The sequence below is a fragment of the Cellulomonas sp. Marseille-Q8402 genome, assembly GCF_965119525.1.
Genome location: NZ_CBCPLX010000002.1, coordinates 57,672 through 114,715, shown reverse-complemented (window position 1 = coordinate 114,715; position 57,044 = coordinate 57,672). Strand labels below are relative to the sequence as shown.

Genomic DNA, 57,044 nt, shown 5'->3' with positions numbered 1-57,044 from the left:
CGGACGGAGACCACGTGGCGCAGGCCCGCCCCGGCAGCACCGTCGCCGGACGGTACCGTCTCGACGCCCCGCGCCCGGGAGACCTCCCCGGCGGCGAGCGCTGGTCGGCGACCGACCAGATCCTGGCCCGCCCGGTCACGGTCACCCTGGTCTCCGGCCCCCGCGCCGGCGCCGTGCTGGACGCCGCCCGCCGCGCCTCGCTCGTGGTCGACCCCCGCCTCACCCGGATCCTCGACGTCGGCACCGCCGACGGCACGGGCTACGTGGTCACCGCCGCCGTGGAGGGCCGCAGCCTCACGGCGCTCGCCGGTCGCGCCCCGCTGACCGCCGACCAGGCCCGGGCCGTCGTCGGCGAGGCCGCGGCCGCGCTCGAGGCCGCCCGCCGCCGAGGCGTGCACCACCTCGCGCTCCGGCCCGACGTCGTGCTGCTGACCCCGGGCGGCCGGGTCGTGCTCGAGGGCCTCGCGGTCGACGGCGAGCTGCTCGGCGCCGGGGGCGGCAGCGCGCACGCGATGAGCCGTGCGGACACCGTGGGCCTGGTCCGCGTGCTGTACGCGGCGCTCACCGGCCGCTGGCCCGCCGCCGGCGCGGCCACGACCCCCGCGGTGCCGAGCTTCGCGGACTGGTCGGCGGACCGCGGCGCCTCCGCGAAAGCCCCCGCCGCACCGGCGATCGACACCGGCCTCGCCGCCGCCCCCGAGCACGACGGCGCACCTTTGCCGCCGGCGGACCTGGTCGCGGGCGTCCCCGCCGACCTGGACACGCTGTGCGCGGTGACCCTCGGGCCGCACGACGACGGCCCGCACAGCCCCGGGGAGCTCGTCCGCGAGCTCGAGCCGTGGCGCGCGGTCCGCGCCGACGAGATCTTCCGCGCCGCCGACGCCGGCCGCTGGCCCGCCCTGCCCGACCAGACCACCACCGCGCCCGGCGCAGCAGGCACGACCACCGCACCACCGACGGGAAGCAGCCCGATGAGCGACGACCAGCACGGCACCCCCGCGTCCGACGGGGACGCCGCCACCCCGGCGACCGGGACGACGGGAGCGACGGGGGCGGGGGCCGCGGGCGTCGCTGCCGCCGCTGCCGCCGGTGCCGCCGCGGCCGCGCCGGTCGCCCGGCAGTCGGTCCGCTCGGCCTTCGCCGGTCCGCAGGGCCCGGGCACGCGCCGCCCGGGTACCCCGCCGCCGGCCTCGCCGCCCGGGTCCGCGCCGGCCTCGTACCCGCCGGGGCAGGGCGCACGTCCGTCCACCCGGCCGACGCCGGCGGCCGCCACCAGCCCGGCCACCCCGGCCAGCTCGGCCACCTCGGCCACCCCGGCCGCCGCGCCGGCGACGGGTGCCGGCACCGCGGCGACCAGCGAGCCCGAGGTGCCCGTCGTGCCGCCCGCGCGGTCGGCGTCGCCCGCGGAGCCCGAGGCCCCCGGTGCGCTCCCGCCCGCCATCCCGCCGAGCGCCGAGCCCGCACCTCCGGCCATCCCGCCCGCCTCTGCCGCCTCGACCGCCACAGCCGCGTCGACCGCGCCCACCGCCGAGGGCGCCGCGACCGCTGAGGACACGGACGTCGAGCCGGACCCCGCCACGCTCGCCGTCGCGGGCATCACCGGCATCGAGGACGAGCGCACCGCGGCGAGCACGACCGCGGCGCCCGCTGCCGCGGCGCCCCGGCGCACCACCTCGGCGTTCACCGGCCGGGAGGTTCCCCCCGCCGCGTCCGCTCCCGAGCCCGAGGCGGCGACCACCCGCGTCGCCCCCGTGCCCGAACCCGACGTCGAGCCCGCTGAGCCCGCCGAGCCCGGCGGCCCCGCCGCGTCCGCCGGCCCCGCGTGGGACCTGCCCTTCCCGGCCGAGCAGCCCGCGTCGGCCCTGACGCAGCGCCGGTTCGACCCGACGCGGTGGGTGCTCGGCGCCGTCGCGGTCGCCGTGGTCGTCGGCGTGGTCATCGCGATCGGCAACGTGCTGTCCCCGTTCGGATCGGGTGACGCGGACGCGGAGTCCGCCCCCGTCCCGACGGCGTCGGCCCCCGCCGTGGAGGCCCCGGCCGAGGGCGAGGCGCCGGCGGAGGGCGAGGAGCCCGCGCCGGCCACGGCTCCGCCCGCGATCGCGGCGATCAGCACCATCGACCCGTCGGACGGGGACGGCGAGCACGAGGAGCTCGTCGGCCGGCTGAACGACGGCGACCCGGCGACGACCTGGTACACCCACACGTACAACCGCCCGGACTACGCGGGGTTCAAGGACGCGGTGGGCATCGTGATCACCCTGCAGGCCCCGGCCACGGTCACGTCGGTCACGCTGGACAGCGTGGGCACCGGCGGCAACGTCGAGGTCCGGTCCACCGACGCGGCCAACCCGACGGCCGGCGACGTCCTGGCGGGCGGTGCGCTCGCCTCGCCGCAGACCGTCCTGACGCTCGCGCAGCCGACGGAGACCCAGAGCATCGTGCTGTGGTTCACGTCGCTCTCCCAGACGCCCGACGGCGGCAACAAGATCGAGCTGTCGAGCGTCGCCGTCTCCTGACGGCGCCGGAACAGACCGCGCCTAGGATCTGTTCTTCCGCAGCAACTGACGTCCACGACATCGAGGAAGCACCGTGACCGAGACCCCCGTCCGCGACATCGTCATCGTCGGCTCCGGACCCGCCGGGTACACCGCCGCGATCTACGCGGCGCGCGCGGGCCTGTCGCCGTACGTGGTCGCCGGTTCGGTGACCGCGGGCGGTGCGCTGATGAACACCACCGACGTCGAGAACTTCCCCGGCTTCCCCGACGGGATCCTCGGCCCGGACCTGATGGACAACCTGCAGAAGCAGGCCGAGCGGTTCGGCGCCGAGGTGCTGTGGGACGACGCCGTCTCCCTCGACCTCGCCGGCCCGGTCAAGACGATCGTCACCGGCGGCGGCGAGACCATCCACGCTCGCGCCGTCATCCTGTCCACCGGCTCCGCCTACCGGGAGCTGGGCCTGGACGACGAGAAGCGGCTCTCGGGCCGTGGCGTGTCCTGGTGCGCGACCTGCGACGGGTTCTTCTTCAAGGACCAGGACATCATCGTGGTCGGCGGCGGTGACTCCGCGGTCGAGGAGGCCACGTTCCTGACCCGGTTCGGCAAGTCCGTGACGATGGTGCACCGCCGCGACGAGCTCCGGGCGTCCAAGATCATGGCCGACCGCGCCAAGAACGACCCGAAGATCCAGTTCGCCTGGAACTCCGAGGTCGTCGGCATCCACGGCCAGGACAAGGTCACCGGCGTGACGCTGCGCGACACGATCACCGGCGAGACCCGCGAGCACGACGCGACCGGCATCTTCGTCGCGATCGGCCACGTGCCGCGCACCGAGCTGCTGGTCGGCCAGGTCGACCTGGACGAGAACGGCTACATCGTCGTCGAGGGCCGGTCCACGCGGACCAACCTGCCGGGGGTGTTCGCGGCCGGTGACGCCGTGGACCACACCTACCGCCAGGCGATCACCGCGGCCGGCTCCGGGTGCTCGGCCGCGCTCGACGCCCAGCACTACCTCGCCGCCCTCGGCGACGTGGACCCCGCGTCCCCGGCGGACATCCCGCCGGCCGTCGAGGCCGCCACCGTCGACGCCGCGGACGCGCTGAGCGCCCAGGGCGCCGACACCGCCGCGGCCGCGGCGGCCGCAGGGCACTGACCCGGGCATGACCACGGCCCTCGCGGTGACCGGGGAGACCTTCGAGCAGGAGGTCCTCCGGTCGCCGCTGCCCGTCGTCGTCGACTTCTGGGCGGACTGGTGCGTGCCCTGCCGCATGGTCACGCCGGTCCTGGAGGAGCTCGCCGACGCGTACGCCGGCCGCCTCCGGTTCGTCGCGGTCGACACGGAGGCCGAGCCCGAGCTGGCCCGCCGGTACGGCGTGCTGTCCATCCCGACGCTGTACGTCTTCCACGACGGTGAGCTCGTGCGCGCGCTGACCGGCGCCCGGGAGAAGCTCGCGTACGCCGCGGAGCTCGACGGCGCGCTGGCGGAGATCGCCACGTCCTGAGCGCGCCGGCTCGCCCAGCGGTCGCGGAGGGTGTGTGCACGTGCGGCGCGCCCGTCGTGGACGCGCCGCTGGTGGCGCCGGACGGCGTGGCACACTCGGGAGATGACCGCGACTCCGCGGCCCGGCGAGTCGTCGGGCCCCCTCCCGACGCCCGCCGCCGGCACCCGGCTCGACCGGTGGCTCGGCTCCTACGCCGAGCGCACGCACGGCATGCGCGCCTCTGAGATCCGCGCCCTCTTCGCCGTGGCGAACAGGCCCGAGGTGGTGTCCCTCGCCGGCGGCATGCCGTACCTCGAGGGGCTGCCCCTCGACGTCATCGGCGAGCTCGCCCAGCGCGTCGTCGCCACGCGCGGCACCACGGCGCTGCAGTACGGCTCCGGCCAGGGCGACGAGACCCTGCGCGAGCAGATCCTCGAGGTCATGAGGCTCGAGGGCATCGACGCGCACCCGGACGACGTGGTCGTCACCACCGGGTCGCAGCAGGCGCTCGACCTCGTGACCCGGCTGTTCATCGACCCGGGCGACGTCGTCGTCGCGGAGGCGCCGTCCTACGTCGGCGCCCTCGGCGTCTTCCGCGCGTACGAGGCGGACGTCGTGCACGTCCCGCTCGACGCGGACGGCCTCGTCCCCGAGGCGCTCGAGACCACGCTCGCGGACCTCGCCCGCCAGGGCCGGCGTGTGAAGTTCCTGTACACCATCCCGAACTTCCACAACCCGGCCGGCGTCACCCTGTCCGCCGAGCGCCGCCCGCGCATCCTGGAGATCGCCGCGCGGTACGGCGTGCTCGTCATCGAGGACAACCCCTACGGGCTGCTCGGCTTCGACGGCGACCCCATCCCCGCGATGCGCTCCGCCGACGACGAGGGCGTCATCTACCTCGGGTCGTTCTCCAAGACGTTCGCGCCCGGCTACCGGGTCGGCTGGGCCGTCGCGCCGCACGCCGTGCGGGAGAAGCTCGTCCTCGCCTCCGAGTCGGCGATCCTCTGCCCCTCCAACGCCTCCCAGCTCGCGATCAGCGGCTACCTGGCGACGTGCGACTGGAAGGGCCAGGTGAAGGCGTTCCGCGAGCTGTACCGCGAGCGGCGCGACGCCATGGTCGGCGCGCTCGCCGAGCACCTGCCCGACGCCACCTGGACCGTCCCCGACGGCGGTTTCTACACGTGGGTGCGGCTGCCGGACGGGCTCCACGCGAAGGCGATGCTGCCGCGCGCCGTCACCGCGCGCGTCGCGTACGTGCCCGGGACCGCCTTCTACGCCGACGGGCAGGGCGCCGACCACATGCGGCTGTCGTTCTGCTTCCCGACGCCCGAGCGGATCCGCGAGGGCGTGCGCCGCCTCGCGGGGGTCGTGGCGGGCGAGAGCGAGCTGGTGTCGCTGTTCGGCACCGGCGGCGCCCGGGCGGGCGACGACGTGCAGTCCCCCGGCCCGGACCTCGCCTGATCCGGCCTGAACCGGCTTTCCCCGTTCCATCCCGACGGTCGCACCGGCGGCCACCCTCGTCCAGGAGGACCCGCGTGCCGCACGACTCTGCCCCCGCCAGCCCGCGCGTCGTCGTCCTCGCGGGCGGCCTGTCCCACGAGCGCGACGTCTCGCTGCGGTCCGGCCGTCGGGTGGCCGAGGCGCTGCGCACCGCGGGGCTCGAGGTCGCCGTCCACGACGTCGACGCCGACCTGGTGCCGGCGCTCACCGAGACCCGGCCCGACCTGGTGTGGCCGCTGCTGCACGGCGCGAGCGGCGAGGACGGGTCCGTGCGGGACGTGCTGGAGCTGCTCGGCGTGCCCAGCCTCGGGACGGGCCCGCGCGCCAGCCGGGTCGCGTGGAGCAAGCCCATCGCCAAGACGTCGGTGACCCGCGCGGGCCTCGCCACGCCGGAGTTCGTGACGCTCCCCCAGAGCCTGTTCCGCGAGCTGGGGGCCAACCGCGTGCTCGACGCGGTGGTCGCCAGGCTCGGCCTCCCGCTGGTCGTGAAGCCGTCCCGCGGTGGCTCGGCGCTGGGCGTCACCCTGGTGCGCAGCGCCGAGGACCTGCCGCGCGCGATGGTGGCCTGCTTCGCGTACGGCGACACCGCGCTGATCGAGCGCGCGGTCGAGGGCGTCGAGGTGGCAGTGGGCGTCGTGGAGCTGGACGGCGAGCCCGTCGCGCTGCCGGCCGTCGAGGTGGTCACCGACGGTCCCTACGACTACGACGCGCGCTACAACCCCGGCCGCACCGAGTACTTCGCGCCGGCGCGCCTCTCGGACGACCTCGCGCAGCGCGCCGCCGAGGTCGCGGTGGCCGCCCACCAGGTCCTCGGTCTGCGGCACCTGTCCCGCACCGACCTCATCATCGACGGGGACGGGCAGCCGTGGTTCCTCGAGGTGAACGTCGCCCCGGGCATGACCGAGACGTCGCTCTTCCCGCAGGCCGCGGAGGCCGGCGGGCACCACCTGCCGACCCTGTACCGGCGCCTGGTCGAGACCGGCCTGCGCGACGCCTGACGCGCCCGCCCCAGGTCAGGGGCGGAAGATGCCCGGGTCGTCCGGCGCCAGGCTGGACAGGATCCGGTTGAGGTCCTGCACCGACGCGAACTCCACGGTCAGCTTGCCCCGCTGCTTGCCGAGGTCGACCTTCACGCGGGTCTCGAAGCGGTCCGACAGCCGGCTCGCCAGGTCGTCGAGCGCCTCGTTCCGCACGCCGGCGCGTGTCCGGCGCGGCTGACGACGACCCTCGCCGTCCGCGCCGAGCGCCACGATCTCCTCGACGGCACGGACCGAGAGGCCCTCTGCCACGATGCGCTGCGCCAGCCGCTCGATGGCCGCGCCGTCGCTCAACCCCAGCAGCGCTCGGGCGTGGCCGGCCGACAGCACGCCCGCAGCGACGCGGCGCTGCACGAGCGGGGGCAGCCGGAGCAGGCGCAGCGTGTTCGAGATCTGCGGGCGCGAGCGGTGGATGCGCTGCGCGAGCTCGTCGTGCGTGCACCCGAAGTCGTCCAGCAGCTGCTGGTACGCGGCCGCCTCCTCCAGCGGGTTCAGCTGGGACCGGTGCAGGTTCTCCAGCAGCGCGTCGCGCAGCAGGTCCCCGTCCTCGGTCTGCCGGACGATGGCCGGCACGGTCGCGAGCCCCGCGGCCTGGGTCGCGCGCCAGCGCCGCTCCCCCATGATCAGCTCGTACCCGTCGTCGACCGGGCGGACGACGATGGGCTGCAGGACGCCGATCTCGCGGATCGACCCGACCAGCTCCTCCAGCGCGTCCTCGTCGAAGACCGTGCGCGGCTGCTTCGGGTTCGGACGGATCGACCCGACCGGGAGCTCGGCGAACGACACGCCGGGGACCGGCAGCAGGCCGTCGGGGTCGACCTCGCGGGCGCCGGGCGTCCCCTCCTGGGTCTCCGTGGGGACGGTGGCGTCCTCGGCGGGGCTCAGGGGCGCCTTCGCGGCGTTTCCGCTGGTCAGCGGCTCGCCGCCGTGCGCGACGGCGTGACCGTTCTCGGCCACCTCGGCGCTGCGGTCCGGGAAGAAGACGTCGACGGGGCGGTCGCCGCTGCGGGTCTCGAGACCCGTCGGGATCAGTGCGCCCAGGCCACGCCCGAGCCCACGCCGCTTCTCGCTCACACGTCCTCCTTCTGCCGGGTCGCGGTGGTTCCGCGCTCGGCGAGCTCTCGCGCTGCCTCCAGGTAGGCGAGCGCACCGCTCGAGCCCGGATCGTACGTCAGGACGGTCTGCCCGTAGGACGGCGCCTCCGACACCCGCACCGACCGCGGCACGGTGGTCCGCAGCGTCTTCTCCGGGAAGTGCTCGCGGACCTCCTGCGCGACCTGCTGCGCCAGGTTGGTCCGGCCGTCGTACATCGTCAGGAGGATCGTCGACACGTGCAGGCCGCGGTTCAGGTGCGCCTGGATCAGCTCGATGGACTTCAGCAGCTGGCTCAGGCCCTCCAGCGCGTAGTACTCGCACTGGATCGGGATCAGCACCTCGTCCGCGACCACGAACGCGTTGACCGTCAGCAGACCGAGGCTCGGCGGGCAGTCGACCAGCACGTAGTCGATGCGCGGCTCGCCGTTCGCCACCCGCTCCTCGAAGTAGGTGGTCAGCGCGCGGCGCAGGCGCGTCTCCCGGGCCACCATCGACACGAGCTCGATCTCCGCGCCCGACAGGTCGATCGTCGCCGGCACGCACCACAGGTTCGGCACGTCGGGGCTCGCGTGCACCGCGGTCGCCAGCGGCGCCCCGTCCACCAGCACGTCGTAGACCGAGGTGACGCCGGCGCGGTGGTCGATGCCCAGCGCCGTCGACGCGTTGCCCTGCGGGTCGTTGTCGATCACGAGGACGTGCAGACCCGACTGGGCGAGCGCGGCGGCGAGGTTGACCGTGGTGGTGGTCTTGCCGACCCCGCCCTTCTGGTTCGCGACCGTGATCACCCGGGTGTGGTCCGGCTTCGGGAACCGGCGGCCGCGCAGCTCGATACGCCTGCGTGCGTCCTGCCGGAGCTCGGCCATCAACGGGGTGTCGTCGTCCGCCGGCGGCAGGCTCTCCACCAGCGCGGCGCGGCGGCGCTCGTCGGTGTCGTCCGGCGCCCAGCGGCTCGGGTCCGTCGTCACGGGCGATGTCCCTTCGTCGAGCGGCGCGGTCGACCGGACCGGCTCTCAGTTCCACGTGAAACACGGACCGGCCGCGCAGGCTCGCCCGGACCCGTCTTCTCCACGACGACCACACTGGTCGGTTCCAGCCCGGGCAGCGTCGGTGCGACGAGGATCTCGGCCGCTGCACCGCCGAGCCGCTGACCTGCAGAGACGGCCGCGTCGGCCTCCTCGCGAGCCCGCCCGCCCTTGAGCGCCACCAGGCGGCCGCCGACCTTCAGCAGCGGCAGCGTCCACCCGTAGAGCTTGTCCAGCGCCGCGACGGCGCGGGCCGTGACGGCGTCGGCGGCCAGCAGGTCGATCTGGTCCTCGGCACGGCCACGGACGACGGTCACATTGCCCAGACCGATGGTGGTGACGACCTCCGACAGCCAGTCCGTCCGCCGCTCCATCGGCTCGAGGAGCACGACCTGGCCCCGGGGGCGCATCGCGGCGACCACGACGCCGGGCAGACCGGCGCCGCTACCCACGTCGACGATCGTGCCGGTCTCCGGCAGGAACGGGACGACGGCGGCGGAGTTGACCAGGTGGCGTTCCCAGAGGCGAACCACCTCGCGCGGGCCGACGAGGCCGCGCAGCACGCCCTCGTCGCGCAGCATCGCGTGGAACTGCTGGATCGCCGGCCACGCCTCGCCGAACAGCTCGGGCAGGCGGGCGTCGCCCTCCAAGGGGTCGGCAGCGAGGTCAGGCGCTTCGTCGTCGCGCGCTGGTACCGACTCCGACCGCACAGCACTCCCCTGGTCTCGGGATCCGGGTGGTGCGCGGTGCCGGTTCGGCACGTCCTGCGCACGTGATGTTCTACGGTACCGCGCCGCACCGACGCGACTGGCGAGGACCGGGCTGCGGGGCCGCGTTTCACGTGGAACGGTTGGTCCGGGGTGGTTCTCGTCTAGCAGTTGGACGCGGCGCACCTTGACCGGTTGGTCGCATCTCAGGTCGAACGGGTCGTCGGGGGCGCGTTTCACGTGGAACGGTCGGTCGGGGTGGGAGCCGACCGCCATCCGCACGGGCGAAAAGCGCGCAGTTGCACGTGGAACGCACGCAGTCGTGCCGCCGCCTGGCCTCCTCAGCAGGCCGTCTCGACCTCGTGCCCGCCCGGGTCGTTCCACGTGGAACTGTGATGTTGAGCTCGCGACCTAGCCCGCACCGCGCGCGCGCCGCGCCTTGAGGGGTAGTCACTGAAGGAGCTTCCCGCGGGTGCGGGCGGCGCCATGCGCCTTCCGGGCCCGGGCACCGGTGCAGGTAGGCGCCGTCAGCCTAGGAAGGCACTCACGCGCCGCTAGCGCCGATTCCACACACAGAGAATCCCCCACTGATCCCGATCTCGGCGGCTCGGGGGCCGCAGGCACTCAGCGACTCCGCAGGTGCACGACGGCCGTTCGGGCCATCGACGAAGCCGCGGGCTGTGCCTGCGGAACTAGCGTCGGGCGACCCCAGCGGCGGCCGCGTGGGCGCCGGCGCGCCCCGTGCCCGGGCGCGGGGCGCGGCGTGGGAGAGAGCCGTTGCGGTCCCGTCCCTCGCCCACGCGTTTCACGTGGAACACGCCGCCGATCCACGCGCGGTTCAGCTTCCCCCTAGCGCCGCTCGTTCGACCCTGGACTCGTGGCGGGTCACCCGACGTCGCAAGGCGAGCCGGGCAACGCATAACTGCTCCGGCGAGGATGTGGTTCCACGTGGAACGTCGACGGGCACCCACCTTGGCGAGCCCGGCACGGACTCGCGGACGGGGCCACAACCATGGTCCGCGGGCGTAGGACGCGCTCCGATCCTGCGCGTCGTGGGTGGCGTCGGCCGCGGTCGAGTTCTCGTGAGCGCCGTCTGCGGCCCCGGCGGGTGGACCTCGCACCTCGCGATCACGGCGACTCCGGCCGCGATGTCGACCTACCGCCCGCGGCCGCCTCGGCTCACCACCCGCACACCGCCCGCTCTCCGTAGCCCCTGTTCCGAGCCTAGGGGCGTCACGCACGAGACCACCGATCGCACCGCCCGCATCCCCACTCCCCCGCCATCCCCCGCCATCCGCCGCCGTGCTCACCCGTGCTCGTCGCCAGCCGCACGGCATACCGCGCGCGCCCGACGCCAACCGACCAGACCCCGTACCGCGCCCCCGCCTCAGTCGCCAGCCCCGCGCCGCCCTCCGCGCGGCCCACGGACACCGCCGTCGCCGGGCATGCACAGTCAGCGCGGCGGACCGGGAGCCCACAGCCGAGCCCCGCGCGCCGATCCGTGTTGGCGCTGGCGGCGACTCGTCCGTCGCTGACACATGGGTCCTGCGTGCGGGAAGGCACAGACCCGTTTCACGTGGAACGCGCCTGTCCTGGCACGGCCACCGCCGTGGGCCTTGTCGTGCCGCCGCATCGCAAGCACGCGCCACCGGCACCTGGTGCTGTCGAGGCACGCGCGCGCGCAGCGTCCCGATCCCGCACGGCCGACACCACCGCACCCACTCGCTCCATCGCTGGCCACCTCGCACAGCGAACCCGCGCGCCAGCTGATCCACATGGACGTGCGTGTCGGGCGACGCAGCCTCGGCGTGGCGCCGGGACCTCCAGAGCGCCACGAGCCTCGCCCAGGGCCACCTCGCGCCCCGGCGCGGGCATCGCCCACCCATCGGCGGGCTACCCGACCAGCGAGCACGCCGGCACCGGCCGTGTCCCCGCGCGGACGGGGATGCACCCGGCGAGACCGATCCCCGCCAGCCACGTCCGGCCCGCGCTGCCCCGAACCGACACGTACCGCTCGAGCGCCCGGCCCGGCCCTTCGCAGCCGGCCGAGTTCCGCGCCAGTGGCTACGTCTGAGGAGCGCCGACCTCCGGCGAGCGACTGCACGCGCTCCCGGTCGGACCAATGAGGCACCTCGGGTGCGCGGAGCTCGACGCATCACCCCGGAGCGCGCGTCAGGGACGACGATCCCGTCGACGGGTTGGTCGCCCGCTCGCCTCGCCGGCCTTGCTCGATTCGATCGTCTGAACCGAGGGACGCCTCGGGCGCGACAACGCTGTCGTCCGAGCGTCGAACAGGGACCTGCGAGCGAACGTCATGCGCCAACCCCCGGGTGTGGCACTTCAACAGCGGACAACACAATCCAGCCACTCGTTCACCAGCAAAACACTTCGCTGAGCGCCGATCTGAGCCTCGGTCGGGAAACACAAGAGGCCGGCCCCGCCACGGGACCGGCCTCTCGATGCGTTCAGGTGAACCGCCCCCGGCGACTCAGCTCGCGGGCTTGATGACCACGTACCGCGACGGCTCCACACCCTCGGAGTCCGAGGTGAGCCCGGCGGCCGCGACGGCGTCGTGCACGACCTTCCGCTCGAACGGGTTCATCGGCTCGAGCGACTTCGCAGCCCCGGTCGACCGCACCTCGGCGATCGCCTCCTCCGCCACCTGGACGAGCTCGGTCTTGCGGCCGGCGCGGTAGCCGGCGATGTCGAGCATGAGCCGGCTGCGGTCACCGGTCTTCGCCTGGACCGCGAGCCGGGTCAGCTCCTGCAGCGCGTCGAGCACCTCGCCGTCCGTGCCGACCAGTCGACGGAGCGCACGCTCGGTGCCCTCCTCCGCCACGATCTCCACCGCCGCGCGACCGTGGTCGACGTCGATGTCGATGTCGCCGTCGAGGTCGGCGATGTCCAGCAGCTCCTCGAGGTAGTCGGCGGCGATCTCGCCCTCTTCCTCGAGGCGCGTGGCGGCGCCGGCCTCGCCGGTCGCTTCAGTCGGTGTGGTCATCTCTGCTCCTAGCTGGGAGGGACGGTGTCGCGCCGGGGCGCGGAGGTCTCAGTCGTCGGTCGGGCTGCCGGCCGGCTTCGAGCCGGTGCGCCCGGCGGAGGAGCCGCCCGCACCCGCGCCGCCGCCGGAGCCGTTCCGCTTCTTCTTGCCGCTCGCCGGCGTGCCGGTCGCGTTCGGAGCCGCCGGGGCGTCGTCCACGGGCGCCGCTGCGGCCGCCGGGGACGCGGGCTTCGCGGAGGTGGTGCCGGCTGCTGCCGGGCCTGCGGGACGCTTCTTCGCGCGGTCCTTGCGGACGGGCTGCTGCCGCTGACCGACGGGACGCTGCTCCTCGATCGTGAGCGCCTCGGACTCCTCGATGGTGAGGCCCTTGTGCGCGGCCTTGCGCGCCTGGCGGGCCTTGAGCGCCTTCTCGGCCTGCGACCCGGGCGCCGGCATCCGGCGGATCGTGTAGAACTGCTGGCCCATCGACCACAGGTTGGTGGTCGTCCAGTAGATGAGGACACCGATCGGGAAGTTCACGCCGGAGAAGGCGAAGATCAGCGGGAAGACGTACATGAGCATCTTCTGCTGCTGCGCCATCGGCCCCTCGAGGGCGGCCGGGGGCATGTTCTTCATCGTCAGCTGGCGCTGCGTGAGGAAGGTCGTCGCCGACATGGCGACCACGAGCACGATGGTGACGATGCGGATGTGCAGGGCCGCGTCGCCGAACTCGGCCGCGTTCATGAACGTCGCCGACAGCGGCGCACCGAAGATGGTCGCCTGCTCCGCCTGCGCCGCCACGTCCTGCGTCAGGGGGCCGAGGTTGTCCCGCACGTAGTCGCCCGACGCCAGCGCCGGCAGCGAGTTCAGCACCCGGAACAGGGCGAAGAAGATCGGCGACTGGGCGAGGATCGGCAGGCAGGAGGAGAACGGGTTGGTCCCGTGCTTCCGGTAGAGCTCCATCGTCTCGCGGCTCATGGCCTCGCGGGACGCGGGATCGGTCTTGCCCTTGTACTTCGCCTGGATCTTCTTCATGTCCGGCGCGAGCATCTGCATGCCGCGGGACGCCTTGATCTGCTTGAAGAACAGCGGGATCAGGATGATCCGCATCACGATCACGAGGCCGACGATGGACAGCCCCCATGCCGCGCCGCCGGCCGGGTCGAGACCCAGCCAGTCGAACAGCGTGTGGAACTGCACCATGATCCACGCGACAGCGACCATGATCGGGTACAGCAGGCCGTCGAACCAGCTCATCGGGGAACTCTCCAGTGGGTCAGTGCGCGGAGGCGACCGCGTCGTGCGGGTGTCGACGGTGCGACCCCGCCGGTGGAACGTCGTCGACGCCGCCCGGGTTCCACGGGTTGCAGCGCAGGATCCGCCACACCGCCAGCCGCGTGCCCTTCCAGACCCCGTGACGCTCGAGCGCGATCACGGCGTACTGGGAGCAGGACGGGTAGAACCGGCAGGTCGGCGGGGTGAGCGGGGACAGGAAGCGCTGGTACCCGCGGACGAGCAGGACCAGCAGGCGACGCGGCAGTCGTGCGACCGCGCGCAGGACACGGACGACGGCCGGACGACCGTCGGAGCCGCTCATCGGGAGCCACCGGACCCGGGCACCGGGCTGCCGGTGCGTTCGGCCAGCCGTCGGCCGGCGGTCCGCAGCGCGCCGTCGAGGTCGGAGCCCAGGCCGGAGTAGTCGGCCGACGCAGCCGGACCGAGGGCCCGCACGACGAGGTCCGCGTCGGCCGGCAGCACGGCCAGCCGCTCCGTGGTCAGCGCGCGCAGACGGCGCTTGACCCGGTTTCGGACGACGGCGTTGCCCACGCCCTTGGACACGACGAAACCGACCGCCGGACCAGGTCCGGGGTCGGTTCGCGTCACCAGGTGCACCACGACCGTGCTCCGCCCGGCGCGCACACCCGCGCGCACGGTCCGCTCGAAGTCGGCGGACCGGCGCATCCGGTGCGCGGCGGGCAGCACCGCGTCAGGTGGTGTCAGGCCGACAGCTCGGCGCGACCCTTGCGCCGGCGGGCGGCGAGGATCGCGCGGCCGGCACGCGTCCGCATACGCAGACGGAAGCCGTGGGTCTTGGCGCGACGCCGGTTGTTCGGCTGGAAGGTCCGCTTGCTCACGATGGTCTCCAAGTACTTCGGTGCAACGACCGGTCGTCCGGCCTGGTCTGTGGTGCCCGCGCTCGACTGCTCCGGTACCCACGTCGTCGACGCGGCCGACGTCGGGGCACGCCAGCAGGAGCCATCAGGAAGGCTGGTCAAAGTTACGCCGCCGGGACCGCCCGGTCAAACTGCGAGGGCACCGGGCACGACTGCCTGCCCCGACCCTCTCCCGCGCGGTGCGGTCGGCGATTAGCATCGTCCGCTGATGCGTCCTGCAGCTCCGGCTCTCCCCACCCCGTGGACAGAGCCGGCGAGGCCTGTGGACAACTCCGTGCCCGGACCCCCGGACCCGCCCAGGCGGACCCGCGATCCCGCGTGATCGTCTGTCACGCACAGGTGTGGACAAGTCTGTGGACGGACGACCGTCGCGTGCGACACTCGACCACGCGACTCACGACGGCAGCGAGGTACAGGTGTCAGGACAGGACGATCAGCTGAGCCAGGTCTGGTCGGCCGCGATGGCGCAGCTCGAGGTGAGTCCCGACATCACGCCTCGCCAGCTGGCCTTCGTGCGGCTGGCCAAGCCGCTGGGTCTGCTCGACGGGACGATGCTGCTCGCGGTCGGCAACGACCTCACCAAGGACTACCTCGAGACGCGGGTCCGCCAGGAGGTCTCCGACGCCCTCGCCGCGGCCCTGGGCCGCGAGGCGCGCTTCGCGATCACGGTCGACCCCGCGCTGGAGACCGGCGACGCGGGCCTCGCCACGGCGCCGCCGCCCCGCGCGAACGACACCGAGGCCGCGGTCGTGGCGCACGCCGGCACCGGCCACCCCAGCACCGGGGAGAGCGCGCACGTCGAGCCGGTGCGCACCGAGCCCTTCCGGCGTCAGCCCGCTGGGCCCACCCCCAGCGTCGAGCCGGCGCAGCTCAACCCCAAGTACCTGTTCGAGACGTTCGTCATCGGGTCGTCCAACCGGTTCGCGCACGCCGCGGCGGTCGCCGTGGCCGAGGCGCCCGCTAAGGCGTACAACCCACTGTTCATCTACGGCGACTCGGGGCTGGGCAAGACGCACCTGCTGCACGCGATCGGGCACTACGCGCGCAACCTCTACCCGTCGGTCCGCGTGCGGTACGTGAACTCCGAGGAGTTCACCAACGACTTCATCAACTCGATCGGTGAGGGCAAGGCCGGGGCGTTCCAGCGGCGTTACCGGGAGGTGGACGTCCTCCTCATCGACGACATCCAGTTCCTGCAGGGCAAAGAGCAGACGATGGAGGAGTTCTTCCACACCTTCAACACCCTGCACAACGCCAACAAGCAGATCGTGCTGACGTCCGACCTCCCCCCGAAGCAGCTGAACGGCTTCGAGGACCGGATGCGCTCCCGGTTCGAGTGGGGGCTGATCACCGACGTGCAGCCGCCGGACCTCGAGACCCGGATCGCGATCCTGAGGAAGAAGTCGGCCAACGACAAGCTCCAGGCGCCGGACGACGTGCTGGAGTACATCGCGTCGAAGATCTCCACCAACATCCGCGAGCTCGAGGGCGCCCTGATCCGGGTGACGGCGTTCGCGAACCTCAACCGGCAGCAGGTCGACCTCTCGCTCGCCGAGATCGTCCTCAAGGACCTGATCACCGACGACGACCAGGCCGACATCACGGCCACCGCGGTCATCGGGCAGACGGCCGCGTACTTCGGCCTCTCGATCGAGGACCTCTGCGGCTCGTCCCGCTCCCGCGTGCTGGTCACCGCGCGGCAGATCGCCATGTACCTCTGCCGCGAGCTCACCGACCTCTCGCTGCCGAAGATCGGCCAGGCGTTCGGCGGTCGTGACCACACCACCGTGATGCACGCGAACCGCAAGATCCGCGAGCTGATGGCCGAGCGCCGCTCGATCTTCAACCAGGTCACGGAGCTCACCAACCGCATCAAGCAGGAGAGCCGCGGCTGAGCTCGCAGGACCCCGCGCACGACGGCACGAGACCCGCCCCGGAACGTCCGGTGGCGGGTCTCGTCGTCTTCGGCCGGCGCACGTCGCTCCCAGGCGCAGAAATCAGGCGTAGGACGAATGTGCACACCTGTGGATGGATCTGTGGAAACCGGTGGATGACCCCCCTGGTTCGTGTGGACGGATCCTGCCGCGCCGGTGGACGACGAAGGACGGCGTCGGCGTCGTCCCCACTCGTCTGCGTTGTCCCCAGCGGGTCCACAACCGCCGTGCACACCGCTCTCCGGGCTCCCACCAGCACGAATACGCGTCGTCCCCAGGATCCACAGAAGCGACGATGACGACGACTGATCCCTAGGAAGAAGATCCACAGCCCGTCAATGCTCTACCGAGCCGACCGGACGACGCCCAGCACCGCATGGGTCGCTCGCGCGACCAGGCCGAGGACCACACGCGTTGTGGACGACGTCCGCAGCCGCGGATCGTTGCCGGAGAGCGCTCCTCCGGCCGGCCGACGGGCGACCGTCGCCAGCTCTGCCGGGACCGTGCCTCGCTCAGGCCGTCCTGGCGAACGCCGGAGGCCTCCGGGCTCTGTCCACAGCCGCGCGTTCAGTACCGGAGGGCAGGTCACTCGCGTAGTCTTCGGGGCGACCCCAGCCGTGCCGCGGCCGGGGTCGTCCAGCACCGCGCACGGGATCGCCCGCGATCCCCCCGACCGAGAGGGTGGGGCATGAAGTTCCGCGTCGAACGTGACGTCCTCGCAGAAGCCGTCACGTGGATCGCTCGCAGCCTGCCCACCCGTCCCCCGGTCCCGGTCCTGGCCGGCGTGCGCATCGAGGCCGACACCGACGGCACCCTGCGGCTGGCGAGCTTCGACTACGAGGTCTCCGCGCGGTCCGAGATCCCGGCGGACGTCAGCGAGGCCGGCACCGTGCTCGTCTCCGGCCGCCTGCTCGCCGAGATCTCCCGCGCGCTGCCCGCCAAGCCGGTCGACGTGTCGCTCGACGGCACCAAGGTCACCGTCACCTGCGGCGCCAGCCGGTTCACCCTGCTCACCATGCCGGTCGAGGACTACCCCCAGCTCCCCTCCATGCCGGCGCTGGCCGGGACCGTCGACGGCGACGAGCTGACCAAGGCCGTCACGCAGGTCACGGTCGCCGCCAGCCGTGACGACACGCTGCCGCTGCTGACCGGCGTGCGCGTCGAGATCGAGGGGGAGAAGGTCACCCTCCTCGCGACCGACCGCTACCGCCTGGCCCTGCGCGAGCTCACCTGGAAGCCGGCCAGCCCGGACGCGTCCGAGGTCGCGCTGGTGCGTGCCCGCACGCTGTCCGACGCGGCGAAGTCGCTGGGCGCCTCCGGGTCCGTGAACGTCGCGCTCGCGACCGGCCAGGGCGTCGACCTGATCGGCTTCGAGGCCGGCGGCCGCCACACGACGTCCCTGCTGGTCGACGGCGACTACCCCGCCGTCCGACGGCTGTTCCCGGACGAGTCGCCGATCCACGCGGTGGTGAACACGCAGCTGCTCGCGGACGCCGCGAAGCGCGTCGCCCTCGTCGCCGAGCGGAACACGCCGATCCGCCTGACCTTCACCGAGGGCCAGGTCGTCCTCGACGCGGGCCAGGGCGACGACGCGCAGGCGTCCGAGGCGCTCGAGGCCACGCTGGTCGGCGACGACATCGCCGTCGCTTTCAACCCGCAGTTCCTCCTCGACGGGCTGGGGGCGCTGACGACGTCGTTCGTGCGGCTGTCCTTCACGCACCCGAACAAGCCGGTCGAGTTCACCGGCCAGGAGTCGCTCGAGGGCGAGGACCTCAAGGAGTACCGCTACCTCCTGGTCCCCATCCGCTTCGCCTCCTGAGGCTGCACGCGCCGGTGTGACCGGCGAGACGCGCGCTTCGTTCGTCAGCAGCGGCCCGCCGCAGGACAATGGCGGGCGACAGAAGACGTCCCGGGACCTCGAGGCCCCGGCGACGGTCGGGCGAGGAGAGGTGGAGCGATGCAGATCGGCCTGGTGGGTCTCGGCAGGATGGGCGCGAACATGCGCGACCGGATGCGGAACGCGGGTGTCGAGGTCACGGGGTACGACCAGAACCCGGAGGTCTCCGACGTCGCGTCGCTGGCCGACCTGGTCGCGGCCCTCCCCGCCGGCGAGCGCGTCGTGTGGGTCATGGTGCCTGCGGGCGCCGTCACGCACGCGGTGATCGGCGAGCTCGGCGGCCTGCTGGCCGAGGGCGACCTGGTGATCGACGGCGGCAACTCGTACTTCGGCGACGACGCGACGCACGCCGAGCAGCTCGGCGCCAAGGGGATCCACTTCCTCGACGTCGGCGTCTCCGGCGGCGTCTGGGGCCTGGCCAACGGCTACGGCCTGATGGTCGGCGGCGACGCGGCGGACGTCGAGCGCGTCATGCCGGTCTTCGACGCGCTGCGTCCCGAGGGCCCCCGCGAGGAGGGCTTCGTGCACGCGGGCGCCGTGGGCGCGGGCCACTACGCGAAGATGGTGCACAACGGCATCGAGTACGGCCTGATGCAGGCCTACGCCGAGGGCTACGAGCTGCTCGCCGCCAAGGACATCGTCACCGACGTCGCCGGCACCATGAAGGCCTGGCAGCGCGGCACCGTCGTCCGGTCCTGGCTCCTGGAGCTCCTGGTCAAGGCGCTCGAGGAGGACCAGGAGTTCGAGCAGATCGACGACTGGGTCGCCGACTCGGGCGAGGGCCGCTGGACCGTGGACGAGGCGATCGACGCCGCCGTCCCGCTGCCGGTGATCACCGCGGCGCTGTTCGCCCGGTTCCAGTCGCGCCAGGAGCAGTCCCCCGCGATGAAGGCCGTGGCGGCCCTGCGCCAGCAGTTCGGCGGGCACGCGGTGCGCGCCGCCGGTGCGCCGATCTCCGGGGACGCCCCCTCGGGCGTGCGCTCGGAGGGCTGACGCCGCTCGATGTACGTCTCGCACCTGTCCCTGACGGACTTCCGGTCGTACCACCAGGTCGACCTGACCTTCGAGCCGGGGATCACCGCGCTCGTCGGACCGAACGGGCAGGGCAAGACGAACCTCGTCGAGGCGGTCGGCTACGTCTCGACGTTCTCCAGCCACCGCGTGCCGACCGACGCCCCGCTCGTGCGGGCGGGTGCGTCGGCGGCCGTGGTGCGCTCGCGCGTGGTCCGCGCGCAGGACGACGGCTCCGAGCGCGCGCTGGTCATCGACGTGCAGCTCGGCTCCGGCAAGGCCAACCGGGTCAAGGTCAACGGGTCGCCGTCCCGCGCGCGGGACGTGGTCGGCGCGCTGCGGTCGGTGCTGTTCGCGCCCGAGGACCTGTCGCTGGTCAAGGGCGACCCGGACGGTCGCCGGCGGTTCGTCGACGAGCTGGCCGTGCAGGTGACGCCGCGGCTGGCCGGCGTCTTCAGCGAGTACGACCGCGTGGTCCGGCAGCGGACGGCGCTGCTCAAGTCCGCGTCCGGGTTCCGCGGGTCGCGCGCCGGCAACCTCGACGTGCGGACGCTCGACGTGTGGGACGCGAAGCTCGCGGAGCTCGGCGCGCAGGTGATCGTCGCCCGGCAGGCCGTCGTCGCCGCGCTCGACCCCTACGTCGGTGACGCGTACGAGCGGGTCAGCGATGGCCAGGGCGCGGCGCGCACGGGCTACCGGTCCTCGCTCGCGGCCGTGCTGGACGGTGCCGAGCCGGCCGTCGCTCCCCCGGCCGACGCCGGCAGCCCCGCCCGGGTCGTCGAGGAGCAGATGCTCGAGGCGCTCGGCCGGCTCCGGCCCAAGGAGCTCGAGCGCGGGGTCTGCCTGGTCGGGCCGCACCGGGACGACCTGGTCCTCACGCTCGGGGACCTCCCCGCGAAGGGGTACGCGAGCCACGGTGAGTCGTGGTCGTTCGCCCTCGCGCTGCGCCTCGCGTCCTACGAGCTGCTGACCCACGGCCCGAAGCCGGACACCGCCGAGGACGCGGCTCAGCTCTGGGTCGCGGACTCGGGCCCCGACGGCGAGCCGGTCCTCATGCTCGACGACGTGTTCGCGGAGCTCGACTTCCGGCGCCGCGCGCGGCTGGCCGAGATGGTGGCCGACGCCCGGCAGGTCTTCGTCACCGCCGCCGTCCCGGGCGACGTGCCCGAGCGGCTGGCCGGTGCCCGCTACGACGTGCTGGCGTCGGAGGTCGCCCGTGTCGCCTGACGAGCCGTCCCCGACGGCGACGGATGCCGGTGGTGGCGCCGAGCAGGCGCTCGACCCGGCCGTCCCCGTCTGCGAGCAGCTCGACATCACGCCCGCGGCGCAGATGGCCCGGCTGTCGCTCGCCCGGTTCCGCTCCGTGGCGCGGTCGAAGGGCTACCGGCCCGGGCAGCAGGCGCGCGGCCGATCGCCGCTCTCCCCGGCCGAGCGCGGTGGCCCCGGGGTCCACCCGCGGGACCCGCTGACGGTCTCGACGACGATGGCGTCGCTGTTCCGCGACCGTGGCTGGGTGCAGGAGGTCTCGGTCGGCGGCGTCGTCGGGCGCTGGCGCGAGGTGGTGGGCGACCACATCGCCGACCACTGCACCCCGGAGACCTTCGCCGAGGGGGTCCTGGTGGTCCGTGCCGACTCCTCCGCGTGGGCGCAGCAGCTCAAGATGCTCGCCCCGCAGCTCGTGCGCCGGATGAGCGAGGACGTCGGCGAGGGCGTGGTCCGGGACGTCCGCGTGCTGGGTCCGGCGGGTCCCGGCTTCGGCCGGGGGAAGCGCTCCGTGCGCGGTCGCGGCGCGCGGGACACCTGGGGCTGACCGCCGTCCACAGGCAGGGCGGATCAACGGGGTTTCCGGAGCGGGTGCGGGTACACTGGGAATCGACATCTCTGGCGCCTCTGCGCCGGTCCAGGACGCACGATCTCCGTCGTCGTGGAGTGATCCGCCCTCCCGACGGGAGGACGGGCGCCTCCGCCGCGTGTGAGAACTGAGGAGCACTTCCGCCCGTGGCTGACCAGAGCCCCTCCACCGGACCGACTCCCTCCACCGACGCACCCGGGGGGACGGTGAACGGGACTCCCGCCTACGACGCCTCCCAGATCACGGTCCTCGAGGGGCTCGAGGCGGTTCGCAAGCGTCCCGGCATGTACATCGGCTCCACCGGCGAGCGCGGCCTGCACCACCTGGTGTACGAGGTCGTCGACAACTCCGTCGACGAGGCGCTGGCCGGCTACTGCGACCACATCGAGGTCACCCTGCTTGCCGACGGCGGCGTGCGGGTGGTCGACAACGGCCGTGGCATCCCCGTCGCCATCCACCCGACCGAGGGCCGGCCGACCGTCGAGGTCGTCATGACGATCCTGCACGCCGGTGGCAAGTTCGGCGGCGGCGGCTACGCGGTGTCCGGCGGTCTGCACGGCGTCGGCATCTCCGTGGTGAACGCGCTGTCCACGAAGGTGCAGACGGTCGTGAAGCGCGACGGCTACACCTGGGAGCAGGACTTCGCGGACGGCGGCAAGCCGGACGGCGAGCTGCGCCGGCTGGAGCCGACCGAGGACACCGGGACGTCGCAGACCTTCTGGGCCGACCCGAGCATCTTCGAGACCGTCGAGTACGACTTCGAGACGCTGCGCTCGCGCTTCCAGCAGATGGCGTTCCTCAACAAGGGCCTGCAGATCTCGCTGACGGACGAGCGCCCGGCGCACTCCGACACCGACGACGAGGTCGCGGGCGAGGGCACCGACGCCGCCGACGGCGAGGCCGCGGCGTTCCGGTCCGTCACGTACAAGTACGACGGCGGCCTCGTCGACTACGTGAAGCACCTCAACTCGGCCAAGAAGGTCGAGCTCGTGCACCCCGACGTCATCGACTTCGAGGCCGAGGACACCGAGCGCCGCCTCTCCCTCGAGGTCGCGATGCAGTGGACCAGCGCGTACTCCGAGTCGGTGCACACCTACGCGAACACCATCTCCACCACCGAGGGCGGCACCCACGAGGAGGGCTTCCGCGCGGCGATGACCTCCCTGGTCAACCGCTACGCCCGCGACAAGGGCATCCTCAAGGAGAAGGACGACAACCTCACCGGCGACGACATCCGCGAGGGCCTCACCGCCGTCGTGTCGATCAAGCTGGGCGAGCCGCAGTTCGAGGGCCAGACCAAGACCAAGCTCGGCAACACCGAGGCGAAGACCTTCGTGCAGCGCGTGGTCAACGAGCAGCTCGCCGACTGGCTGGACTCGCACCCGAACGAGGCGCGCGACGTCATCCGCAAGGCCATCCAGGCGTCGCAGGCACGGCTCGCGGCCCGCAAGGCCCGTGAGGCGACCCGCCGCAAGGGCCTGCTCGAGTCCAACTCGATGCCCGGCAAGCTCAAGGACTGCCAGTCCAACAACCCTGCCGAGTGCGAGATCTTCATCGTCGAGGGCGACTCCGCCGGCGGCTCGGCCGTCCGCGGGCGCAACCCGCAGACGCAGGCGATCCTCCCGCTGCGCGGCAAGATCCTCAACGTCGAGCGGGCCCGGCTCGACCGCGCGCTCGGCAACGCCGAGGTGCAGGCGCTGATCACGGCCTTCGGCACCGGCATCGGCGAGGACTTCGACCTCTCCAAGCTCCGGTACCACAAGATCGTGCTGATGGCCGATGCCGACGTCGACGGCCAGCACATCCGCACGCTGCTGCTGACGCTGCTCTACCGGTACATGCCGGACCTGATCCTCAAGGGCCACGTGTACATGGCGCAGCCGCCCCTGTACCGGATCAAGTGGTCCAACTCCCCGCACGACTACGTCTACTCCGACCGGGAGCGGGACGCGGTGCTGGCCGACGGCCAGGCCAAGGGCAAGCGGATCCCCAAGGACAACGCCATCCAGCGCTACAAGGGCCTGGGCGAGATGGACTACTCGGAGCTCTGGGAGACCACCATGGCGCCCGAGCACCGCACGCTGCTGCAGGTCACGCTGGACGAGGCCGCCGCGGCGGACGAGATCTTCTCGGTGCTGATGGGCGAGGACGTCGAGTCCCGGCGCTCGTTCATCCAGCGGAACGCGCGCGACGTGCGCTTCCTGGACATCTGACCGCGGCGTGACCCGACCCCTCGCGACCCAGGCGCGCGCCCCGCGCCGACCCATCGAAGGACCTGACCTGTGACAGAGCTGACCGGCGACAACATCGAGCACGGCCGCATCGACCAGGTGGACCTGCAGCTCGAGATGCAGCGGTCCTACCTGGACTACGCGATGGCCGTCATCGTGGGCCGTGCGCTCCCGGACGTCCGCGACGGCCTGAAGCCGGTGCACCGCCGCGTCCTGTACGCCATGTACGACGGCGGCTACCGGCCCGACCGGCAGTTCTCCAAGTGCAGCCGCGTCGTCGGCGACGTGATGGGCAAGTACCACCCGCACGGCGACACGGCGATCTACGACGCCCTGGTCCGCCTGGTGCAGGACTGGTCGCTGCGGTACCCGCTGGTCGCCGGCCAGGGCAACTTCGGCTCCCCCGGCGACGACCCGGCCGCCGCCCCGCGGTACACCGAGTGCAAGATGGCGCCGCTGGCCATGGAGATGGTCCGGGACATCGACGAGGACACCGTCGACTTCCAGGACAACTACGACGGCCGCACGCAGGAGCCGTCGATCCTCCCGTCGCGGTTCCCGAACCTGCTGGTCAACGGCTCGGCCGGCATCGCGGTCGGCATGGCGACCAACATCCCGCCGCACAACCTCCGCGAGGTCGCCGAGGGCGTCCGCTGGCACCTGGACAACCCGGAGGCGTCGAAGGAGGAGCTCCTCGCCGCGCTCCTGACGCGCGTCAAGGGCCCCGACTTCCCCACCGGCGCGACGATCCTCGGCCACCGCGGCATCGAGGAGGCGTACCGCACCGGCCGCGGCTCCATCACGATGCGCGCGGTCGTCGAGGTCGAGGAGATCCAGGGCCGGATCTGCCTCGTCGTCACCGAGCTGCCGTACCAGGTGAACCCCGACACCCTCGCGAAGAAGATCGCCGACCTCGTCCGCGAGAACCGCGTGCAGGGCATCGCCGACATCCGCGACGAGACCTCGGGCCGCACCGGCCAGCGCCTGGTCGTCGTGCTCAAGCGCGACGCCGTCGCCAAGGTCGTGCTGAACAACCTGTACAAGCACACCCAGCTGCAGGACACGTTCGGCGCCAACATGCTCGCCCTGGTGGACGGCGTGCCGCGCACGCTCAGCCTGGACGCCTTCATCCGGCACTGGACGACCCACCAGCTCGAGGTCGTCGTCCGCCGGACCAGCTTCCGGCTGCGCAAGGCCGAGGAGCAGATCCACATCTACCGCGGCTACCTCAAGGCGCTCGACGCGCTGGACGAGGTCATCGCGCTGATCCGCCGCTCCCCCGACGCCGACGAGGCCCGCACCGGCCTGATGGCCCTGCTGGACATCGACGAGGTCCAGGCCAACGCGATCCTCACCCTGCAGCTGCGCCGGCTCGCGGCCCTCGAGCGGCAGCGGATCCTCGACGACTACGCGCGCCTCGAGGAGGAGATCCGCGGCTACCGCGCGATCCTCGAGTCCCCCGAGCGCCAGCGCGGCATCGTCCGCGACGAGATGGACGAGATCGTCGACAAGTACGGCGACGAGCGCCGCACGACGATCCTGCCCTTCGACGGCGAGGTGTCCGTCGAGGACCTCATCGCCGAGGAGGAGATGGTCGTCACCATCACCCGCGGCGGCTACGCCAAGCGCACCCGGTCGGACAACTACCGGGCCCAGCGCCGCGGCGGCAAGGGCGTGCGCGGCGCGCAGCTCCGCGAGGACGACATCGTCGACCACTTCTTCGTGACCACGACGCACCACTGGCTGCTGTTCTTCACGAACCTCGGCCGCGTGTACCGCGCCAAGGCGTACGAGCTGCCCGAGGGCGGCCGCGACGCCAAGGGCCAGCACGTCGCGAACCTGCTGGCGTTCCAGCCCGGGGAGAAGATCGCCCAGGTGCTGGACCTGCGCGACTACGAGCAGGCCGAGTACCTGGTGCTGGCCACGGCCCGCGGCCTGGTGAAGAAGACGCGGCTGACGGAGTACGACTCCAACCGGTCCGGCGGCGTCATCGCGATCAACCTGCGCGAGGACGAGAACGGCCTGCCGGACGAGCTCGTCTCGGCCCGGATCGTCGACTCGGTGAACGACCTCATCCTGGTGTCCCGCAAGGGGCAGTCGCTGCGGTTCACCGCGACGGACGAGGCGCTGCGCCCCATGGGCCGCGCCACGTCGGGCGTCACCGGCATGAAGTTCCGTGCCGACGACGAGCTGCTGGCCATGGACGTCGTCCGCGAGGAGGCGTTCCTGTTCACCGTCACGCAGGGCGGCATCGCCAAGCGCACGGCCCTCACTGTGGAGAACTACCGCGTCCAGGGGCGTGGCGGCCTCGGCATCAAGGTGGCCAACCTGCCCGAGGCCAACGGCGACCTGGTCGGCGCGCTCGTCACGGACCCCGAGGACGAGGTGCTGGTCATCATGGAGCGCGGCAAGATCGTCCGCTCCGCGACCTCCGAGGTCAACGCCACGGGCCGCACCACGCAGGGTGTGATCTTCGCCAAGCCCGACAACGGTGACCGGATCATCGCGGTCGCCCGCAACATCGAGCGCCACCTCGGCGACGAGGCAGGTACCGTGGGTGATTCGGCCGAGGCTGAGGACGTCACGTCCGCGGCCCTCGAGGACACCAGCGTCACCACAGCCCCGGACGTCCCGGTGGCTGACGAGACCTCCGAGGAGGACGCGTGAGCAGCGACACGCCTCCGTCGATCCCGCCCCGCAAGACCTCGGGCGGCGACTCCGACAAGCCCGCCGGCGGCCGCACCGCCACCGACACCGCGGGCCGCGGCACCACGCCGAAGGCGTCCGGGGGCTCCGGCTCCCCCGCCACCAAGGCCACGCCGGCCGCCAAGGGCAAGCCCGCGCCGCGCACCGGCTCGTCCGGGTCCGGCGGCTCCGGCTCCACGGCGTCCTCGGCTCCGGCGACCGCTGCCGCAGGCACCGCTGCTGCGACGTCGACCGCCCCCAAGGCTGCCACGGGCGCGTCCAGCAGCGCCACGGCGACGCAGGAGGCCGCACGGCCCGCCTCCGGCACGACGCCGCGCACCGGGACCTCCGGCTCCGGCAGCGCGCCGGCCACGTCCGCCCGGCCGGCGGCGTCGTCCCTGACGTCCGGGACCGGCCCGCGCCGCGTGCGCCTCGCCGTGTCCCGGGTCGACCCGTGGTCCGTGATGAAGCTGTCGTTCCTCATCTCGGTGGCCATCGGCATCATGATCGTCGTCGCCACGGCCGTGGTCTGGCTGACGCTCGACTCGCTGCAGGTGTTCGCCACGATCAACGGCCTGGTGACCGAGGTCCTGGCCGACTCCGACTTCGACATCATGCGGTACGTCGAGTTCGACCGGGTGCTCTCCGTGGCCACCCTGGTCGGCGTCGTCGACATCTTCCTGGTCACCGCGCTCGCCACCATCGGCGCCTTCCTCTACAACATCACGGCCGCCCTGGTGGGCGGCGTGCACGTGACGATGACGGACGAGTGACCTCCGGTTTGGGCGGGCGGCCCCTGCTGGGGTAGTCTCGTCCGGCACGCCAGCGTGCGAACGGGCCTATAGCTCAGACGGTTAGAGCGCTTCCCTGATAAGGAAGAGGTCAGAGGTTCAAGTCCTCTTAGGCCCACTCCCGAGCCCTGGGGGATCCATGAAGAAGCTCCTGCTCCTGGTGGCAGCCGCCGCCGCGGGATACGTCCTCTGGACGCGCTACGCCGCCGAGCGGGACGACCGCGACCTGTGGGCCGAGGTCACCGACTCCGTCGAGTAGGCGAATCCCCCGCTGCGGTCGACGCAGCAGCACCTCCCGGGCACCCACCGCCTCCGTGCGACGGGTGCCCAGCGTCCGGCCTCCGGGCGCGCACGGGGCCATGGCGCAATTGGTAGCGCACCTGCTTTGCAAGCAGGGGGTTAGGGGTTCGAGTCCCCTTGGCTCCACCACACGGACCGGATCACCGGAAGCACGACGAAGGCCCGGCACCTCGCGGTGCCGGGCCTTCGTGCGTCGTGCGGCGGATCAGGCCTCGGTCGTGCCCTCGCCGGCGGCGGGGGTCGTGCCGGTCGTGCCCTCGGTGTCCGGCTTCTTCGGCGCCGCGCGGCGCTGCGTCGCCTTCTTGGTGGCCTCGGTGACCTTCTCGGTCGCGTCGGCGACGCGCTCCTCGACGTCCTCACGGACCTCGGCGACGCGCTCCGCAGCCTTCTGCGTGGCCTCGCGGCCACGGGCCACGGCCTCGCCGGCCGCCTGCCCCACGGCCTCGGCCGCGTCGCCGGCCCGGGCGCGGAGCTGGTCGGTGCTCGCCGACTCGGGCTCCCACGGCTCGGCCCACGGGTCCGTCGTGGTGCGCGAGCGGGTCCACGCGAACACCGCGGCACCCGCTCCGAGCAGCGTGGCGACCAGGAAGAACCGCTTGGCGCCCTTGTGCTGCTTCTTCTCGGCCTTCGAGGCGGCAGCGGCGGCGGCGGCCGCCACCGCGGCGGCCTTCGCCTTCTTCTTGCCCGACTCCTTGTCGGCGACCTGCTCGACCGCCGCGCCGGCGCGCTCGGCCGCCTCGTTCACGGCCTGCACGAGGCGCGGCAGCAGGTCGTCGACCAGCTTGTCGTGCGCGGTGTCGATCACGGGGGAGGCCTTGCCCGCTGCCTTCTCGACCTTGGGCGCGGCCGCCTTCACGCTCTCCTTGTAGGCGTGGTCGATCCGCGGGATGAGCCACTCGATCGCCGCCTCGACGCGCGGCTGCGTCCACTCCACCGCGTGCTCCGCGGCGCCCTTGGCCACCACGGCGGCCTCTGCCGCCTGCACCTTGGCGGTCGCGGCGGCCTTGCTCCCGGCGTCCACGAGGGCGGCGCCCACGTCGGCCGCCTGCCCCTTGAGGCGCTCGGACGTCAGGTGGTCGGAGACGGTCTCGATCTTGCTCCGTCGGGTCAGGAAGGCCATGTCCACACTCTCCTGCTCAGGGTCGTCCGTTTGACCACCCACTCTGCCACCGTCGGGCCCTCCGCGCAGGTGGCAGGCGGGTGCGAGCACCTGAGAAGCCTGTGTTCGTCCCGCGTGAACACGCTGTCGTCGCCGGGTGGTGGGTCACCGGTCCGTGACAGGATGACGGTCATGAAGGCGACCCTGCACACGAACCGAGGCGACATCCGCCTGGAGCTCTACCCGAACCACGCCCCCGCGACCGTCGAGAACTTCCGCGGCCTCGCGACCGGGGAGAAGGAGTGGACCGACCCGGCCACGGGCGAGAAGCGCAGCACGCCGCTGTACGACGGCGTGGTCTTCCACCGCGTGATCGACGGCTTCATGATCCAGGGCGGCGACCCGCTGGGCCGCGGCACCGGTGGTCCGGGCTACACCTTCGACGACGAGATCCACCCCGAGCTGCGGTTCTCCGAGCCGTACCTGCTCGCGATGGCGAACGCCGGCTTGCGCCGGGACCCGATCACCGGCCAGGTGGGCGGCACGAACGGCTCGCAGTTCTTCATCACGGTGACGGCCACGCCGCACCTCAACGGCAAGCACACGATCTTCGGCAAGGTGGCCGACGACGAGAGCCGCGGCGTCGTCGACGCGATCGCCACCACGCCGACGCGCCCGGGCGACCGCCCGGTCGAGGACGTGGTGATCGAGTCGGTGTCTTTCGAGTCCTGACCCCTCGATGACCCAACCGCAGCCGGGCCCTGCCCCCGCTCCGCCTCCCGTCTGCCCGCGGCACCCCGACCGCATCGCCTACGTGCGGTGCCAGAGGTGCGGCCGGCCGGCGTGCCCGGAGTGCCAGCGCCCGGCTGCGGTCGGCGTCCAGTGCGTGGACTGCGTGCGCGACGCCGCACGCGAACAGCGCCCCGCCCGCACCGCGTTCGGCGGTCGCGTCACGGACGGCCGTCCCGTCGTCACGATCACGCTGATCGCCCTGTGCGTGATCAGCTTCGTGCTCCAGCAGGTCAGCGACCGCTGGACCATCGACCTGGCGTTCGTCCCGTTCCTCGGGGAGTCGGAGCCCTGGCGCTTCCTCACCTCGGCGTTCCTGCACTCGCCGAGCAGCGTCGTGCACATCGCGTTCAACATGATCGCGCTGTGGTCGGTCGGCCCGTTCCTCGAGACGTCGCTCGGCCGGTGGCGGTACCTCGCGCTGTACCTGCTGAGCGCGATCGGCGGGTCCGTGATGTTCCTGCTGCTGGCCGACCCGTTCAGCGCCTCGTGGTTCACCGTGCTGGTGGGCGCGTCCGGCGCGGTGTTCGGCCTGTTCGGGGCCGTGCTGGTCGTCCTGCGGCGCGTCGGACGCAGCGCGCGGGGCATCGTCGTCGTCCTGGCCATCAACGCGGTGCTCGGCTTCGTGCTGTCCGGCGTCGCGTGGCAGGCGCACCTCGGCGGTCTGATCGTCGGAGCGGCGCTCGGCGCGGCGTTCGCGTACGCGCCCCGGGACAAGCGCCTGCCGGTCGCGGTCGGCGCCTGCGCCGGGACGGCGGTCCTGCTCGCAGGAGCCGTCCTGGTGGCCTACGCGGGGGTCTGAGACCCGTCCCCAGCGTTGCTCACAGCTGTGGAATTACACCGGTGTAGTTATCCACAGGGTTGTGCACCGCTGGGGACACCGCGCAGCCGGCCTGGGGACAACCGGCCGCGGCCTGGGGACGGAGCTGTTGGTGCCGATCCCCGTCCCCGGACGACGCGTCACCGCCAGCGGGTGGCCATCCCGAGCCCGACCAGCGCGAACGCGAACCCGACCGCGAGGTTCCAGGACCCGATGCCCGGGATCGGCAGGTCGAAGTTGGTCAGGTAGGTGACCACGATCCACAGCAGCCCGAGCACCAGCAGCCCGAGCATGACCGGGAGGAACCACGGCGCGTTGACCGCGGGCTTCGTGGGGCCCTCCTGGGGCGCGGTGTAGTGCGACTTCTGCCGCGTCCTCGACTTGGGCACGGGATGCTCCTGACCTCGACCGTCCGACGTTGCCGGTCCGCGCGCCGCCACGGGGTGTGGACGGGCGCACGATTCCGCGTGACGTGGCCTAGCGTAGTGGCGAGACGAGGGGATCAGCGTGCCCGACGAGCAGAGGCGGCGCGCCCACGGGGCGCACAGCGCAGGACCCCCGGAGCCGGAGACCCCGGCGCCGGAGCGGCCGTCCGCGCGCCTGCACGCCGCGCGCGAGCACGCCCAGCACCGGTTGACCGCCCACCGCCGGGGTCGGGCCCTGCGCGGCACGCTGTCGGTGGCGCTGGTCATGGCGCTCGCCGGCGCGCTGTTCACGGCCAACGCCCGGCTGGCGAACGGCAGCGACGCCCGCCAGCCGCAGGACCTCGCCGGGCTCCAGTCCAACGAGGACGCACGGCGCGAGCGGCTCGCCGACCAGGTCGCGGAGCTCCGGTCCCAGGTCGACGCCCTCACGCAGGAGCAGACGGACACGGTCGGCCTGGAGTGGCAGTCCGCCGGGGAGGCGTTCGACATCGCCTCCGGCAAGGTCGCCGTCTCCGGCACCGGCATCACCGTGAGCCTCGACGACGCCCCGGCGGACGGCCCGCGCCCCGCCGGCACCGGACCCGACGACCTCGTCGTCCACCAGCAGGACCTGCAGGCCGTCATCAACGCGCTCTGGACCGGGGGAGCGGAGGCCATGGCCCTCATGGACCAGCGCGTGATCTCGACCAGCGCGTTCCAGTGCATCGGCAACGTGCTGTCGCTGCAGGGCCGCCGCTACTCCCCGCCGTACGTCGTCACCGCGGTGGGCGACCCGGACGAGCTGCTCGCGGCGCTCGACGCCGACCCCGCCGTCCGGGCGTACCGGTCCTGGGTGGACGCCGTGGGCCTCGGGTGGGCGACCACCCGGCCGGGCGAGGGGGTGCGCGTCCCCGCCTACGATGGGTCCGTCGACATGAGGTACGCCAGCGTCCCGACCGGCACCGAGGTCCTGCCGGGGCTCGTCGCCGAGGAGGGCACCGCGACGAGCGCCGGGGCGCGCCGGGAGGACACCGAGGGATGAGCGGTACGGAGGTCGGACCTGCCGTCGGGCACGCGTCCACCCGCCGAGACGCGCGCCGGGGCCGGCCGTCCCGGGGGACCGGTGTCGTGCTCGGTGCGGTCGGCGTCGTGGGCGAGCTGCTCATCACGGCGGGCGTGCTGCTGCTCGCGTTCCTCGCCTGGCAGCTGTGGTGGACCGACGTCGAGGCGAACAGCGCGCAGGCCGCCATCGTGCAGGAGCAGGGCTGGGACGAGCCGCTCGCGCCGCTGCAGGACGAGGGTCCCGCGATCGTCACCCCGCGGTACGACGAGCCGCCCGTGGCCGAGGAGCCGCCCTACCTGACCACCTTCGCGTCGATGCGCGTGCCGCGGTGGGACGGGGAGCCGACGCGCACGATCACGCAGGGCACCGACCGACCGAACGTGCTGAACCCCCTCGGCATCGGCCACTACGAGGGCACCGCGATGCCCGGGGGCGTCGGCAACTTCGCCCTCGCGGCGCACCGCACCACCTACGGCAAGCCGTTCAACCGGATCGAGGAGCTCCAGGAGGGCGACCCGATCGTCGTCTGGACCCAGGACACCTGGTACGTCTACCGCGTGACGTCGTCGCAGATCGTGATGCCCGACGACGTCCAGGTCATCGCGCCGGTGCCGGACCAGCCCGGTGCCGAGCCGACCGAGCGGTACATCACGCTCACCACCTGCCACCCGATGTTCTCCGCCCGCGAGCGGTACATCGTGCACGGCGTGCTGGACTACTGGGCGCCCGTCTCCGAGGGCGTCCCCGCCGAGCTCGCCGAGGGAGCCTGATGTACGGGTGGTTGTGGCGCCGTCTGCCCGGGCCGGCGCTGGTCCGCGTCCTGATGCTGCTGGTCCTCGCGCTGGCGGTGCTCGCCGCGTGCTTCGTGTGGGTGTTCCCGTGGCTCGCCCCGTACATGCCGTTCAACGACACCACCGTCGGGGAGGGATGACGTGAGCCGGATCCTCGTCGTCGACAACTACGACTCCTTCGTCTACACGATCGTCGGGTACCTCGACCAGCTCGGGGCGGAGACGGTCGTCGTGCGCAACGACGCCGTCCCGCCGCTGTCCGAGCGGGGCGACTTCGACGGCGTGCTCATCTCGCCGGGGCCGGGCACGCCGTCCGAGGCCGGCGCCTCGATCGACGTCATCCGCGACTGCGCGGAGACCGGCACCCCGATGCTCGGCGTCTGCCTGGGCCACCAGGCGCTCGGCGAGGTGTTCGGCGGCACCGTCACGCACGCGCCCGAGCTCATGCACGGCAAGACCAGCCTCGTCTCGCACGACGGCGAGGGCGTGTTCGACGGGCTGCCGACGCCGTTCACCGCGACCCGCTACCACTCGCTGGCCGTGGTCGACGGCACCGCGTCCGACGACCTGGTCGTCACCGCGCGCGCCAACGGCATCATCATGGGCCTCCAGCACCGGACGCTGCCCCTGCACGGCGTGCAGTTCCACCCGGAGTCGGTGCTGACCGAGGGCGGGCACCGGCTGTTCGCGAACTGGCTGGCGCTCACGGGGGAGACGGACGCGGTCGCCCGCTCCGCCGGCCTCCACCCCCTCGTCCGCCCCTGACCCCCCGGCGTGCGACGGGCGCCGCCGCCGCCCGCCGCCCGCCGCCCGCCGCCCGCCGCCCGCCCCGGCCGGGCCCTCCGCTGACACCACCCGTCGTCGAGGTAGTGCGACCCGCTCGAGGTAGTGCGGTGCGCCGCACTACCTCGACGAGATCGCACTACCTGGGCGGGTGGGGAAAGTCGCGCGGGGGGAGGAGGGGAGGATCCGCTTCATCAGGGGGTGTGCCGCGACGACCGACGCGGTTGTGGACGGGGACGGTGGCCTTCATCTGGGGACGACGAAAGCGTGTGCTCGTCCCCGGCTCGCAGGGTGGGGGGATGCAACCCGGATCCGCGAGCACGGCGTCAGCGTCCCGACCGAGTGTGGGGGCGGGTGATCGGTGCCCACCCGCGCGGCGGCCACCCGCGACGGGTGCTCGGCCCGAGGTGCCCGGGGTGGTGCGCCACGACCAGCCTGCCCCCGGACGAGCCTGCACGCCCGACGACGACGGGGTGGCCTGGTGAGAGTTCGGCACGGTGTGTATGCCGCACCACCGCCCGTCGGACCGTCGTGGATGAGCGACCGCCATCGGCTGCTCGCGCTCGCAGCGGCTGTCCACGTCACCCGGGCGGCGCCGCACTGGTTCAGCCACGAGACGGCGGCGATGCTCTGGGGCTGTGATCTGGCTCCGGTGCCGACCACGGTCGACGTCACGGGGTCGGTCAACTCCCAGGTCAAGGGGAACCGCGAGGCAGGCGTGCGCCGCCACTGGACATCCCGGACCGACCGGCTCGACGAGGTACGCCACGACCTCGGGCTCCCGGTGTCATCGCTCGAACGCACGGTCCTCGACTGCGCGTCGTCTCTGCCCGTCGGGAGAGCGTTGGTCATCGCGGACTCCGCCCTGCGGCTGGGCGCCGATCCGCTGCGACTCGCGCACATGATCACCAGAGCCGGAGGCGACCGGGGCATCCGCCGTGCTCGCCGCGTCGTCACGCTCGCGGACGCCCGGTCCGAGTCCGCCGGGGAGACGCTCGTGCGGCACGCGATCGTCGACGCGGGACTCCCTGCGCCGGAACCTCAGGTCGCGGTGCGCACCCGGCTCGGCTGGCGGTGGGTCGACCTCGGGTGGCGCGACGCCATGGTGGCGGTCGAGTTCGACGGTCGCGGGAAGTACGGCGACGTCGCCGCCGCGGTCGTCGCGGCCTTCGCCGAGGAGCGACGACGCCAGGCGGCGATCGAGGACGAGGGGTGGCAGGTCATCCGCTTCACCTGGGAAGACCTCGCCCGACCGCAAGACCTCACCGACCGCGTCGCGCGCACGCTGCGCCGGGCGGCCTACCGCCGCCGAGGTAGTGCGGTCTCGTCGAGGTAGTGCGGTCTCGTCGACGTAGTGCGCCAGATCGCACTACGTGGAGCAGATCTCACTACCTCGGCGAACGCGGGGCGGAGGCGGGGCGAACGCGGGGCGGGGGCGGGACGGAGGCGGGGCGGAGGCGGGGGCGTGCACGCGGGAGGCGGGCGGAGGGGGTGGGACGACGGAGGCCCCGTCCTCCGGGGGGACGGGGCCTGCGTCGGCGGCGGGGCGGTCAGTCCTCGTCGCCGCCGCCGCCGGTGCTGTTGCCGGGGCCGCCCGTGGGGTTCGGGCCGGAGGACAGGGTGAGCGTCACCGTGTTCCCGATCCGGGCCGTCTGGCCGGGGGCGGGCGAGGACGTCAGGACCGTGCCGACGGGCTGGTTGGACGGCTCGTCGGAGGCGATCGAGTCGACCACCAGGCCGAGCCCCTGCAGCTGGGCCGTCGCGTCGGCCTCGGTCTTGCCGACGATGTCGGTCGGGATGGTGACCGTCGTCGGCGCCGTGGCGATGGTCAGCGTGATCACCGTGCGCTGCGGGAGCAGGCCGCTGCGGTCCTGGCGGATGACCCGGCCCGCCTCGACGGTCGCGCTCTCCTCCGTGCCGATCGACGACCCGAGGTTCAGCGCGGTGAGCGCCGCGACGGCCTCGTCCTGCGTCTGGCCGGCCAGGTCGCCGAGCTCGACGTTGCCGGACGCGATCAGCAGCGTGACCGCGGAGCCGTCCGCGACGGACTGGCCGCTCGCGGGGTCGGTGCGCAGCACGCGGTCCGCGGGCTGTGCCGGGTCGTTCTCCTCCTGGACGCTGCCGACGGTCAGGCCGGCGTCTTCGAGCTGGGCGCGCGCCGCCTCCTGGGTGAGCCCCGAGACGTCGGGCACGGCGACGGAGTTCGGGCCGGTGGAGACCCAGAACTCGATGGTCGAGCCCTCCTCGGCCTCGGTGCCGCCGGCGGGGTCGCTGCGGGTGACGGTGCCCTCGGGCTGGTCGGCGCTCGCCTCGGCCTGCCGCGTGTACTCGAACCCGGCGGCCTGCAGCTGGGCGACGGCATCCGCCTCGGCCAGGCCGGCGATCGTCGGCACGGTGGTGGTCGCCGCCGGTTCCTCGCCGTCGCCGCGCAGCAGCAGCCAGAGGATGCCGCCGATCGCCACGGCCGCGACGATGCTCAGCGTGATCCAGAGCCAGCGCTTGGACTTCTGCTCGTCCTCGGGATCCTCGCCGTTCTGCGCGGGCAGCACGGAGGTGCCGGGGCCGGTGGGCGCCCACGCGGGGGCGTCGCCGGGCAGGACCTGGGTGGCGGCCGGGTCGGGGCTGAGCACCTGGGTAGCGGCGCCGGCGCCCAGCACGGCCGGGACGGCCGGCGCGTTGACCTGCTGACCGCGGGCGGCGGCCTCGAGGTCGGCGCGGAACTCGGCGGCGGTGGAGTAGCGGGCGTCGCGCTCCTTGGCGAGGGCCTTGGCGCAGATGCGGTCGAGCACCTCGGGCACGTCGGACGCGACGCTCGACGGCGCGGGCGCGATCTCGCGCACGTGCTGGTAGGCCACGGCGACGGGGGAGTCGCCGATGAACGGCGGCCGGCCGGTGAGCAGCTCGAACAGCAGGCAGCCGGCGGAGTACAGGTCGGAGCGGGCGTCGACGGTCTCGCCGCGCGCCTGCTCGGGGGACAGGTACTGCGCGGTGCCGATCACGGCCTGCGTCTGCGTCATGGTCGCGGCGGAGTCGGCCAGCGCGCGGGCGATGCCGAAGTCCATCACCTTGACCGCGCCGGTCGGCGTCAGCATGACGTTCGCGGGCTTGATGTCCCGGTGCACGATGCCGGCGTGGTGGGAGTACTCGAGGGCCGACAGCACGCCGGCGGTGATCTCGATGGCCTCCTCGATCGGCACGGCCTGCCCGTCACGGAGGATGTCGCGGACGGTGTGCCCCTCGACGTACTCCATGACGATGAACGGCACGTGCGCGACGGCGCCCGTCGGCTCGGTGTAGGTGTCCTCGCCGGTGTCGTACACGGCGACGATCGCGGGGTGGTTCAGCGCGGCGGCGGCCTGCGCCTCGCGACGGAACCGCGCCTGGAAGGACGGGTCGCGCGCGAGGTCGGAGCGCAGGATCTTGATGGCCACGGTGCGTCCCAGGCGCGTGTCGTGCCCGATGTGCACCTCGGCCATGCCACCGCGGCCGATGAGCTCACCGACCTCGTACCGTCCGGCGAGGATCCGGGATCCGTCGTCCACCACTAGGCGTCCTTCGCTGTCGTCGTCTGCGCGTCCGGCGCGGTTGCGCCGGGCTGTGCTCGCCAGATCATCCCACCCTCGCTGTCCGCGCGGGCGTACCCGGCGGTGCTGACGGGGCTGAGCGACCCCGTGTCACCCGTCAGGCGGTCCGCGAGGGCGGCGCCGAGCAGCGCCACCACGAGGACCGCCAGGACGAGCAGGGGCCACCGCACGTGGAACCGGCCGTTGCCGGCCCCGGCCTGGATCCGGGCGTGCGCCCGGGTGGTGGGCTGGCTGTGCGCGCCGTCGCGGGCGCTGGTGGCCCGGTAGGTCGGCGTGCGGTCGTCGCGCCGGGACCGGGGCTGCTCGCCCGTGGGTCGGCCGGTGCGGGGGTCGAAGGACGGCGGCGCGGCGGCCGTCGTGTCCGCGGGGGTCGACGAGGACCCGCGCACGCGCATCGCGCCGGCCTCGCTGGGCCGGGAGCCCGCGCGCTCGCGCCGGGCCGGGTCGACGGCGGGGCGTCCGCCGGAGCCCGCCGAGGGACGCGGCGTCGCGGACCGCCCCGGCACGATCGACACCGGCGCGCTCCCGCCCGCGGGGGTGTGCGGCACCAGGGCGTCGAACATCCGCGCGAGCTCCTCGGCGTCGCGCGGCCGCTGCGAGGGGTCCTTGGCGAGCAGCCGCATGACGAGCGCGGCGATCTGCCGGTCCACCGACGGGGGCAGCGGCGGGACGGGCGTGTTGACGTGCGCCACGGCGATGTCGACGGCGGTGGGTCCGGTGAACGGCCGGTGCCCGACGAGCGCCTCGTACGCGACGATGCCGAGCGCGTAGAGGTCGGACGCGGCGGTCGCCGGCCCGCCGACGGCCTGCTCCGGGGACAGGTACTGGGCGGTGCCCATGACCATGCCGGTCGCGGTCATCGGCACCTGGTTGCTGGACAGCGAGACGCCGAAGTCGGTGATCTTCACCTTGCCGGTCGGCGTGATGAGGATGTTGCCGGGCTTGACGTCGCGGTGCACCACGCCGGCCTCGTGCGCGGCGTGCAGGGCGCGTGCGGTCTGCGCCAGGATCGGCAGCAGCCGTCGCGGGGGCAGCACGGGCTCGCGCTCGAGCAGGTCGCTCATGGGCTCGCCGACGATCAGCTCCATGGCGAGGAACGCCGAGCCGTCCTGCTCGCCGTAGTCGAACAGCGCGGCGATGCCGGCGTGCGACAGGCTGCCGGCGTTGCGGGCCTCGGTGCGGAACCGCTCGAGGAACCCGCTGTCGCCGGCGTACTCCTCGCGCAGGACCTTGATCGCGATGTCGCGCGCCAGCGACTCGTCGTGGGCGGCCCACACCTCGCCCATGCCGCCGACGGCGATCTGGTGCGTGAGGCGGTAGCGCCCGCCGAGGACGACGCCCGGGGCCGGCCTCACTGCCCCATCACCGCCTGCATGACCGCGCGGGCGATCGGCGCGGCGACGCGGCCGCCGGTGGCCTCCGAGCCGACGGACCCGCCGTGCTCGACGATGACGGCGACGGCCACCTGCGGGTCGTCGGCCGGCGCGAACCCGGTGAACCAGGCGTGCGGGGACTCGCCCTCGACGCCGGTCTGCGCGGTGCCGGTCTTGCCGGCGACCTGGACGCCGGAGATCTGGGCGGCGGTGCCGGAGCCCGACTGCACGACGCTCACCATCATGTCCGTGAGCTGCTGCGCGGTCGCGGGGGAGACGGCGTCGGACAGCTGCTCGGGCTGGGCCTCGCTGATGACGTCGAGGTCGGCGGTCCGCACGGTCTGCACGAGGTACGGCGTCATCAGCGCGCCGTCGTTCGCGATGGCCGCGGCGACCATGGCCATCTGGGTGGGCGTCGCGCGCACCGACTCCTGGCCGATCGCCGACAGCGCGGTCTGGGCCGCGTTCGGGTCCTCGGGATAGGTGGACTGCGCGACGCGCATCGGGACGGTGAGGTCGGCCTGGTCGAAGCCGAACCGCTCGGCCTGCTCGCGGATCGCGTCGTCGCCGAGGTCGGCGCCGAGCGAGGCGAACGCGGTGTTGCACGAGATCCGCAGCGCGTCCGCGAGGGTCGTCTGCTCGTTCGCGCCGCAGGAGCTGCCGCCGAAGTTCGGCAGCGTCGTCCGGGTGCCGGGCAGCGTGTAGAGGTCGGGCGCGGACAGCACGGACTCGGGGGTGTAGCTGCCCGACTCCAGCGCCGCCGCCGCGGTGACCAGCTTGAACGTCGATCCCGGCGGGTAGTTCTCGCTGGTCGTCTTGTTGACGAGCGGGTCGCCCTCGGCCGCCAGCAGCTGCTGGTAGGCCGCGCTCGCCGCCGTCGTGTCGTGCGTGGCCAGGGCGTTCGGGTCGAACCCGGGCGTCGAGACCATCGCGAGGATCTTGCCGGTCGACGGCTCGATCGCGACGACCGCCCCCTGCTGCCCGGCGAGCGCGTCGAGCGCCGCCTGCTGGGCCGCGGGGTCGATCGTCAGCTCGATCGACGAGCCCTGCGGCTGCGCGCCGGTGATCAGCTGCTGCACCCGGGTCCAGAACAGGGAGTCGGCCTCGCCCGTCAGCACGTCGTTCATGGCGCGCTCGAGCTGCGTCCCGCCGTTCACGATCGAGTAGAACCCGGTGACGGTGGAGTAGAGCTCGGCCTGCGAGTAGGCGCGCTGGAACCCGTACGGGTCGTCGACGGGCGTCGACTGCGCGACGGGCTGGCCGGCGACGATGATCGGGCCGCGGGGCTTGCCGTACTCGCGGTACAGGGTGCGGACGTTGCGCGAGTCGTTGTTCAGCGCGGACGCCTGCCCGAACTGGACCCACGTGGTGCCGCCGAGCAGGGCGAGGAACATGATCACGACGACCGTCGACAGCCGGCGCAGGGCGGTGTTCACGACGCACCACCCCCGGTCGTCCGGCGCAGGCGCTCGGTCGGCTGGTCGTCGCCGCTGGTGTCGCGCGGTCCCTCGGCCGGCCCGGCGACCGCGACGGGGTTGCGCGCGTCGGAGTCCAGCGGGATCCCGCCGGACGGCGTGGTCAGCAGGTCGCCGCCGGGCTCGGGGGCCGGGCGGCGCGCGTCGTCGGAGATGCGGAGCAGCAGGGCGGCGATCGTCCAGTTCGCGAGCAGGGACGAGCCGCCGTACGCGAGGAACGGCGTGGTCAGGCCGGTGAGCGGGATGATCCGCGTGATGCCGCCGACGACCACGAAGCACTGGAACGCGATGACGAACGCGAGGCCGGCGGCCAGCAGCTTGCCGAAGCCGTCCCGCACGCCGATGGCCGTGCGCAGGCCGCGCTGGCAGAGCACCAGGTAGATCACGAGGATCGCCATCAGACCGGTGAGCCCGAGCTCCTCGCCCAGCGAGGCGATGATGAAGTCCGACTCCGCGAACGGCACGAGGTCGGGCCGGCCCTGGCCCCAGCCGGTGCCGAACAGCCCGCCGCTGGCCAGGCCGAACAGGCCGCGGACCAGCTGGCCGGAGCCGCCGGGGTGCTGGTCGAACACCTCGGGGTCGAGCGCGTGCTGCCAGATGTGGAACCGGGCCGCGACGTGCCCGAACGTCGCCGTGGCGAGGACGACCCCGCCGGCGAACAGGAGCAGGCCGATGACGATCCAGGACAGCCGCTCGGTGGCGACGTAGAGCATCGCGACGAACAGACCGAAGAACAGCAGCGACGTGCCGAGGTCGCTCTGGAACACGAGGACCGCGATCGACACCGCCCAGACCACGACGATCGGGCCGAGGTCGCGCAGGCGCGGCAGCTGCAGCCCGAGCACCTTGGGCCCGGCCAGCGCCAGGGTGTCGCGGTGCGTCACGAGGTAGCCGGCGAAGAACACCGCGAGGGCGATCTTGGCGAGTTCGGCGGGCTGCAGGGAGAACCCGAGCGCGCGGATCCAGATGCGCGCGCCGTTGATCTCGACGCCCAGGCCGGGGATCAGCGGCAGCAGGATCAGGCCGAGCGCCGCGACCATCGCCGTGTAGGTGTACCGACGCAGCGTCCGGTGGTCGCGCAGGACGACCAGCACCACGCAGGCGAGGCCGACGGAGATCGCGGACCAGGCGAGCTGCCGCCCCGCGAACATCTCGGTGCCGCCGCGGGCCTCCCGGGCGAGGTCGATGCGGTAGATCATCGCCAGGCCGATGCCGTTGAGCGCGATCACCGCGGGCAGGATCACCGGGTCCGCGTACGGCGCGCGCCAGCGCAGCACGAGGTGCACGACCAGCGCGAGGCCGGCGAGCCCCGCTCCGTAGCCGAGGACGTCGGCAGGCAGCTCGTCGGTCACGCCGAGCCCGACCAGCGCGTACGCCGCGATCGCGATCGCCAGGGCCAGGACCAGGAGCCCGAGCTCCGTGCCGCGGCCGGCGCGCACGCGGTGCGCCTCCACCGTGGCCATCAGGGCGCCACCGGTGCGGTCGTGGCGGTCGTGGTGGCAGGGGCGCTGGGGGTGGGGGAAGGAGTCGGGTCGGCCTCGGCCGCCGCGTCCTCGGCGAGGGCCTCGACCCGCGCGCGCGCCTCGGTCAGCGAGGCGGTGTGGATGGTCTGCTCGACCCGCTCGCGGACGAAGGCGGGGAGGTCGTCGACGGCGACCTCGGACTGCTCGACCACGTCGGACAGCGTGAGCGGGCCGACCGACTGCGGGATGCCGCGGTAGATCGCGACGACCTCCCCGTCGACCCCGACGTAGTACTGGGTCTGCGTCCAGCGGTAGAACCCGACGGCCGCGGCAGCCAGGACCACGACCGCGAGCAGCGAGAGCAGGACCCGGCGGGTGCGCCGCCGGCGACGGGTGCGGCGCTCGTCCGCGTCCTCGTCGTCCTCCGCGTCGTCCTCGTCCACCACGGGCACGCCGGCGCCCGGGGTGCTGGCGGCGGCCTGGCGCGCGAGCTCGGCGGCCCGGGCCGCGGGCCCGTCCTGGGCCGAGGTGGGCCGGTTGCGGGACACGGCGGCCGAGCCGACGACCACGGCGTTCGTGGTCGGGCCCGCGCCGTCGCGCACCTGGTCGAGCTCGAGCACGTCGGCCACGACGACCGTGACGTTGTCGCCGCCGCCCGCGCGGAGCGCGAGCTGCACCAGGCGCTCGGCGCACGTGTCGACGTCGGGGAGCTCGAACAGCGTCCGCGCGATGGTCTCGCCGCTGACGAAGCCGGACAGCCCGTCCGAGCACAGCAGCCAGCGGTCGCCGGGTCGCGCCTCGCGGACGGACAGGTCGGGGGCGATGTCGACGTCGAAGTCGCCGAGGACGCGCATGACGACCGAGCGCTGCGGGTGGTGCTCGGCCTCCTCCGGCGTGATCTTGCCGGTGTTGACCAGGTGCTGCACGAAGGTGTGGTCGGTGGTGACCTGCGTCAGGACGCCGTCGCGCAGCAGGTAGCCGCGGGAGTCGCCGAGGTGCACCATGGCCAGCTTGTTGCCGGCGCGCAGGATCGCGGTGACCGTCGTGCCCATGCCGGCGAGCTCCGGGTTGACCTCGGAGCGGGTGATGATCTCCTCGCGGGCCTCCTCGAGCGCGCGCTCGAGCTCGTCCAGCGCGTCGTCCGGGCCGTGCGACTCGCCGTCCAGGGGAGCGAGCGCGGCGATCGCGACCGAGGACGCGACGTCCCCGCCGGCGTGCCCGCCCATGCCGTCGGCCACGACCAGCAGGTGCGGGCCGGCGTAGGCCGAGTCCTGGTTGTTGGACCGGACCAGACCGACGTCGGACCGGGCGGCGTAGCGCAGCGCGATGCTCACGGTCCCCGCTACCCCTGCAGCTCGAGGACGCTCTGGCCGATGCGGATCTGCGACCCCGCGCGCACCGGCATCGCGGCGGTGACCGGCTGCTCGTCGAGGAACGTGCCGTTGGTCGACCCCATGTCCTCGACGAGCCACTGCCCGCCCTCGGGGAACACGCGCGCGTGCCGCGAGGAGGAGTAGTCGTCGTCGAGGACCAGCGTGCAGGACGGCGCCCGGCCGATCAGGACGGCGGACGAGCCCAGCGGGAGGGTCGTGCCGCGCAGCGGGCCCTCGGTGACCACCAGGCGGGTCGGCCCGGCACGGCGGCCGCGGCCCTTGTCCGGCGCGGGAGCCGCCGGGGTGCCGGCCGCGGGTGCGGGGGCGGGCCGGCCGGGGCGGCGCCGGTTCACGATGCGGGTCCCGTACAGGTCCCGGCGCAGCACGCCGATCGCGGACACCACGAAGGCCCACAGGAGCACCAGGTACCCCAGGCGCAGCAGGGTGACCGTCAGCTCACTCATGCGTGCCCTGCGTGCCGTCGTTCACTCGTCCAGTTCCTGTCCGTCGCCGTCGCCGGTCCAGAACATGATGCGGGTCCGCCCGATGGTCAGCGTGTTGCCGTCGAGGAGTGTCGCCGCCGGGACCTGGTGACCCTCGACGAACAGGCCGTTGGTCGACCCGAGGTCCGAGGCCACGACGCCCTGCGAGGACACCCGGATCTCCAGGTGGCGACGCGAGACCCCGGGGTCGTCCACCACGATGTCGGCCTCCGAGCCGCGGCCGATGACCGTGACCGGGCCGGTCAGCAGGTACCGCTGGCCGTCGATGTCGATGAGCGGGTGCCGCGGGCTGGGCGCCGCGGTCGTCGCCGGGGCGGCCGCGCCGCGCACCGTCGCCGACTTCACGCGGAACCGGCCGGTCTCGAGGTCCTCGTACTCGTGGAACGCGACGGTCACCGGCCCGACGAACGCGTACCGCTGGCCGGTCGCGTGCTCGGTGACGTTCGCGGCGAGCTCGTCCGCCAGGGCCTCGGCGCCCCAGGCCTCGACCTGGTCGTAGTCCCCGGGGGAGAGCTCCAGGGTGAACTCGTTCGGCACGACCGTGCGGTCCCGGCCGACCACGGCGGCGCGGTCGTCGACCTCGCGGCGCAGGGCGCTCGCCAGCTCGACGGGCTTCACCTCGCTGCGGAAGGCCTTGGCGAACGCGGTGTTCACGACGCGCTCCACACCGTGCTCGAACCGGTCCAGGATGCCCACGCCCACCACCTCCTCACCGCACGCGTGTACCGCCGAGCACCCGGGTGGTGCCGACATCCTGCGTAGATGGTAGCCACGCGGTCGGTCTCCGGCCCGCCCCTGTGGACGGCGGCGCGGCGCGGACCTGGTGAACGAGCTGCGCGAGGGGGTGTGGGAGATGTGCGTGCGGCAGGCGCCTGACCGGGGCCGGAGGTGCCGCTGGAGGGGCGCCCAGGGGGTGGTCAGGAGCGACCCCCGGATCGTGCTAATCTTCTGCGGCGCGCGAGTGGCGGAACGGCAGACGCGCTGGCTTCAGGTGCCAGTGTCCGAAAGGGCGTGCGGGTTCAAATCCCGCCTCGCGCACATCACCGGAACCCCCGGTCGGAGAGATCCGACCGGGGGTTTCCTCGTCTGCGGCGTTCAGGAGCGGTCGACGTCCGACAGGGTCACGGACCCGGGAAGCCCGTCAGGCGCGCCCGCGATCCGGCTGAACGACGTGGCGCCGGGTGGCTGCTCGAACGCTCCTGGCCCGACGACGGTGTACGAACCGCTGACGTCCTCCTCGAGGTAGAGGACGTACCGGAAGCCAGGATGCAGCTCCAGCGGCACAGCCGGGTCGAGCGCCAACCAGATCGGGTCGTCCGCCGGTGCGGCGCCCGCGAGTGTCGAGGTGACGGAGAGCTGCACCAGCGGACGTTCGTCGGTGCCCGCCTGCCTCTGCGCGACACCGGTGACCACGAGCGCGGCGTCCTCAGCCAGAGCATCGAGCGTGTCGTATTCCCGCCACGAGTCCGGGGGCGTCGGCTCGGCGGCGCGCGCGCAGCCGGTGACCAGCAGGAGCAGGCCCACCGTCCCGAGCGCACCGCCGTGCTGCACCGGAGCTACACCGTCGTCGGCTCGAGCGCGGGGTCGGTACGGGGGTGCGGCCGTGGTGCCGGAGCGACCGTCTGCGGGAACTGCCGCCGCCCGGCCCGATGGCTCGGCATCTCCACCGCCCGGTACAGCACCTCGGCGAGCGCGACGGTGATCGCCAGCGCGAGCAACCCGCCGAGGACCAGCTGTCCGGGGGTCCCTCCGGGCAGCACGGCCACGAGCGGCGCGAGCACCAGCAGGACGGGCTGGTGCAGCAGGTAGAAGCTGAACGACCGGGCGCCGAACCGCTCCAGCGTGGTGCCACCCAGGGCGCGGCCGACCGGCCCCGCCAGCAGCAGGACGGCGCTCGCCCCGGCGGCGGCCCACGTGACCCCGGTGACGATGCCGAGGTTCAGCGTCGAGGTCCCGAGCGCGACCAGGGTCGCCACCGCGAACGTCACCAGCGAACGACGCGTCGACCAGGCGAAGCCCGCCCGGATCACCACGGCGCAGGCCATGCCGGCGACGAACTGGTCCAGCCGAGCCGGGACGACCAGGTCCGACCCGAGCGGTGCCGGACCGCCCAGAGCACCCGCCGACCGCCAGACCAGGTCAAGCACGATGGCTCCGACCAGGACCGGCACGATCCCCCAGCGCCGCCAGGCCAGGACCAGCAACGGGAACAGCAGGTACAGCTGCGCCTCCAGCGCGACCGACCACAGCGACCCGTTGATCGTGCCGACCTCGCCGGGAACCCACGCCTGGCCGGTGACCAGGTGCAGCAGCACGTCACCGAACGTGGCCTGCCGGGCGACGGTGAGGTGCCAGGTCGCCGGCAGCAGCGCCAGGACCGCGGCGATCGCGAGGGCGACGTAGTACGGGGGCAGGATCCGCCACGCCCGGCGACCGTAGAACGAGGGAACGCGCAGGCCCCGGCGGTGCCCGGCCAACGGCAACGCGAGGCAGAACCCCGAGATGACGATGAACACGTCCACTCCGTGCGCACCGGCGGCGATCAGCTGCGGGAGCTTGCCCGGCAGGTCGAGGAAGCCCCAGTACCCGCCGATGTGGCACACGAACACCGCGATCGCGGCCAGTCCGCGCAGCGCGTCGACGCCCTCGACACGGGTGCTGCTGGTGGTCTCGATCGTCACGACGCCCCCTGGGTGACCGGCTCCCGCCGCCGGACGCGCTACCGTGCACGCCGGGTTCGGACCTTACGGACAAGTCGGGCAAACCGGGCGTGAATGTCGGGCATTCACCCGTTTGGATGCGCCGATTTGCCTCGGTCGGCGGTACGGCAGCGGAGTTCGGGACGCCGCCACCTGCGGCGAGGTCGATATGTGGCGCCTGAGACACATCCGTCTCGCGGTCGGCCGGTCGGCTGAAGTCCGCCGCCTCGGCGGAATGGGCCGAACCGGTGAGCACAGCAACCCGAATGGATGAACTCGAATTAGTTCACCCACGCGATTGTCGCGGCGCCGGTAGGCAGAGCGCGGCGGCCCGACCGCACGAGCGGTCAGGCGTCACGAGCCGAGGGGGACCCGATGCGGGGTCGGTTGCGTGCGGTTGTCGTCGCGAGTGTCGGAGCGTTGGTGGTGACGGCCCTGCCCGCCGCTGCCGCCGCGCCAGGGGCTCCAGGTGGTCTGACGTTCGAGCGAGCGGCGACTCACACGCCGGTCCTGGCGGCCACCGTGTCGGACCCCGATGGCGGGAGCGTCGACGGGCAGTTCTTCGCTCGACGTGCCGGAGCCGGGACGTGGGACCTGGCCAACGGGACGCGCGTGTCCGTGCCTTCCGGGTCGGTCGCCCGGTTGACGCTGCCGGCGCTGCCGGCGGGGCAGGACGTCGAGTGGCAGGTGGCCTCGTGCGACGCCTCGTCGTGCTCCCCGGTGTCGGCACTGCAGGCGAGCCAGGTGCAGCCGCTCGTCGGAGCCGGTTCCCGCAAGGGGGCGACGACCGTGCCGTTCCAGGTCGGTGACCGGGTCAGCGCGGCGGTCGACGTCGCGACCGGCAACCTCCAGGTGACCGCGACCGGTCTGTCAGCCCCGGGTGTCACGGGCGACCTGCCGGTGGATCTGGCGTACAACTCGTTCGCCATCGGCGCCGGGACCATCCAGGACCAGCCGGTGTCGCCCTTCGGTCGCGGCTGGTTCGCCACCGCCGGACACATCCTGTCCGCCCAGGCGGACGGCTCCGTCATCCTGTTCGCCGGTTCGGGTCAGGCAGCGACGTTCGTCCCGAACGGCGCCGGTGGTTGGGCCCCGCCCGCGGGCATCACCGCCGACCTCGTCGCGGTCGCCGGCGGTGGGTGGACGCTCACCGACCACGGCTCGCAGCAGAAGTGGACGTTCGACGCCTCGGGTTTCCCGCACTCGGTCGCCGACCGCAACGCCAACACCCACACCCTGGTCTACGGCCCTGCGGGGTCCGGCATGCCCACGACGATCACCGCCACGCGCGGGGGTGGCGACCTGGACGTCGACCTGTCCTACGACGACCAGCAGGCGTACGAGATCGCGCAGGGACCGGCGAACGACCGCCGCACCGTGCAGCTCGGGTACGACTCCGACCGGCGCCTCGAGGTCATCACCGACGCGCTCGGGCGCGACACCACCTTCGAGTACGACGGTGCTCTGCTGACGAAGATCTCCGCGCCGGGTGTCCCGGCCACGGAGTTCACCTACGACGGCCGTAACCGCGTCACCGCGGTGGCGCAGAACTTCGGCGACTCCTGGACGCGGTTCGCCTACACCGCGGACACCGAGACGCTCGTGTCCGACCCCGAGCAGGACCAGGCCGGATCCCCGGCATCCGGACCGCACACCACGTACACGCTGACCTCGGACATGCAGGGCCAGGTCACCAAGGCCGTCGATGCCGAGGGCCGCGAGCGTGGCGCCACCTTCACTCCGAACATCGACCCGGCCACCCAGTCGCAGGGCTCGGGTACCGGGGCGCAGACCACCACGTACACCTACGACGCGAACGACGGGGAGTCGCTCACCAACCTCGCGACCCAGGGCGGTGCTTCCAGCACGTGGGAGTACGGCAACACCTCCGCTGCGTCGAAGTACTCGCCCAGCGGGATGACCGACGACGCCGGGAACTCTTCGCTGTACACCTACAACGGCACCGGTAACCAACTCACCTCGACTGATGCCCTCGCCGCCGAGGCCGCGCTGACCTACAACGCGGACGGGACCGTCGCCACGGCGACCGCACCGGGCAACACCGGCAACGCCACCACCTACGGATACGACGCAAACAAGCAGCTCACGTCGATCACCCCGCCCACCGGCACGAGCCTCGGCGTACGGAACCTGACCTACGACCAGTACGGGCGCACCGCGACCGCCTCCGACGGCAACGGGGTCACCACCAGCTACACGTACGACGACCTCGACCGCCTCCTCGCGCTCGACCACGACACCACGCCCGCCAACCCGGACATCGAGTACGACTACGACACCGCTGGGCGCGTCGCCACTCGCGAGGACGTCTCCGGCACGACGACCTACAGCTACGACTCCATGTCCCGGCTCACGTCGCGGGTGCACACCCTGGATGCCGAGCCGGTCGTCTACAGCTACGACAAGTCCTCCCGCCCGAAGACCACCACCGACGGGCGCGGCACCACCGAGTACCTCTACGACGACGCCGGTTCTCAGACCGCCCAGGTGACCCGCTTGGGCGACGACGAGAGCTGGACCCGGTTCGCCCTGGACGACAAGGGCCGGCGCACCGACACCTGGATGCGCACCAACGAGGACAACACCGCCTGGGCCGCGCACTCGACGTCCACGTACGACCCGTCCGGGCGGATCACCGGCATCAAGGCCGAGTCCTCGAGCTGGGGCAGCAACATCACCCCGGTCGTCGACATCACCCTGTGCTACACCGCCGGCACGACCGCACCGACGTGCTCCGGCACGGCTGCGAACGACCGGTCGCTGATCCAGTGGCGCAAGGACAACATCACCGGCCAGGTCGCCTCGTACACCTACGACGGCGCCAACCGGCTCACCGGCGTCTCCGTTACTGCCGGCACCGACGGCGACGGCAACCCGTTGCCCGCCGAGACCTACTCCTACACCTACGACACCCGCGGCAACCGGCTCACGGCCACCGGACCGGAGGGCACCCAGACCCGGACCTACAACGCGGGGAACCAGACCACCAGCACGGGCTTCGCCTACGACGGAGCCGGCAACCTCATCAGCGACCCCGAGGCCGGTGACCTGACCTACACCGCCGGCGGCCAGCTGGCCACAGCCGAGAACAACGGCACCTGGGAGTACACCTACGCCGGCGTCGGCAACGGCGAGCTCCTGGCCCAGACCGACCCTAACGGCCAGGACAAGTACCGCTACGGGTACGGGCGCACCAATTCCGTCGGCAAGCCGATCATCGAGCAGGTCTACCACTCCGGCTCCCGGGCCTACCTCGAGCACGATGCCAACGGCACCCCGCTGGTCATCCGGTCCGACTCGGGAAACATCGACGACCAGTCGATGTACGTCTACGACAACCTCGGCTCCCCGCTGGCGCTGATCACCCAGAACAACACCGTCTCCGACGCCTGGGAGTATGACCCTTACGGCGTCGCCGACCTCACCGAGCAGTCCGTCGCCGAGGCGTACACCCCGTTCATGTTCACCGGCGGCCTCAACGACCGGGTCACCGGTTGGACCCTCAACGGCGCCCGCTACTACGACGCCGGCGAAGGTCGCTGGACCCAGATGGACACCCTCGACGCACCCCTCGACCCGTCCAACGCCAACCGGTACGCCTACGCAGCGAACAACCCGATCAACTACGTCGACCCCACGGGACTGAAGTCCGGGGCTGACCTCGTCGGAGACGTCGCCGGAGCCGTGCTCACCGCCGTCATCGTCGCGCCCTTCGCCGCAACCGTAGGATTACCTCTCGGTCTCACAGTCGCAGCGGTGGCTATTGTCACTGCGGGCGCTGGATGCGTGGGTGGCATGTTCGGGGAGGGTGTTTCCTCCAAGGTCAAGGGCAAGCGCGCCAGCCGGAGCGACCTGGGGTGGTCTTGCGCCAGCGGCGCCATCACCGCTGGAATCGGAGGGTGACGAGTATGGGCTCTGTGACCGGGTGGATCGGCCTGGCGGTCCTGCTGGGCGGGGGTCTGGCGTGCCTCCTCTTCCCGCGGCAGATCCTCAGGTGGTCCGTGCGAAGGGGGGATCAGAATGCGACCGAACCTGGTCAGGCCGGCATCCTTCGCGGCGGCGGGGTTTTCCTGATCGCCCTCGGCATTGGGGTTGTCTTCCTGATCACCAGCTGATCAGTGCGACGTTACGACGGGCGTGATCCTGGAGCGGCGTCGCATCGTTGGGGGCGTCGCTGACCGATCTCCGGCTGTTCGCCTGTACACAACACCACCATCAGCCTCTACACAGCCCCTGACCTGCAGATACGTACCACCTGGTCGGAGAGTTAGCCCAACAAGCCACATCACCGGAACCCCCGGTCGGAGAGATCCGACCGGGGGTTTCTTCGTCGGAGGTGACGAGTCGCGGTGGCGCCGAGGGCCGCGAGCGTGGTGCGAGGTTCACGCCGAGCATCGGCCCAGCCACACAGACGCAGGGCTCCGGGACCGGCGCCCAGACCACCACGTACACCTACGGCGCGAACGCCGGAGAGTCGCTCACCGACCTCGCGACCCAGGGCGGTGCATCGTCCACGTGGGAGTAGGGCAGCGCCACCACCTACGGGTACGACGCGAACAAGCAGCTGACGTCGTTCACCCCGCCCGTCGGCACGAGCCTCGGCGTGCGGAACCTGACCTACGACCAGTACGGGCGCACTGCGACCGCCTCTGACGGCAACCGCGTCACCACCAGCTGCACCTATGACGATCTCGACCGGCTCCTCGCGCTCGACCACGACACCACGTCCGCCAACCCGGACATCGAAGACGACCACGACAGCGCGGGTCGGGTGGCCACCCGCGAGGACGTCTCGGGTACGACCACGTGCAGCTACGCCGCGGATCAGAACGCTGGCCGGTGACATCACGGCGAGCCGGGGCGCCCGCTACGTCGACGCCGGTGAAGGGCGAGTGTCCGTAGCCGGAGGCGCCGGAAGTGCCTTCGTCGGAGGGTATGGGTCCCACACCGGATGTCGCGATCGTGGCGCAGACGGAGGCAGCCACTGCGGGCGTCCTGCGCCGCGACGACCGCGTGCCCGACGCCGAGGCGGCCACGCTCGCGCACGTCGTGTCGGCGGTGCTGTTCCTGGCGATGGCCGCGCCCGTCGGCGCCGGGGCCGGGGTCGACGGACATCAGGCGGCAGGTGGCGGCCCTCCTGGGCACCGGGAGCCGGTGAACGGACGAGCACGGCGAGAACCCCCGGCCGGACGGTTCCGACCGGGGTTCTCCTCCTCGCGGGGTGACGCCGGCAGCGGTCAGCGGACGTCGGACGGCGGAGGCACGTCGGTGTCGACCACGACCTCCTCGACCACGACCGGCGTGACGGCGTCGACCTCGTCCACCGTGACGTCCTGGTCCCCGTCGCCGGAGCGCGCGGCCGTGGCTGCGGCCGCGGCGGCGCCGGCGGCGGCGAGGCCCACCCCGGCGGCCACGGCCTTGGCCGAGACGCCGGCCTTGCCCGTGTCGCCCTGGGACGCCGCGGCGTCCTGGACGCCGGGGGTGCCCGCACCGGCACCCTGGTCGACCGAGCCGCGCCAGGCGCCGGTGGCGTAGCCCTCGGCCTCGATGAACGCCTTGAACCGCTCGACGTCCTTCTCGGCCTGGTTCTCCACCACGTTCAGCTTGTCGCCGACCTTCTCGACCAGCCCCTCGGGCTCGTACTCGAGGGTCAGGTGCACCGAGGTCTGCCCGCCGCCCAGGTCCTCGAAGGTGACGGCACCGGCGTTGGTCGCGCCCTCGGTGGCGGCCCAGGCGATCCTGCGGTCGGGGACCTGCTCCAGGATGCGTGCCTCCCACTGGCGCTTCACACCGGCGATCTCCGCCACCCAGCGCAGGCGGTCGTCCTCCAGCTGGGTCACGCTCGTGACGCCGCCCATGAACTGCGGGAAGTCCTCGAACTGCGTCCACTGGTTGTAGGCCACGCTCACGGGGACGTTCACCAGGACGGACTTCTCGACCTTCGTGGTCATGACTGCTCCTCACGTCGAGCCTCGCCCGGGCCGGTGGGGCTGCAGCCCGGTCCTCCCCAGCATGCGCGCGGACGGTGCCGGGCGCGCGGGCAGCCGCCCCCGGCGACCGGTCAGCGCGCGAACGCGATGACGCCCGTGATGACGAGGCTGATCCCGACGGTCCACAGCGTGATCGCGACCGCCTGCCACGTGAGGATGCGCGCCCGCGGGACACCGGAGGCGGCCAGTGCCGCCGCGGTGAAGTGCGTGGGGATCAGCAGCGGACCGAGCAGGCTGACTCCGGCGACGCCGTACCGGGCGAACGCGCGGTCGAACTTCTGCCGCCGGGCGCTCGGGGCGGCGACGAGCCGGCCCCCGCGGGTCAGCACGGCGGTGCGGGTGCGGATGCTGACCAGGACCACCACCAGCACGGCCAGGAAGTTGCCGGCGATGGCCGCGACGACCGCGAGGACCGGGGCGATGCCGCCGACCACCCCGATGGCCGCGGCTCCCTCGCCCTCGACGAACGGCACCGCGCCGGCGAGCGCGACGCCCGCGGGCTGGAGCCAGGCGGGGAGCTGGGCGACCAGCTCCTGGAACTGCGGGACGACGTCGGGAAGGCTTGCCATGGTGACCCCCGGGGTTGCGGACGGGACGTGCGGTTCGGTGTCTCCATGCAACGGCCGCGGACCAGCTGCGCGGCAGTGGCGTGGTGTCACCCGGTTCCGTGGGGTCGCGCGGGTCGGGGCATGACGGATGTCATGCCCGTACGGTCGGGCCCATGGGTGCTCCCGGGCGGATGGCGGTCGCCGTCGGCGTGCGCGCGACCTGGTGGTACACCGTCGCCGGGCTCGTGCTGCTGGACTTCCTGGTCCTGGCGAACTGGTGGCTGTGGTTCCGGCAGCTGCCGGCGGCGGCGGTGGTGGCCGCGGCACCGGGCCTCGCGACGGCGGGCGTCGTGCTGCAGGTGGGGGCGGCCGCGCTGCTGGTGCTCGACTACCCGGCGGGTGCCGCGCACGGCGAGGACGAGGTGCCGGACCGCGGTCGTCGGCGCCGGACCGCGGCAGCCCTGGCGGCGGGAGGCGTCGGCGCGGCGCTGCTGGGGGTCACGACCGGCTCGTGGATGATCTCGGCGGGGGTCGTGGCGTTCCTGCTGAGCCTGCTTCCCTGGCCCGCGGGCATCCGCTGGCGGTTGGTCGTCGTCCTGACCGTGGTGCTGGCGGGGCTCTGGGTGGTGGACGCGCCGCGGTTCGCCACGGACGTGCCGGGAGACGCCGACGTCGCGACGCTGCCGCCCACGCTCGTCCTCCTGCTCCCGGCGCTGTCGGCGTTCTCGCTGTGGTGGTGGGACATCGTGCGCGAGCTGGACCGGGCCAGGCAGACGGAGGGCGCGCTGTCCGCGACGCGCGAGCGCCTCCGGCTGGCCGGGGAGGTGCACGACCTGCAGGGGCACCACCTGCAGGTGCTGGCCCTGCAGCTCGAGCTGGCGGAGCGGCTGATCGAGCACGACCCGGCCGCCGCGGCCGAGCAGATCCGCACGGCGCGGGTGTCCGTCGACGAGGCCCGCGCGGGGACGCGCGACCTGGCGACCCGGTTCCGGGGTGTCCCGCTGCCCGACGAGCTGGCCAACGCCGCCGACCTGCTGCGCGCCGCCGGGCACGAGGTGGAGGTGGTGCTCGGCCCCGGCGCCGAGGACGCCCCGGCCGACGTGCTCGGGCCGCTGGTCCGCGAGAGCGTGACGAACGTCCTCAAGCACGGTGCCGGCAGCCGGGCCCGGATCAGCCTGCGGCGTGACGCGGACCGGTGGCGGTACGTCATCGCGAACGACCGCGACCCCGGCGCGGACGAGGAAGGGCCCGCGGGGTCCGGCATCGCCGCGATCCGGGACCGGATCGGCGCTCTGGGCGGCACGGTCCACGTCCGCACCGACGACGACTTCGAGCTGACGGTCGTCGTGCCGGCCGGTCGGGCAGGGCAGGGGGTGCGCGCATGATCCGGGTGCTCGTGGCCGACGACGAGGACATGATCCGCAGCGCGCTCGCCATGCTGCTCCGCCTCGAGCCCGACCTCGACGTGGTCGCCGAGTGCCGGTCCGGCGAGGAGGCGCTCGCGGAGGCGGCGCGCACCCGGCCGGACGTGTGCCTGCTCGACCTCGAGATGCCGGGAATCGACGGCATCGAGACGGCCGAGCGCCTGGCCCGCACGGTGCCGACGCGCTGCCTGGTCGTCACGAGGCACGCGCGACCCGGCGTGCTGCGCCGGGCGCTGCAGGCCGGCGTGCACGGGTTCCTCCCGAAGTCCCGACGGGCGCAGGACGTCGCCGAGGTCATCCGGCTGGTGGCCGCCGGCCGCCGGTACGTCGACCCGGAGGTCGCCGCGGACGCGCTCGCCGACGAGCGCAGCCCGCTGACCGACCGCGAGCTCGACGTCCTGCGCGCGGGCCGGCGCGGGGAGACGATCGCCCAGATCGCCGCCACCGTGCACCTGTCGCCGGGCACGGTGCGGAACCACGTGTCGTCGATCCTCGGCAAGGTCGGCGTTCCGACGCGGCAGCAGGCCGTGCTCGCGGCCGAGGAACGCGGGTGGATCTGAGCAGTCGTCCGGCTGCGGCACTGGTGGGACCTACGCGGTCCGACGCGGATCGCCCGGCCGGCGGACCCCCGGACCGAGCCGCACCGCCGGTACGGACCGGACGAGCGACAGCCGGTCCCGGAGCCGGGCGTTCTCTGCCTCCAGCCGCGCCACCTGCTCCTGGAGGCCCGCCACCCGGTGCTGCGCCCGGGACAGCCGGCTCCGGAGCGCCACGGTGCGGTCGTCCACCGCGTCTCGCGGGACCGTCGCCTGCAGCGCCCGGATCCGGGTGGCGAGCTCACGGTGCTGCCGCAGGTAGCTCACGGAGCAGTGCGCCGCGATGGCGATCGACAGGAAGTCGAACGGGCCGCCCTGCTGCTCGGCCATGTCGAGGGCCTGCTCCGCGTGCTCCCGCACGATCTCGGCGCGGTGCCGCGCCTGCTGGATGACGTCGCCCTGCGGCGTCGACTCGTCCGTCTGCACAGGGGTCACCCTGCTCCTCGGGAGCGGGGGCGGTCCGGGCCGGAGGTCCCTCGCTCCGCGCGCGGTGGTGGCGCACCGATGCCACTCTCGTCCCATGACCGGACACGTCCAGCAAGCGGCGTCGCGCGCCGGCGACCACCCCCTCCTCGAGAAGGGCGCTCGCCTCGGCTACGCGGCCAGCGGGGTCCTGCACCTGCTGCTGGCCTGGGTGACCGTCCAGCTGGCCTGGACGTCCGGCGGCGAGCAGGCGGACCAGTCGGGGGCGCTGCAGCAGGTCGCGGGGAACGGGCTCGGGAAGGCGCTCCTGTGGGTGCTGCTCGTCGGGTTCGTGCTGCTCGCGCTGTGGCAGGCCACCGAGGCGATCGCGTGGGGCGAGGCGAAGGACCGGGCCAAGGCCGCGGCGAAGGCCGTGACGTACGCGGTGCTGGCGTGGACGACGGTGTCCGTGCTGACCAGCGGCTCGGGCGGCGGATCGGGTGGCGCGACGTCGAGCCTGATGTCGTCGGGGCTCGGCCGGGTGCTGGTCGGGCTGGTGGGCGCGGGCGTCGTGGTGGTCGGCGGCTACCACGTGGTGAAGGGCTGGAAGGAGAAGTTCCTCGAGGACCTCGAGTCCAGCCCGGCGCCGTGGGTCCGCACGGCCGGCAAGGTCGGGTACATCGGCAAGGGTGGGGCGCTCGCGGTCGTCGGCGTGCTGCTCGTGGTCGCGGCGGTGCAGAGCGACCCGGAGAAGGCCCAGGGCCTGGACGCCGCGCTGCACGCGCTGGCCGGGCTGCCGTTCGGCGCGGTGCTGCTCACGCTGATCGCGCTCGGGTTCGCCGCCTACGGCGTGTACGCGTTCGGGCGGGCGCGGCACGCGAAGGTCTGACGCACTTCCGCCGTCGCGGGCAGCGGGTCTAGCGTCGCGGGCATGGGCCAGGTCATCGCGTCGGCGTCCACGTCGCTGGACGGCTTCATCGCGCGGCCGGACCACGGCATCGACGAGCTGTTCGGCTGGTACGACGACGGCGACGTCGTCGTGGAGAACGCGGGCGACCTGCCGGCGTTCCGCCTGACCGAGGCCAGCGCGGCGTACTGGCTGGCGTGGCGCGAGTCGCTGGGCGCGCTCGTCGTCGGTCGCGAGCTGTTCGACCTCACCGACGGCTGGAGCGGGGTGCACCCGCTCGGCGTGCCCTTCGTGCTGCTCACGCACCGGCCCGTCACGGCGTCGGCGGCGCTCGGGTCCCCGGACCTGGTGGTCATGCACGAGGGGATCGTCGAGGCCGTGGCCGCCGCGCAGGAGCTGGCGGGGGACAAGGTGGTCGGGGTCGCCGCGGGCACGATCGCGTCCCAGGCGCTGCGGGCGGGGCTGCTGGACGCCGTCAACGTGGACCTGGTGCCGGTGTTCCTGGGCACGGGGCGGCCCTACTTCACCGACGCCGTCGAGTGGCCGGCGGTGCTGGGCGACCCGACGTCGGCGGTGCAGGGGCACCGGGTGACGCACCTGTCGTTCCCCGTGCTGCGGTGACGAGCCCGGAGCCGTCTGGTCGAGCAAGGAGTTCTCTGGATCGCGTTGTGCGCCTGAGACGCCCCGGGTGACGCCACTCAGCCCTCGCTGTGCACCCGGTGGTGCAGGTGCACCACGCCGTTGCCGAACCGCTCGACGTCCACCAGCGACAGGTCGAGCCGCAGGTCCGGGGGCAGAGCCGCCGTCCCGCCGCCGACGACGACCGGCGACACGAACAGGTGCACCTCCCCGACCAGTCCCGCGCGGAACGCGTGCGCCGCGAGGTGCGGCCCGCCGATCAGCACGTCGTGCGGCGAGCCGGCGAGCAGCCGCCGGACCGCCTCGGGGTCGAACGCCGGCTCGACCTGCGTGCGCGCGCTGCGGGGCTCGGTCAGCGTCGTGGAGTAGACGACCTTGCGCGCGGCGTGCCACTGCCGGGCGTAGTCCTGCACCGCTGCGGGCTCGTCCGTGGTGTCCATCGTCTCCCAGGCGACCAGGACGTCGTAGAGCCGGCGCCCGAGCAGGTACGTCCCGACGTCCCGCTGCAGGTCGTCGACCCGCTGGTGCACCTCCTCGTCGGGCACGCTCCAGTCGAACCGGCCGTCGCGGTCGGCGACGTACCCGTCGAGCGAGGTGATGGCGGAGTAGACGAGCGTGGCCATGGCGACCTCCCGGGGCGCGTCCCGCACCGGTGCGGGACCTCCGGGACAGCAGAGCACGTGGCACCCCTAGAGTCGAGGTCATGAGCCTCGACACCGGTGTCCTGCTGCCCCGCGACCTGCCTGCCGACCAGGTGCTGCCCTACGCCCGGCGCGCCGACGCCCTCGGTTTCGCGGAGCTGTGGGTGGTCGAGGACCTGGGCTTCCGCGGCGGCATGGCGCAGGCCGCCGCCGTCCTCGCGGTGACGGAGCGCATCCGGGTCGGCGTCGGGATCCTGCCGGTCGGTGCGCGCAACGTGGCGTTCGCGGCGATGGAGGCGGCGACGGTCGCCGAGCTGTTCCCCGGGCGGCTGCACCTGGGCATCGGGCACGGCATGCCGGACTGGATGCGGCAGGTCGGCGCCTGGCCGGCGAGCCCCGTCGGCGCGTTCGAGGAGTACGTGACCGCGCTGCGCGCGCTGCTCCGCGGCGAGGAGGTCACGG

The 57,044-nt window shown here is 73.1% G+C and carries 52 protein-coding genes and 3 tRNA genes (1 of these 55 only partly in view); 32 read left to right on the top strand and 23 right to left on the bottom strand.

Translation table 11 applies throughout. The features are described from left to right. The first annotated feature begins 14 nt into the window (after positions 1-14). The 5 genes from ACWPWW_RS11600 to ACWPWW_RS11580 all read left to right on the top strand — a co-directional run bounded on the left by ACWPWW_RS11600 (position 15) and on the right by ACWPWW_RS11580 (position 6,477). Positions 15-2,516 (top strand): protein kinase family protein, encoded by a 2,502-nt coding sequence (locus tag ACWPWW_RS11600; protein ID WP_454050532.1) that lies wholly within the window; start codon positions 15-17, stop codon positions 2,514-2,516. A 73-nt stretch (positions 2,517-2,589) separates the two neighbouring features. Next, positions 2,590-3,651 (top strand): thioredoxin-disulfide reductase, encoded by a 1,062-nt coding sequence (gene trxB / locus ACWPWW_RS11595; RefSeq protein ID WP_454050531.1) that lies wholly within the window; start codon positions 2,590-2,592, stop codon positions 3,649-3,651. 7 nt (positions 3,652-3,658) lie between these two features. Next, positions 3,659-4,000, top strand: a complete 342-nt coding sequence (gene trxA, locus ACWPWW_RS11590) for a thioredoxin (protein WP_454050530.1) — start codon at positions 3,659-3,661, stop codon at positions 3,998-4,000. Between the two features lie 102 nt (positions 4,001-4,102). Further along, on the top strand, positions 4,103-5,440 hold the full coding sequence (locus tag ACWPWW_RS11585; protein WP_454050529.1) for an aminotransferase-like domain-containing protein: 1,338 nt from the start codon (positions 4,103-4,105) through the stop codon (positions 5,438-5,440). A 74-nt stretch (positions 5,441-5,514) separates the two neighbouring features. Continuing rightward, a complete protein-coding gene (locus ACWPWW_RS11580) occupies positions 5,515-6,477 on the top strand; it encodes a D-alanine--D-alanine ligase family protein (protein ID WP_454050528.1) in 963 nt (320 codons plus the stop codon). Between the two features lie 15 nt (positions 6,478-6,492). Here ACWPWW_RS11580 and ACWPWW_RS11575 read toward each other — a convergent pair whose 3' ends face one another. From ACWPWW_RS11575 to rpmH, 8 genes are all read right to left on the bottom strand, one after another. Beyond that, positions 6,493-7,590 (bottom strand): ParB/RepB/Spo0J family partition protein, encoded by a 1,098-nt coding sequence (locus ACWPWW_RS11575; protein WP_454050527.1) that lies wholly within the window; start codon positions 7,588-7,590, stop codon positions 6,493-6,495. Further along, positions 7,587-8,576 (bottom strand): ParA family protein, encoded by a 990-nt coding sequence (locus tag ACWPWW_RS11570; RefSeq protein ID WP_454050526.1) that lies wholly within the window; start codon positions 8,574-8,576, stop codon positions 7,587-7,589. The genes ACWPWW_RS11575 and ACWPWW_RS11570 overlap by 4 nt, the downstream gene beginning before the upstream one ends. Next, on the bottom strand, positions 8,573-9,616 hold the full coding sequence (gene rsmG / locus ACWPWW_RS11565) for a 16S rRNA (guanine(527)-N(7))-methyltransferase RsmG (protein WP_454050525.1): 1,044 nt from the start codon (positions 9,614-9,616) through the stop codon (positions 8,573-8,575). The genes ACWPWW_RS11570 and rsmG overlap by 4 nt, the downstream gene beginning before the upstream one ends. A 2,212-nt stretch (positions 9,617-11,828) precedes the next feature. Further along, entirely contained in the window at positions 11,829-12,341 is a 513-nt protein-coding gene (locus ACWPWW_RS11560) for a Jag family protein (RefSeq protein ID WP_454050524.1), read from the bottom strand. Positions 12,342-12,389: 48 nt separating this feature from the next. Next, positions 12,390-13,577, bottom strand: coding sequence for a membrane protein insertase YidC (yidC, locus tag ACWPWW_RS11555; protein ID WP_454050523.1), 1,188 nt, complete (start codon positions 13,575-13,577; stop codon positions 12,390-12,392). A gap of 19 nt (positions 13,578-13,596) precedes the next feature. Continuing rightward, complete coding sequence (gene yidD / locus ACWPWW_RS11550; protein ID WP_454050522.1) at positions 13,597-13,917, bottom strand: membrane protein insertion efficiency factor YidD; 321 nt, start codon at positions 13,915-13,917, stop codon at positions 13,597-13,599. Continuing rightward, on the bottom strand, positions 13,914-14,303 hold the full coding sequence (rnpA, locus tag ACWPWW_RS11545; protein WP_454050521.1) for a ribonuclease P protein component: 390 nt from the start codon (positions 14,301-14,303) through the stop codon (positions 13,914-13,916). Before rnpA ends, yidD begins: the two co-directional genes overlap by 4 nt. 14 nt (positions 14,304-14,317) lie before the next feature. Next, positions 14,318-14,455: a 50S ribosomal protein L34 gene (rpmH, locus tag ACWPWW_RS11540; RefSeq protein ID WP_010849920.1), complete on the bottom strand. Its 138-nt coding sequence runs from the start codon at positions 14,453-14,455 to the stop codon at positions 14,318-14,320. 500 nt (positions 14,456-14,955) lie between these two features. Between rpmH and dnaA the strand changes: the two genes are divergently transcribed. The 11 genes from dnaA to ACWPWW_RS11485 all read left to right on the top strand — a co-directional run bounded on the left by dnaA (position 14,956) and on the right by ACWPWW_RS11485 (position 27,324). Next, positions 14,956-16,389 (top strand): chromosomal replication initiator protein DnaA, encoded by a 1,434-nt coding sequence (dnaA, locus tag ACWPWW_RS11535; protein ID WP_454051800.1) that lies wholly within the window; start codon positions 14,956-14,958, stop codon positions 16,387-16,389. A gap of 727 nt (positions 16,390-17,116) precedes the next feature. Next, positions 17,117-18,247: a DNA polymerase III subunit beta gene (gene dnaN / locus ACWPWW_RS11530; protein ID WP_454050520.1), complete on the top strand. Its 1,131-nt coding sequence runs from the start codon at positions 17,117-17,119 to the stop codon at positions 18,245-18,247. Between the two features lie 138 nt (positions 18,248-18,385). After that, on the top strand, positions 18,386-19,318 hold the full coding sequence (gnd, locus tag ACWPWW_RS11525) for a phosphogluconate dehydrogenase (NAD(+)-dependent, decarboxylating) (RefSeq protein ID WP_454050519.1): 933 nt from the start codon (positions 18,386-18,388) through the stop codon (positions 19,316-19,318). A 9-nt stretch (positions 19,319-19,327) separates the two neighbouring features. Next, positions 19,328-20,563, top strand: a complete 1,236-nt coding sequence (gene recF / locus ACWPWW_RS11520) for a DNA replication/repair protein RecF (RefSeq protein WP_454050518.1) — start codon at positions 19,328-19,330, stop codon at positions 20,561-20,563. Continuing rightward, positions 20,553-21,146, top strand: a complete 594-nt coding sequence (locus ACWPWW_RS11515; RefSeq protein WP_454050517.1) for a DUF721 domain-containing protein — start codon at positions 20,553-20,555, stop codon at positions 21,144-21,146. Before recF ends, ACWPWW_RS11515 begins: the two co-directional genes overlap by 11 nt. A 248-nt stretch (positions 21,147-21,394) precedes the next feature. Next, positions 21,395-23,401, top strand: a complete 2,007-nt coding sequence (gene gyrB, locus ACWPWW_RS11510; RefSeq protein WP_454050516.1) for a DNA topoisomerase (ATP-hydrolyzing) subunit B — start codon at positions 21,395-21,397, stop codon at positions 23,399-23,401. 69 nt (positions 23,402-23,470) lie between these two features. Further along, positions 23,471-26,086, top strand: a complete 2,616-nt coding sequence (gene gyrA / locus ACWPWW_RS11505) for a DNA gyrase subunit A (RefSeq protein WP_454050515.1) — start codon at positions 23,471-23,473, stop codon at positions 26,084-26,086. Continuing rightward, positions 26,083-26,877 (top strand): DUF3566 domain-containing protein, encoded by a 795-nt coding sequence (locus ACWPWW_RS11500; RefSeq protein WP_454050514.1) that lies wholly within the window; start codon positions 26,083-26,085, stop codon positions 26,875-26,877. The genes gyrA and ACWPWW_RS11500 overlap by 4 nt, the downstream gene beginning before the upstream one ends. 62 nt (positions 26,878-26,939) lie before the next feature. Further along, positions 26,940-27,013: transfer RNA gene (locus tag ACWPWW_RS11495), tRNA-Ile, on the top strand. A 21-nt stretch (positions 27,014-27,034) separates the two neighbouring features. Next, positions 27,035-27,154 carry a DLW-39 family protein gene (locus ACWPWW_RS11490; RefSeq protein ID WP_454050513.1) on the top strand — a complete coding sequence of 40 codons (120 nt, stop codon included), beginning with the start codon at positions 27,035-27,037 and terminating at the stop codon, positions 27,152-27,154. Between the two features lie 94 nt (positions 27,155-27,248). After that, positions 27,249-27,324: transfer RNA gene (locus ACWPWW_RS11485), tRNA-Ala, on the top strand. 76 nt (positions 27,325-27,400) lie between these two features. On the opposite strand, the gene ACWPWW_RS11480 is transcribed toward ACWPWW_RS11485, so the two are convergent. Further along, positions 27,401-28,315, bottom strand: a complete 915-nt coding sequence (locus ACWPWW_RS11480) for a hypothetical protein (RefSeq protein WP_454050512.1) — start codon at positions 28,313-28,315, stop codon at positions 27,401-27,403. 171 nt (positions 28,316-28,486) lie between these two features. Between ACWPWW_RS11480 and ACWPWW_RS11475 the strand changes: the two genes are divergently transcribed. Further along, entirely contained in the window at positions 28,487-29,026 is a 540-nt protein-coding gene (locus ACWPWW_RS11475) for a peptidylprolyl isomerase (RefSeq protein WP_454050511.1), read from the top strand. A 163-nt stretch (positions 29,027-29,189) separates the two neighbouring features. Then, a complete protein-coding gene (locus tag ACWPWW_RS11470) occupies positions 29,190-29,885 on the top strand; it encodes a rhomboid family intramembrane serine protease (RefSeq protein WP_454050510.1) in 696 nt (231 codons plus the stop codon). A gap of 158 nt (positions 29,886-30,043) precedes the next feature. Here the strand turns inward: ACWPWW_RS11470 and ACWPWW_RS11465 are convergent, their stop codons facing one another. Beyond that, positions 30,044-30,292, bottom strand: a complete 249-nt coding sequence (locus ACWPWW_RS11465) for a cell division protein CrgA (protein WP_454050509.1) — start codon at positions 30,290-30,292, stop codon at positions 30,044-30,046. A gap of 118 nt (positions 30,293-30,410) precedes the next feature. Here ACWPWW_RS11465 and ACWPWW_RS11460 point away from each other — a divergent pair, with 118 nt between their 5' ends. The 5 genes from ACWPWW_RS11460 (at position 30,411) to ACWPWW_RS11440 (ending at position 34,280) form a co-directional block, all read left to right on the top strand. Then, positions 30,411-31,349: a DUF881 domain-containing protein gene (locus ACWPWW_RS11460; protein ID WP_454050508.1), complete on the top strand. Its 939-nt coding sequence runs from the start codon at positions 30,411-30,413 to the stop codon at positions 31,347-31,349. Continuing rightward, positions 31,346-32,140: a class E sortase gene (locus ACWPWW_RS11455; RefSeq protein WP_454050507.1), complete on the top strand. Its 795-nt coding sequence runs from the start codon at positions 31,346-31,348 to the stop codon at positions 32,138-32,140. The genes ACWPWW_RS11460 and ACWPWW_RS11455 overlap by 4 nt, the downstream gene beginning before the upstream one ends. Continuing rightward, the gene (locus tag ACWPWW_RS11450) at positions 32,140-32,301 is read left to right on the top strand and encodes a hypothetical protein (protein WP_454050506.1); all 162 of its coding nucleotides are present in this window, start codon (positions 32,140-32,142) and stop codon (positions 32,299-32,301) included. Before ACWPWW_RS11455 ends, ACWPWW_RS11450 begins: the two co-directional genes overlap by 1 nt. Position 32,302: 1 nt before the next feature. Then, positions 32,303-32,926, top strand: coding sequence for an aminodeoxychorismate/anthranilate synthase component II (locus ACWPWW_RS11445; RefSeq protein ID WP_454050505.1), 624 nt, complete (start codon positions 32,303-32,305; stop codon positions 32,924-32,926). Between the two features lie 553 nt (positions 32,927-33,479). Continuing rightward, the gene (locus ACWPWW_RS11440) at positions 33,480-34,280 is read left to right on the top strand and encodes a type IV toxin-antitoxin system AbiEi family antitoxin domain-containing protein (protein WP_454050504.1); all 801 of its coding nucleotides are present in this window, start codon (positions 33,480-33,482) and stop codon (positions 34,278-34,280) included. Between the two features lie 214 nt (positions 34,281-34,494). Here the strand turns inward: ACWPWW_RS11440 and pknB are convergent, their stop codons facing one another. The 7 genes from pknB to ACWPWW_RS11405 are packed head-to-tail and all read right to left on the bottom strand — an operon-like array spanning position 34,495 to position 43,411. Beyond that, positions 34,495-36,489 carry a Stk1 family PASTA domain-containing Ser/Thr kinase gene (pknB, locus tag ACWPWW_RS11435; RefSeq protein WP_454050503.1) on the bottom strand — a complete coding sequence of 665 codons (1,995 nt, stop codon included), beginning with the start codon at positions 36,487-36,489 and terminating at the stop codon, positions 34,495-34,497. Continuing rightward, the gene (locus ACWPWW_RS11430; RefSeq protein ID WP_454050502.1) at positions 36,489-37,883 is read right to left on the bottom strand and encodes a protein kinase domain-containing protein; all 1,395 of its coding nucleotides are present in this window, start codon (positions 37,881-37,883) and stop codon (positions 36,489-36,491) included. Before ACWPWW_RS11430 ends, pknB begins: the two co-directional genes overlap by 1 nt. Then, positions 37,880-39,337 (bottom strand): peptidoglycan D,D-transpeptidase FtsI family protein, encoded by a 1,458-nt coding sequence (locus tag ACWPWW_RS11425; protein ID WP_454050501.1) that lies wholly within the window; start codon positions 39,335-39,337, stop codon positions 37,880-37,882. Before ACWPWW_RS11425 ends, ACWPWW_RS11430 begins: the two co-directional genes overlap by 4 nt. Beyond that, entirely contained in the window at positions 39,334-40,839 is a 1,506-nt protein-coding gene (locus ACWPWW_RS11420; RefSeq protein WP_454050500.1) for an FtsW/RodA/SpoVE family cell cycle protein, read from the bottom strand. The genes ACWPWW_RS11425 and ACWPWW_RS11420 overlap by 4 nt, the downstream gene beginning before the upstream one ends. Then, positions 40,839-42,173 carry a Stp1/IreP family PP2C-type Ser/Thr phosphatase gene (locus ACWPWW_RS11415; RefSeq protein WP_454050499.1) on the bottom strand — a complete coding sequence of 445 codons (1,335 nt, stop codon included), beginning with the start codon at positions 42,171-42,173 and terminating at the stop codon, positions 40,839-40,841. The genes ACWPWW_RS11420 and ACWPWW_RS11415 overlap by 1 nt, the downstream gene beginning before the upstream one ends. Before the next feature lie 8 nt (positions 42,174-42,181). Next, positions 42,182-42,676, bottom strand: a complete 495-nt coding sequence (locus ACWPWW_RS11410; protein ID WP_454050498.1) for an FHA domain-containing protein FhaB/FipA — start codon at positions 42,674-42,676, stop codon at positions 42,182-42,184. A gap of 21 nt (positions 42,677-42,697) precedes the next feature. Continuing rightward, positions 42,698-43,411 (bottom strand): FhaA domain-containing protein, encoded by a 714-nt coding sequence (locus ACWPWW_RS11405; RefSeq protein ID WP_454050497.1) that lies wholly within the window; start codon positions 43,409-43,411, stop codon positions 42,698-42,700. Between the two features lie 259 nt (positions 43,412-43,670). Between ACWPWW_RS11405 and ACWPWW_RS11400 the strand changes: the two genes are divergently transcribed. After that, positions 43,671-43,753, top strand: a tRNA-Leu gene (locus tag ACWPWW_RS11400). 57 nt (positions 43,754-43,810) lie between these two features. Here ACWPWW_RS11400 and ACWPWW_RS11395 read toward each other — a convergent pair. Both ACWPWW_RS11395 and ACWPWW_RS11390 read right to left on the bottom strand, forming a co-directional pair. Further along, positions 43,811-44,266: a hypothetical protein gene (locus ACWPWW_RS11395; protein ID WP_454050496.1), complete on the bottom strand. Its 456-nt coding sequence runs from the start codon at positions 44,264-44,266 to the stop codon at positions 43,811-43,813. A 5-nt stretch (positions 44,267-44,271) separates the two neighbouring features. After that, positions 44,272-45,396 (bottom strand): acyltransferase family protein, encoded by a 1,125-nt coding sequence (locus ACWPWW_RS11390; protein WP_454050495.1) that lies wholly within the window; start codon positions 45,394-45,396, stop codon positions 44,272-44,274. Positions 45,397-46,026: 630 nt separating this feature from the next. Between ACWPWW_RS11390 and ACWPWW_RS11385 the strand changes: the two genes are divergently transcribed. The 3 genes from ACWPWW_RS11385 to ACWPWW_RS11375 all read left to right on the top strand — a co-directional run bounded on the left by ACWPWW_RS11385 (position 46,027) and on the right by ACWPWW_RS11375 (position 50,278). Further along, on the top strand, positions 46,027-49,338 hold the full coding sequence (locus ACWPWW_RS11385) for an RHS repeat domain-containing protein (protein WP_454050494.1): 3,312 nt from the start codon (positions 46,027-46,029) through the stop codon (positions 49,336-49,338). A 14-nt stretch (positions 49,339-49,352) separates the two neighbouring features. Beyond that, on the top strand, positions 49,353-49,550 hold the full coding sequence (locus tag ACWPWW_RS11380) for a hypothetical protein (RefSeq protein WP_454050493.1): 198 nt from the start codon (positions 49,353-49,355) through the stop codon (positions 49,548-49,550). Between the two features lie 488 nt (positions 49,551-50,038). Further along, positions 50,039-50,278 (top strand): hypothetical protein, encoded by a 240-nt coding sequence (locus ACWPWW_RS11375; RefSeq protein ID WP_454050492.1) that lies wholly within the window; start codon positions 50,039-50,041, stop codon positions 50,276-50,278. Between the two features lie 394 nt (positions 50,279-50,672). Here ACWPWW_RS11375 and ACWPWW_RS11370 read toward each other — a convergent pair whose 3' ends face one another. Together ACWPWW_RS11370 and ACWPWW_RS11365 are read right to left on the bottom strand one after the other, a co-directional pair. Continuing rightward, positions 50,673-51,386 (bottom strand): SRPBCC family protein, encoded by a 714-nt coding sequence (locus ACWPWW_RS11370; protein WP_454050491.1) that lies wholly within the window; start codon positions 51,384-51,386, stop codon positions 50,673-50,675. Between the two features lie 110 nt (positions 51,387-51,496). Continuing rightward, positions 51,497-51,994 (bottom strand): small multidrug efflux protein, encoded by a 498-nt coding sequence (locus ACWPWW_RS11365; protein ID WP_454050490.1) that lies wholly within the window; start codon positions 51,992-51,994, stop codon positions 51,497-51,499. Positions 51,995-52,146: 152 nt separating this feature from the next. Here ACWPWW_RS11365 and ACWPWW_RS11360 point away from each other — a divergent pair, with 152 nt between their 5' ends. Both ACWPWW_RS11360 and ACWPWW_RS11355 read left to right on the top strand, forming a co-directional pair. Continuing rightward, entirely contained in the window at positions 52,147-53,358 is a 1,212-nt protein-coding gene (locus ACWPWW_RS11360) for a sensor histidine kinase (RefSeq protein ID WP_454050489.1), read from the top strand. Next, positions 53,355-53,957, top strand: coding sequence for a response regulator transcription factor (locus ACWPWW_RS11355; protein WP_454050488.1), 603 nt, complete (start codon positions 53,355-53,357; stop codon positions 53,955-53,957). The genes ACWPWW_RS11360 and ACWPWW_RS11355 overlap by 4 nt, the downstream gene beginning before the upstream one ends. Before the next feature lie 30 nt (positions 53,958-53,987). Here ACWPWW_RS11355 and ACWPWW_RS11350 read toward each other — a convergent pair whose 3' ends face one another. After that, the gene (locus tag ACWPWW_RS11350; protein WP_454050487.1) at positions 53,988-54,428 is read right to left on the bottom strand and encodes a hypothetical protein; all 441 of its coding nucleotides are present in this window, start codon (positions 54,426-54,428) and stop codon (positions 53,988-53,990) included. A gap of 85 nt (positions 54,429-54,513) precedes the next feature. On the opposite strand from ACWPWW_RS11350, the gene ACWPWW_RS11345 reads away from it, so the two are divergent. Continuing rightward, the gene (locus ACWPWW_RS11345) at positions 54,514-55,284 is read left to right on the top strand and encodes a DUF1206 domain-containing protein (protein ID WP_454050486.1); all 771 of its coding nucleotides are present in this window, start codon (positions 54,514-54,516) and stop codon (positions 55,282-55,284) included. 42 nt (positions 55,285-55,326) lie between these two features. Beyond that, positions 55,327-55,923 (top strand): dihydrofolate reductase family protein, encoded by a 597-nt coding sequence (locus ACWPWW_RS11340; protein ID WP_454050485.1) that lies wholly within the window; start codon positions 55,327-55,329, stop codon positions 55,921-55,923. 77 nt (positions 55,924-56,000) lie between these two features. Here the strand turns inward: ACWPWW_RS11340 and ACWPWW_RS11335 are convergent, their stop codons facing one another. Then, the gene (locus ACWPWW_RS11335) at positions 56,001-56,564 is read right to left on the bottom strand and encodes a dihydrofolate reductase family protein (protein ID WP_454050484.1); all 564 of its coding nucleotides are present in this window, start codon (positions 56,562-56,564) and stop codon (positions 56,001-56,003) included. 80 nt (positions 56,565-56,644) lie between these two features. Here ACWPWW_RS11335 and ACWPWW_RS11330 point away from each other — a divergent pair, with 80 nt between their 5' ends. Further along, on the top strand, positions 56,645-57,044 hold the 5' portion of the coding sequence (locus ACWPWW_RS11330) for an LLM class flavin-dependent oxidoreductase (RefSeq protein WP_454050483.1). The gene runs 548 nt beyond the window's last position; 400 of the gene's 948 nt are visible here — the first part of the coding sequence; it begins with the start codon at positions 56,645-56,647; its stop codon lies beyond the right edge, outside the window.

Bases quoted from the DNA above. Each gene is read 5' to 3' on its own strand.
- ACWPWW_RS11370 (WP_454050491.1), bottom strand. From the start codon at position 51,386: ATGACCACGAAGGTCGAGAAGTCCGTCCTGGTGAACGTCCCCGTGAGC.
- ACWPWW_RS11490 (WP_454050513.1), top strand. From the start codon at position 27,035: ATGAAGAAGCTCCTGCTCCTGGTGGCAGCCGCCGCCGCGGGATACGTC.
- dnaN (WP_454050520.1), top strand. From the start codon at position 17,117: ATGAAGTTCCGCGTCGAACGTGACGTCCTCGCAGAAGCCGTCACGTGG.
- yidD (WP_454050522.1), bottom strand. From the start codon at position 13,917: ATGAGCGGCTCCGACGGTCGTCCGGCCGTCGTCCGTGTCCTGCGCGCG.
- ACWPWW_RS11365 (WP_454050490.1), bottom strand. From the start codon at position 51,994: ATGGCAAGCCTTCCCGACGTCGTCCCGCAGTTCCAGGAGCTGGTCGCC.
- ACWPWW_RS11585 (WP_454050529.1), top strand. From the start codon at position 4,103: ATGACCGCGACTCCGCGGCCCGGCGAGTCGTCGGGCCCCCTCCCGACG.
- gnd (WP_454050519.1), top strand. From the start codon at position 18,386: ATGCAGATCGGCCTGGTGGGTCTCGGCAGGATGGGCGCGAACATGCGC.
- ACWPWW_RS11335 (WP_454050484.1), bottom strand. From the start codon at position 56,564: ATGGCCACGCTCGTCTACTCCGCCATCACCTCGCTCGACGGGTACGTC.
- ACWPWW_RS11455 (WP_454050507.1), top strand. From the start codon at position 31,346: ATGAGCGGTACGGAGGTCGGACCTGCCGTCGGGCACGCGTCCACCCGC.
- ACWPWW_RS11420 (WP_454050500.1), bottom strand. From the start codon at position 40,839: ATGGCCACGGTGGAGGCGCACCGCGTGCGCGCCGGCCGCGGCACGGAG.
- ACWPWW_RS11450 (WP_454050506.1), top strand. From the start codon at position 32,140: ATGTACGGGTGGTTGTGGCGCCGTCTGCCCGGGCCGGCGCTGGTCCGC.
- ACWPWW_RS11355 (WP_454050488.1), top strand. From the start codon at position 53,355: ATGATCCGGGTGCTCGTGGCCGACGACGAGGACATGATCCGCAGCGCG.
- ACWPWW_RS11440 (WP_454050504.1), top strand. From the start codon at position 33,480: ATGAGCGACCGCCATCGGCTGCTCGCGCTCGCAGCGGCTGTCCACGTC.
- rsmG (WP_454050525.1), bottom strand. From the start codon at position 9,616: ATGGCGGTCGGCTCCCACCCCGACCGACCGTTCCACGTGAAACGCGCC.
- trxA (WP_454050530.1), top strand. From the start codon at position 3,659: ATGACCACGGCCCTCGCGGTGACCGGGGAGACCTTCGAGCAGGAGGTC.
- ACWPWW_RS11560 (WP_454050524.1), bottom strand. From the start codon at position 12,341: ATGACCACACCGACTGAAGCGACCGGCGAGGCCGGCGCCGCCACGCGC.
- ACWPWW_RS11480 (WP_454050512.1), bottom strand. From the start codon at position 28,315: ATGGCCTTCCTGACCCGACGGAGCAAGATCGAGACCGTCTCCGACCAC.
- ACWPWW_RS11340 (WP_454050485.1), top strand. From the start codon at position 55,327: ATGGGCCAGGTCATCGCGTCGGCGTCCACGTCGCTGGACGGCTTCATC.
- yidC (WP_454050523.1), bottom strand. From the start codon at position 13,577: ATGAGCTGGTTCGACGGCCTGCTGTACCCGATCATGGTCGCTGTCGCG.
- recF (WP_454050518.1), top strand. From the start codon at position 19,328: ATGTACGTCTCGCACCTGTCCCTGACGGACTTCCGGTCGTACCACCAG.
- ACWPWW_RS11410 (WP_454050498.1), bottom strand. From the start codon at position 42,676: ATGAGTGAGCTGACGGTCACCCTGCTGCGCCTGGGGTACCTGGTGCTC.
- dnaA (WP_454051800.1), top strand. From the start codon at position 14,956: ATGGCGCAGCTCGAGGTGAGTCCCGACATCACGCCTCGCCAGCTGGCC.
- ACWPWW_RS11345 (WP_454050486.1), top strand. From the start codon at position 54,514: ATGACCGGACACGTCCAGCAAGCGGCGTCGCGCGCCGGCGACCACCCC.
- ACWPWW_RS11360 (WP_454050489.1), top strand. From the start codon at position 52,147: ATGGGTGCTCCCGGGCGGATGGCGGTCGCCGTCGGCGTGCGCGCGACC.
- ACWPWW_RS11475 (WP_454050511.1), top strand. From the start codon at position 28,487: ATGAAGGCGACCCTGCACACGAACCGAGGCGACATCCGCCTGGAGCTC.